The organism is Metallococcus carri (assembly GCF_011440275.1).
In the GTDB taxonomy this organism is placed as follows: Bacteria; Actinomycetota; Actinomycetes; order Actinomycetales; family Dermatophilaceae; genus Metallococcus; species Metallococcus carri.
Window position 1 is genome coordinate 55,498 of record NZ_JAAOIV010000004.1, and the last position, 54,994, is coordinate 110,491.

At 69.2% G+C, this 54,994-nt stretch carries 57 protein-coding genes (2 of these 57 running past the window's edge); 38 read left to right on the top strand and 19 right to left on the bottom strand.

The annotated features are described in order from the left end of the window. Together G9U51_RS06840 and G9U51_RS06845 are read left to right on the top strand one after the other, a co-directional pair. Positions 1-1,081, top strand: partial view of a DEAD/DEAH box helicase gene (locus G9U51_RS06840; RefSeq protein WP_166195131.1) — the end only. Its footprint begins 1,457 nt before the window's first position; 1,081 of the gene's 2,538 nt are visible here — the last part of the coding sequence; its start codon lies off the left edge, out of view; it ends in the stop codon at positions 1,079-1,081. A 9-nt stretch (positions 1,082-1,090) separates the two neighbouring features. After that, positions 1,091-1,723: a hypothetical protein gene (locus G9U51_RS06845; RefSeq protein ID WP_166195135.1), complete on the top strand. Its 633-nt coding sequence runs from the start codon at positions 1,091-1,093 to the stop codon at positions 1,721-1,723. Positions 1,724-1,952: 229 nt separating this feature from the next. Here the strand turns inward: G9U51_RS06845 and G9U51_RS06850 are convergent, their stop codons facing one another. The 9 genes from G9U51_RS06850 to G9U51_RS06890 form a co-directional block, all read right to left on the bottom strand. Continuing rightward, positions 1,953-2,213, bottom strand: coding sequence for a hypothetical protein (locus G9U51_RS06850; RefSeq protein ID WP_207948111.1), 261 nt, complete (start codon positions 2,211-2,213; stop codon positions 1,953-1,955). 29 nt (positions 2,214-2,242) lie between these two features. Next, complete coding sequence (pstB, locus tag G9U51_RS06855; protein ID WP_166195139.1) at positions 2,243-3,019, bottom strand: phosphate ABC transporter ATP-binding protein PstB; 777 nt, start codon at positions 3,017-3,019, stop codon at positions 2,243-2,245. Between the two features lie 31 nt (positions 3,020-3,050). Next, complete coding sequence (gene pstA / locus G9U51_RS06860; protein ID WP_166195142.1) at positions 3,051-3,989, bottom strand: phosphate ABC transporter permease PstA; 939 nt, start codon at positions 3,987-3,989, stop codon at positions 3,051-3,053. Then, the gene (pstC, locus tag G9U51_RS06865; RefSeq protein WP_166195145.1) at positions 3,986-4,990 is read right to left on the bottom strand and encodes a phosphate ABC transporter permease subunit PstC; all 1,005 of its coding nucleotides are present in this window, start codon (positions 4,988-4,990) and stop codon (positions 3,986-3,988) included. Before pstC ends, pstA begins: the two co-directional genes overlap by 4 nt. 100 nt (positions 4,991-5,090) lie before the next feature. After that, positions 5,091-6,233: a phosphate ABC transporter substrate-binding protein PstS gene (pstS, locus tag G9U51_RS06870; protein ID WP_166195148.1), complete on the bottom strand. Its 1,143-nt coding sequence runs from the start codon at positions 6,231-6,233 to the stop codon at positions 5,091-5,093. A gap of 176 nt (positions 6,234-6,409) precedes the next feature. Next, complete coding sequence (locus tag G9U51_RS06875) at positions 6,410-7,366, bottom strand: NUDIX hydrolase (RefSeq protein WP_166195151.1); 957 nt, start codon at positions 7,364-7,366, stop codon at positions 6,410-6,412. Then, a complete protein-coding gene (locus G9U51_RS06880) occupies positions 7,363-9,651 on the bottom strand; it encodes an RNA degradosome polyphosphate kinase (protein ID WP_166195154.1) in 2,289 nt (762 codons plus the stop codon). Before G9U51_RS06880 ends, G9U51_RS06875 begins: the two co-directional genes overlap by 4 nt. A 4-nt stretch (positions 9,652-9,655) precedes the next feature. Then, positions 9,656-10,540, bottom strand: coding sequence for a mycothiol synthase (gene mshD, locus G9U51_RS06885; RefSeq protein WP_166195163.1), 885 nt, complete (start codon positions 10,538-10,540; stop codon positions 9,656-9,658). A gap of 22 nt (positions 10,541-10,562) precedes the next feature. Continuing rightward, positions 10,563-11,297 carry a winged helix-turn-helix transcriptional regulator gene (locus G9U51_RS06890; protein WP_166195166.1) on the bottom strand — a complete coding sequence of 245 codons (735 nt, stop codon included), beginning with the start codon at positions 11,295-11,297 and terminating at the stop codon, positions 10,563-10,565. A 74-nt stretch (positions 11,298-11,371) separates the two neighbouring features. Here G9U51_RS06890 and G9U51_RS06895 point away from each other — a divergent pair, with 74 nt between their 5' ends. After that, entirely contained in the window at positions 11,372-11,611 is a 240-nt protein-coding gene (locus G9U51_RS06895; RefSeq protein ID WP_166195169.1) for a MoaD/ThiS family protein, read from the top strand. 16 nt (positions 11,612-11,627) lie between these two features. After that, the gene (locus G9U51_RS06900; protein WP_166195172.1) at positions 11,628-12,407 is read left to right on the top strand and encodes a hypothetical protein; all 780 of its coding nucleotides are present in this window, start codon (positions 11,628-11,630) and stop codon (positions 12,405-12,407) included. Positions 12,408-12,417: 10 nt separating this feature from the next. Here the strand turns inward: G9U51_RS06900 and G9U51_RS06905 are convergent, their stop codons facing one another. Both G9U51_RS06905 and G9U51_RS06910 read right to left on the bottom strand, forming a co-directional pair. Continuing rightward, entirely contained in the window at positions 12,418-12,933 is a 516-nt protein-coding gene (locus G9U51_RS06905; protein WP_166195175.1) for an FABP family protein, read from the bottom strand. Positions 12,934-12,960: 27 nt separating this feature from the next. Further along, on the bottom strand, positions 12,961-14,070 hold the full coding sequence (locus tag G9U51_RS06910) for an LCP family protein (protein WP_166195184.1): 1,110 nt from the start codon (positions 14,068-14,070) through the stop codon (positions 12,961-12,963). A gap of 86 nt (positions 14,071-14,156) precedes the next feature. Between G9U51_RS06910 and ygfZ the strand changes: the two genes are divergently transcribed. The 8 genes from ygfZ (at position 14,157) to manA (ending at position 20,180) form a co-directional block, all read left to right on the top strand. Then, positions 14,157-15,191 carry a CAF17-like 4Fe-4S cluster assembly/insertion protein YgfZ gene (ygfZ, locus tag G9U51_RS06915; RefSeq protein ID WP_166195679.1) on the top strand — a complete coding sequence of 345 codons (1,035 nt, stop codon included), beginning with the start codon at positions 14,157-14,159 and terminating at the stop codon, positions 15,189-15,191. 175 nt (positions 15,192-15,366) lie between these two features. Next, entirely contained in the window at positions 15,367-15,711 is a 345-nt protein-coding gene (locus G9U51_RS06920; protein WP_166195187.1) for a helix-turn-helix domain-containing protein, read from the top strand. Between the two features lie 23 nt (positions 15,712-15,734). After that, entirely contained in the window at positions 15,735-16,436 is a 702-nt protein-coding gene (locus G9U51_RS17060) for a hypothetical protein (protein WP_174878649.1), read from the top strand. 69 nt (positions 16,437-16,505) lie between these two features. Further along, the gene (locus tag G9U51_RS06930; RefSeq protein ID WP_166195190.1) at positions 16,506-17,474 is read left to right on the top strand and encodes an asparaginase; all 969 of its coding nucleotides are present in this window, start codon (positions 16,506-16,508) and stop codon (positions 17,472-17,474) included. After that, complete coding sequence (gene dtd, locus G9U51_RS06935; RefSeq protein ID WP_166195192.1) at positions 17,474-17,899, top strand: D-aminoacyl-tRNA deacylase; 426 nt, start codon at positions 17,474-17,476, stop codon at positions 17,897-17,899. Before G9U51_RS06930 ends, dtd begins: the two co-directional genes overlap by 1 nt. 10 nt (positions 17,900-17,909) lie before the next feature. After that, on the top strand, positions 17,910-18,227 hold the full coding sequence (locus tag G9U51_RS06940; RefSeq protein WP_166195195.1) for a DUF2516 family protein: 318 nt from the start codon (positions 17,910-17,912) through the stop codon (positions 18,225-18,227). Beyond that, on the top strand, positions 18,221-19,033 hold the full coding sequence (locus G9U51_RS06945; protein ID WP_328823360.1) for an alpha/beta fold hydrolase: 813 nt from the start codon (positions 18,221-18,223) through the stop codon (positions 19,031-19,033). The genes G9U51_RS06940 and G9U51_RS06945 overlap by 7 nt, the downstream gene beginning before the upstream one ends. A 7-nt stretch (positions 19,034-19,040) precedes the next feature. Next, the gene (gene manA, locus G9U51_RS06950) at positions 19,041-20,180 is read left to right on the top strand and encodes a mannose-6-phosphate isomerase, class I (RefSeq protein WP_166195197.1); all 1,140 of its coding nucleotides are present in this window, start codon (positions 19,041-19,043) and stop codon (positions 20,178-20,180) included. Positions 20,181-20,382: 202 nt separating this feature from the next. On the opposite strand, the gene G9U51_RS06955 is transcribed toward manA, so the two are convergent. Further along, positions 20,383-21,192, bottom strand: a complete 810-nt coding sequence (locus G9U51_RS06955; protein WP_166195200.1) for a class I SAM-dependent methyltransferase — start codon at positions 21,190-21,192, stop codon at positions 20,383-20,385. Positions 21,193-21,272: 80 nt separating this feature from the next. Here G9U51_RS06955 and mshA point away from each other — a divergent pair, with 80 nt between their 5' ends. The 3 genes from mshA to G9U51_RS06970 are packed head-to-tail and all read left to right on the top strand — an operon-like array spanning position 21,273 to position 23,793. Further along, the gene (gene mshA, locus G9U51_RS06960; protein WP_166195683.1) at positions 21,273-22,550 is read left to right on the top strand and encodes a D-inositol-3-phosphate glycosyltransferase; all 1,278 of its coding nucleotides are present in this window, start codon (positions 21,273-21,275) and stop codon (positions 22,548-22,550) included. Beyond that, positions 22,550-23,038 (top strand): type III secretion system chaperone family protein, encoded by a 489-nt coding sequence (locus G9U51_RS06965; protein ID WP_166195203.1) that lies wholly within the window; start codon positions 22,550-22,552, stop codon positions 23,036-23,038. Before mshA ends, G9U51_RS06965 begins: the two co-directional genes overlap by 1 nt. An 11-nt stretch (positions 23,039-23,049) precedes the next feature. Further along, entirely contained in the window at positions 23,050-23,793 is a 744-nt protein-coding gene (locus tag G9U51_RS06970; protein WP_166195206.1) for a phosphoglyceromutase, read from the top strand. A 52-nt stretch (positions 23,794-23,845) separates the two neighbouring features. Here the strand turns inward: G9U51_RS06970 and phoU are convergent, their stop codons facing one another. Further along, on the bottom strand, positions 23,846-24,514 hold the full coding sequence (phoU, locus tag G9U51_RS06975) for a phosphate signaling complex protein PhoU (RefSeq protein WP_166195209.1): 669 nt from the start codon (positions 24,512-24,514) through the stop codon (positions 23,846-23,848). Between the two features lie 227 nt (positions 24,515-24,741). Between phoU and G9U51_RS06980 the strand changes: the two genes are divergently transcribed. Further along, positions 24,742-25,917 carry a sensor histidine kinase gene (locus G9U51_RS06980; protein WP_166195211.1) on the top strand — a complete coding sequence of 392 codons (1,176 nt, stop codon included), beginning with the start codon at positions 24,742-24,744 and terminating at the stop codon, positions 25,915-25,917. Further along, the gene (locus tag G9U51_RS06985; protein ID WP_166195214.1) at positions 25,914-26,597 is read left to right on the top strand and encodes a response regulator transcription factor; all 684 of its coding nucleotides are present in this window, start codon (positions 25,914-25,916) and stop codon (positions 26,595-26,597) included. Before G9U51_RS06980 ends, G9U51_RS06985 begins: the two co-directional genes overlap by 4 nt. Positions 26,598-26,601: 4 nt before the next feature. Here the strand turns inward: G9U51_RS06985 and G9U51_RS06990 are convergent, their stop codons facing one another. After that, complete coding sequence (locus G9U51_RS06990) at positions 26,602-27,138, bottom strand: hypothetical protein (protein ID WP_166195218.1); 537 nt, start codon at positions 27,136-27,138, stop codon at positions 26,602-26,604. A 198-nt stretch (positions 27,139-27,336) separates the two neighbouring features. Between G9U51_RS06990 and G9U51_RS06995 the strand changes: the two genes are divergently transcribed. The 3 genes from G9U51_RS06995 to ispF are packed head-to-tail and all read left to right on the top strand — an operon-like array spanning position 27,337 to position 29,014. After that, entirely contained in the window at positions 27,337-27,819 is a 483-nt protein-coding gene (locus tag G9U51_RS06995) for a CarD family transcriptional regulator (protein ID WP_145225015.1), read from the top strand. Positions 27,820-27,860: 41 nt separating this feature from the next. Then, the gene (gene ispD / locus G9U51_RS07000) at positions 27,861-28,538 is read left to right on the top strand and encodes a 2-C-methyl-D-erythritol 4-phosphate cytidylyltransferase (RefSeq protein WP_166195221.1); all 678 of its coding nucleotides are present in this window, start codon (positions 27,861-27,863) and stop codon (positions 28,536-28,538) included. After that, positions 28,535-29,014 (top strand): 2-C-methyl-D-erythritol 2,4-cyclodiphosphate synthase, encoded by a 480-nt coding sequence (gene ispF, locus G9U51_RS07005; protein ID WP_166195224.1) that lies wholly within the window; start codon positions 28,535-28,537, stop codon positions 29,012-29,014. Before ispD ends, ispF begins: the two co-directional genes overlap by 4 nt. A 123-nt stretch (positions 29,015-29,137) precedes the next feature. Here the strand turns inward: ispF and G9U51_RS07010 are convergent, their stop codons facing one another. After that, positions 29,138-31,192 (bottom strand): glycogen debranching N-terminal domain-containing protein, encoded by a 2,055-nt coding sequence (locus G9U51_RS07010; RefSeq protein ID WP_166195227.1) that lies wholly within the window; start codon positions 31,190-31,192, stop codon positions 29,138-29,140. A 167-nt stretch (positions 31,193-31,359) separates the two neighbouring features. Here G9U51_RS07010 and G9U51_RS07015 point away from each other — a divergent pair, with 167 nt between their 5' ends. The 11 genes from G9U51_RS07015 (at position 31,360) to G9U51_RS07065 (ending at position 41,674) form a co-directional block, all read left to right on the top strand. Next, positions 31,360-32,427, top strand: coding sequence for a LacI family DNA-binding transcriptional regulator (locus tag G9U51_RS07015; protein WP_166195229.1), 1,068 nt, complete (start codon positions 31,360-31,362; stop codon positions 32,425-32,427). Continuing rightward, entirely contained in the window at positions 32,424-33,686 is a 1,263-nt protein-coding gene (locus G9U51_RS07020; RefSeq protein ID WP_166195232.1) for a sugar ABC transporter substrate-binding protein, read from the top strand. Before G9U51_RS07015 ends, G9U51_RS07020 begins: the two co-directional genes overlap by 4 nt. Before the next feature lie 99 nt (positions 33,687-33,785). Further along, positions 33,786-34,880 carry a carbohydrate ABC transporter permease gene (locus G9U51_RS07025; RefSeq protein ID WP_235945655.1) on the top strand — a complete coding sequence of 365 codons (1,095 nt, stop codon included), beginning with the start codon at positions 33,786-33,788 and terminating at the stop codon, positions 34,878-34,880. Continuing rightward, complete coding sequence (locus G9U51_RS07030) at positions 34,877-35,734, top strand: carbohydrate ABC transporter permease (protein WP_166195234.1); 858 nt, start codon at positions 34,877-34,879, stop codon at positions 35,732-35,734. The genes G9U51_RS07025 and G9U51_RS07030 overlap by 4 nt, the downstream gene beginning before the upstream one ends. Before the next feature lie 66 nt (positions 35,735-35,800). Beyond that, positions 35,801-36,895: an S-(hydroxymethyl)mycothiol dehydrogenase gene (locus G9U51_RS07035; protein WP_166195236.1), complete on the top strand. Its 1,095-nt coding sequence runs from the start codon at positions 35,801-35,803 to the stop codon at positions 36,893-36,895. Further along, positions 36,892-37,506: an MBL fold metallo-hydrolase gene (locus G9U51_RS07040; RefSeq protein ID WP_166195239.1), complete on the top strand. Its 615-nt coding sequence runs from the start codon at positions 36,892-36,894 to the stop codon at positions 37,504-37,506. The genes G9U51_RS07035 and G9U51_RS07040 overlap by 4 nt, the downstream gene beginning before the upstream one ends. A 40-nt stretch (positions 37,507-37,546) precedes the next feature. Further along, positions 37,547-38,980: a cysteine--tRNA ligase gene (gene cysS / locus G9U51_RS07045; RefSeq protein ID WP_166195242.1), complete on the top strand. Its 1,434-nt coding sequence runs from the start codon at positions 37,547-37,549 to the stop codon at positions 38,978-38,980. Between the two features lie 6 nt (positions 38,981-38,986). Continuing rightward, the gene (gene rlmB / locus G9U51_RS07050; protein ID WP_166195246.1) at positions 38,987-39,943 is read left to right on the top strand and encodes a 23S rRNA (guanosine(2251)-2'-O)-methyltransferase RlmB; all 957 of its coding nucleotides are present in this window, start codon (positions 38,987-38,989) and stop codon (positions 39,941-39,943) included. A gap of 125 nt (positions 39,944-40,068) precedes the next feature. Then, on the top strand, positions 40,069-40,590 hold the full coding sequence (locus G9U51_RS07055) for a DUF4190 domain-containing protein (protein ID WP_166195249.1): 522 nt from the start codon (positions 40,069-40,071) through the stop codon (positions 40,588-40,590). A gap of 101 nt (positions 40,591-40,691) precedes the next feature. Next, positions 40,692-41,249: an NINE protein gene (locus G9U51_RS17330; RefSeq protein WP_235945657.1), complete on the top strand. Its 558-nt coding sequence runs from the start codon at positions 40,692-40,694 to the stop codon at positions 41,247-41,249. Continuing rightward, positions 41,249-41,674, top strand: coding sequence for a DUF2752 domain-containing protein (locus tag G9U51_RS07065; protein ID WP_166195252.1), 426 nt, complete (start codon positions 41,249-41,251; stop codon positions 41,672-41,674). The genes G9U51_RS17330 and G9U51_RS07065 overlap by 1 nt, the downstream gene beginning before the upstream one ends. Position 41,675: 1 nt before the next feature. On the opposite strand, the gene G9U51_RS07070 is transcribed toward G9U51_RS07065, so the two are convergent. Beyond that, entirely contained in the window at positions 41,676-42,920 is a 1,245-nt protein-coding gene (locus G9U51_RS07070) for a DUF4032 domain-containing protein (RefSeq protein WP_166195255.1), read from the bottom strand. Positions 42,921-42,997: 77 nt separating this feature from the next. Next, the gene (locus tag G9U51_RS07075) at positions 42,998-44,077 is read right to left on the bottom strand and encodes an ABC transporter ATP-binding protein (RefSeq protein WP_166195258.1); all 1,080 of its coding nucleotides are present in this window, start codon (positions 44,075-44,077) and stop codon (positions 42,998-43,000) included. 238 nt (positions 44,078-44,315) lie between these two features. Between G9U51_RS07075 and G9U51_RS07080 the strand changes: the two genes are divergently transcribed. The 5 genes from G9U51_RS07080 (at position 44,316) to G9U51_RS07100 (ending at position 51,097) form a co-directional block, all read left to right on the top strand. Beyond that, on the top strand, positions 44,316-45,656 hold the full coding sequence (locus G9U51_RS07080; RefSeq protein ID WP_166195262.1) for a sugar ABC transporter substrate-binding protein: 1,341 nt from the start codon (positions 44,316-44,318) through the stop codon (positions 45,654-45,656). A gap of 93 nt (positions 45,657-45,749) precedes the next feature. After that, positions 45,750-47,363: an ABC transporter permease subunit gene (locus tag G9U51_RS07085; protein ID WP_235945659.1), complete on the top strand. Its 1,614-nt coding sequence runs from the start codon at positions 45,750-45,752 to the stop codon at positions 47,361-47,363. Further along, a complete protein-coding gene (locus G9U51_RS07090) occupies positions 47,363-48,274 on the top strand; it encodes a sugar ABC transporter permease (protein ID WP_166195265.1) in 912 nt (303 codons plus the stop codon). Before G9U51_RS07085 ends, G9U51_RS07090 begins: the two co-directional genes overlap by 1 nt. Then, the gene (locus tag G9U51_RS07095; RefSeq protein WP_166195268.1) at positions 48,274-50,130 is read left to right on the top strand and encodes a glycoside hydrolase family 13 protein; all 1,857 of its coding nucleotides are present in this window, start codon (positions 48,274-48,276) and stop codon (positions 50,128-50,130) included. The genes G9U51_RS07090 and G9U51_RS07095 overlap by 1 nt, the downstream gene beginning before the upstream one ends. Then, positions 50,114-51,097 carry a LacI family DNA-binding transcriptional regulator gene (locus G9U51_RS07100; RefSeq protein WP_207948112.1) on the top strand — a complete coding sequence of 328 codons (984 nt, stop codon included), beginning with the start codon at positions 50,114-50,116 and terminating at the stop codon, positions 51,095-51,097. The genes G9U51_RS07095 and G9U51_RS07100 overlap by 17 nt, the downstream gene beginning before the upstream one ends. A 109-nt stretch (positions 51,098-51,206) precedes the next feature. Here G9U51_RS07100 and otsB read toward each other — a convergent pair whose 3' ends face one another. Together otsB and G9U51_RS07110 are read right to left on the bottom strand one after the other, a co-directional pair. Beyond that, complete coding sequence (gene otsB, locus G9U51_RS07105; protein ID WP_166195274.1) at positions 51,207-51,977, bottom strand: trehalose-phosphatase; 771 nt, start codon at positions 51,975-51,977, stop codon at positions 51,207-51,209. After that, positions 51,974-53,389, bottom strand: coding sequence for an alpha,alpha-trehalose-phosphate synthase (UDP-forming) (locus G9U51_RS07110; RefSeq protein ID WP_166195277.1), 1,416 nt, complete (start codon positions 53,387-53,389; stop codon positions 51,974-51,976). Before G9U51_RS07110 ends, otsB begins: the two co-directional genes overlap by 4 nt. A gap of 116 nt (positions 53,390-53,505) precedes the next feature. On the opposite strand from G9U51_RS07110, the gene G9U51_RS07115 reads away from it, so the two are divergent. Together G9U51_RS07115 and G9U51_RS07120 are read left to right on the top strand one after the other, a co-directional pair. Then, positions 53,506-53,940: a CBS domain-containing protein gene (locus G9U51_RS07115; protein ID WP_166195280.1), complete on the top strand. Its 435-nt coding sequence runs from the start codon at positions 53,506-53,508 to the stop codon at positions 53,938-53,940. 57 nt (positions 53,941-53,997) lie between these two features. After that, a protein-coding gene (locus G9U51_RS07120) for a serine/threonine-protein kinase (protein WP_207948114.1) crosses the window boundary here: on the top strand, positions 53,998-54,994 show its 5' portion. Its footprint extends 749 nt past the window's final position; the window shows 997 of its 1,746 coding nt (coding positions 1-997); the start codon lies at positions 53,998-54,000; its stop codon lies off the right edge, out of view.

Genomic DNA, 54,994 nt, shown 5'->3' on the forward strand with positions numbered 1-54,994 from the left:
CCGTCTCGACCAGCCCGGGCCGGACGGCCGCGGGGTCGAACTCACCGCCGACCTGCAGGCCAACTTCGCCCTCAACCAGCCGCTCGCACCCTTCGCGCTCGCGGTCATCGAGATGCTCGACCCCGACCAACCCACCCATGCTCTCGACGTCGTCTCGGTGATCGAGGCGATCCTCGAAGACCCCCGGCCGATCCTGTGGGCCCAGCAGCGCAAGGCGCGCGGCGAGGCGATCGCCGAGATGAAGGCCGACGGCATCGAATACGACGAGCGGATGGAGCTGCTGGAAGACGTCACCTGGCCGCAGCCGCTGCGCGACGAACTCGAGACAGCCTTCGTCACCTATCGCAGCTCGCAGCCATGGGTGCCCGAACACGCGCTCTCGCCCAAGTCCGTGGTGCGTGAGATGTATGAAAACGCTTGGAGCTTCAGCGAACTCGTGCGTCACTACGAGCTGGCGCGCTCCGAGGGGATCGTGCTGCGCTATCTCACCGACGCCTACCGCACGCTGCGGCAGACGGTGCCCGACCAGGCCAAGAACGACGAACTGCGCGACCTCATCGAATGGCTGGGCGAGGTGATCCGGCAGACCGACTCCAGCCTGCTCGACGAATGGGAGGCCCTCACCGACCCCTCCCGGCACACCGACGAGGACGCCGTGCCTCCCACCCCGCGGGCGGTCACCCGCAACGAACGGGCCTTCACCGTGCAGATCCGCAATGCGATGTTCCGGCGCGTGCAACTCGCCGCGCGTCGCGACATCCCCGGTCTGGCCGCGCTGGACCGCGCTGCGGCGCAGGCCACCGACCCACCCACCGAGATCGTCATGGACGAAGCCGCCTGGGCCGACGACCTCGACCACTACTTCGCCGACCACGACGAACTGGGCGCGGGCGCGGAGGCGAGGGGGCCGGCATACCTGCGGATCACCAAGAACGACACCGAATGGGAGGTGCGGCAGGTGATCGATGACCCGGATGGCGATCACGACTGGGGGATCGACGCGCAGGTGCCGCTCGCGGCCAGCGACGCCGCCGGGGAGGCCGTCGTGGTGGTGCTCGGCCTCAACCGGATGGACGCATAGGCTGAGTAAATGACCGAGGACCGTCGACCGCGCCGACCCGCGCCGTTCACACCGCGGCAGCTCGACTCCTTCGAGAGCCGGCTGGACCCCGCGCAGGTGAGTGAGGTGGCGCACGAGACCGCCGCTGTCCTGGTGCGCACCGGACGCGCGGCTCACGATCCCGAGCTCACCCGCCGGCTGGTCAATCTCGTCGACGAACTCGGTATGTCGACCATCGCGGAACTCTGGTCCTCGCTCCCGGCGGTCAGCCTGCCCGGGGCGCTCTGGCGGCTGTATGTCTTGCGCGAATGGGTGCGCCGCGACCCGGCGGGTGCGGTGGCGGACTACCAGAGCGGCCGGCCCTATCTCGACGTGTCGCACGCAGTGGCCGGTGCCGCCGATCCCCCGAGTCCGGAGGGGTTGCGGGATATGGGGGATGCGATCCTGACCGGTGCCTTCGAGGGCGACTTCGCGGTGGCGCTTGAGCGAGCGGCGGCCTTCTGCGACGTCATCTCGGTGGGCCGGGCGCACCGCGCGGACGCCAGCGACGGGCACGCCGATCAGACCGCGAGCGCCCAGACCTTCAGCGCCGCGGCCCTGGCCACGACGGCGAGCGATCTGCGGCGGTGCGCGTCCAGCTGGCGCGCCAACACCCTGGTCTGAAACCTCGCAACTGGCACCGGGGGCGGATACCTGGCACCGCACACCGTGCCAGACATGCATCAGCGCACCAGAGGTGTCGCTGGTGCGCCAGAGGTGAGGTGTGTGCGCCGGACCGGGAGCGCCTCACGGCGCGTGGCCGCTCGTAGCGGCTTATTGTTGGGACCCGGGGCTGCCGCGGTCCGGCGCACGGTCAGCCTAACGGCGCGGGGCGGGCGAATGTTCCAGGTTGCTACTTCGGCCGACCGGTGGCGAGTGTCACATCGTGGCCCTTCGTGCAGGCGCCCTCATGTGCCTGCGCGTCATCGCGGGCCTTGTCACGCGAACGCCGGCCCGGGCCGCGCCACGCGCAACTCTCGCAATAGCCGAACGTGAAGTTGCCCTCGTCCTTGGTGAGGTGCGCCGGCTTGACGTCGACGACCAGCTTCTTGGTGCCCTTGATGCCCTTGACCCGCAATAGGGTTGGCCGGCGTTTGGGGGAGTCCTTGCCCACGCCACGACGGTACTACCCGGAAGGGTGAATCAGCCAAAGCGCCCGGAGATGTAGTCCTCCGTCGCCCGCTCGCTGGGGTTGTTGAAGATCTTCTGGGTGTCGTCCATCTCGATCAGGTGGCCGGGCTTGCCGGTCTCCTTGAGGTTGAAGAACGCCGTCTTGTCCGACACCCGCGCCGCCTGCTGCATGTTGTGCGTCACGATGACGACGGTGTAGTCGTCCTTGAGTTCCTCGATCAGGTCCTCGACCTTGCCGGTGGAGATCGGGTCGAGCGCCGAGCACGGCTCGTCCATCAGCAACACCTGCGGTTCGACGGCGATCGCGCGAGCGATGCACAACCGCTGCTGCTGACCGCCGGACAACCCAGCACCCGGCTTGTTCAACCGGTCCTTGACCTCGTCCCACAGGTTCGCGCCGCGCAGCGACTTCTCCGCCTTCTCCGCGAGCACCTTCTTGTCCTTGACCCCGTTGAGGCGCAGGCCGGCCGTCACGTTGTCGGCGATCGACATGGTCGGGAAGGGGTTGGGTCGCTGGAAGACCATGCCGACCGTGCGACGCACCGCCACCGGGTCGACATTCGCGCCGTAGAGATCCTCGTCGTCCAGCAGCACCTTGCCCTCGACCCGGCCGCCCGGGGTGACCTCGTGCATCCGGTTGAGGGTCTTCAGGAAGGTCGACTTGCCGCATCCGGACGGTCCGATGAAGGCGGTCACCGACCGCGGCTCGATCGTCATCGAGACGCCCTCGACGGCGAGGAAGGAGCCGTAGTAGACGTGCAGGTCCTGGACGTCGATGCGCTTGCCCATGCTGATGATTGTCCTTGCTCGAAGTGCGGGGTTAGTTCTTGACCTTGGTGAACCGGCCGACCAGACGGCCGAGCAGGTTGATCGCCAGCACGATCAGGATCAGCGTGCACGCCGCGCCCCATACGCGGTCCGCGCTGATCTTGTCCGCCGACATGAACTGCACGTTCGCGTTGATGAGGGTCGGCAGGGCCGCCATACCGTTGCCGGAGAAGAGGTTCTGCTGCAGGAACGGCGTGTAGTTCGCGAGCAGCAGCAGTGGAGCGGTCTCGCCCGCGACGCGGGCGAAACCGAGCAGCACGCCGGTGAGAATGCCGGAGAAGGAGGTCGGCAGGACGACCTTGACGATCGTCTTCCACTTGGGCACACCGAGGGCGTATGACGCGTCGCGCAGCTCGTTCGGGACGAGCTTGAGCATCTCCTCGGTGGAGCGAGTGACCACCGGGATCATCAGCAACGCGAGGGCGAGGGAACATGCCACCGGCATCAACCGCCAGCCGAAGGTGGTCACCCACACCGCGTAGATGAACAGCGCGGCGACGATGGAGGGCACACCGGACAGGATGTCGACCATGAAGCTGATCGCGCGGGCCAGCTTGCCGCGGCCGTACTCCACCAGGTAGATCGCGGTGAAGACCGCGAGCGGCACCGCGATGATCGAGGTGGCGATCGACATCAGCAGGGTGCCGACGATCGCGTGCCGCGCGCCGCGGATCATCTTGTCGAAGCCGGCCGCGCCGACGCCGGACTGGTCCTTTTGCCACCAGACGATGTCGAGCATCGTGCTGAAACCCTTGGACAGGACCGTCCACATGATCCAGATCAGCGGGATGAGCGCGACGAGGAAGGCACCCCACATGACGATCGTCGCCAGGGTGTTGCGCAGTTTGCGGCTGGCCGACTCCGACCGTCCGCGCAACTCGCGACCGGAGCCGCGCAGCGGCCGCTCGGCCGCGGAGACTTCGGTGCTCATTCGGTGAAGGCCTTCCTACGCTCGATGATGACGCGGGCGATCGCATTGACGATGAAGGTGAGGACGAACAGCACCAGGCCGGCGGCGATATAGGCACCGGTGCTCTTGCCGGGCGTGAGCTCGGCGGCGTCGGCGGCGATCTTGGAGGCGAAGGTCGAGCCGCCATTGAACAGCGACCAGGTCCAGGCGGTGCCCCCGGGCAGGGTCGAGATGATGTAGAGGACGGCGATCGTCTCGCCGAGGGCCCGGCCGAGACCGAGCATGGCGGCGCTGATCACGCCGGGCTTGCCGAAGGGCAGCACCGCGGTGCGGATCATCTCCCATTTGGTGGCACCCAGCGCGGTTGCGGCGTCCTTGTGTGCCGCGGGCGTCTGGGCGAAGACCTCCCGGGAGAGGGCGGTGATGATCGGCAGGATCATGATCGCCAGCACGATGCCGACGAAGAAGATCGTGGCGCCATTGCTGATGCCGGCGACCGGCTTGAAGATCGGCAGCCAGCCCAGGTAGTCCTGCAGGAAGTTCTGCAGCGGCACGATCTTGGGCGCCACGATGATCGATCCCCACAGGCCGTAGACGATCGAGGGCACCGCGGCGAGCAGGTCCACCAGGGCCGCCGCCGGACGGGCCAGCCAGGCCGGGGCGTATTGGGTGAGGAAGAGCGCGATCGCCACCGAGAAGGGCACCGCGATGATCAGGGCGACGAGCGAGGTGGACACGGTCGTCCACAGCAACTCCAGGACACCGAAGCGCATCGGGTCCGAGGTCTGCCAGTCGCGAGAGGTGAGGAAGTTGGCGTTGTTCGAGGTCAGCGCCGGCAGGGCCTGCACCACGAGGAAGGCGCCGATGAGCACGACGATCGCGATAACGCTGAGACCGGCGAAGGTAGCCGTCCCACCAAAGATCCGGTCTCCGAGGCGTCCGGTGGACGCGTTGTCCCCTTCCGGCTTCGAGCCGTCCGGGCCAGGCAGGGAATCACTGGCGGAAACGCCGGTGGATGTCATATCGCCTCTACTGCTTTCGGAAACTACGGGGAAACTACCGCGAAGGGTCGCGGGGTACCACCGGGGGCACCCCGCGACCCATCTCGGGTGTTGCGGTCGATCAGGAGATCGCGTTGACGGCGGTGGCCACCTTCTGCTGGATGGACTGCGGCAGCGGAGCCGAACCGATCTTGGTCAGCGTGCCCTGGAACTCCGGGGAGGCCATGTAGGACAGGAACGCCTTGACGTTCTTGGCCTTGGTCGGGTCGGAGTACTTGCTGCAGACGATCTCGTAGGTGACCAGGATCAGCGGGTAGGCACCCTGCGCCTTGGTCTTGTAGTCCAGCTTCAGCGCCAGGTCGTTGCCGGTGCCGCTCTGGGTGGCGGCCTCGACGGCCTTGCCGACCGAGTCGGCGGTCAGGTCGATCCCGTTGAGCTTGGAGACCTTGAGGTTGTTCTGGATCGCGTAGGACCACTCGACATAGCCGATGCCGCCGTCGGTGCCGCTGACGGCCTGCGCGACACCAGCCGACTTCGCCTTGCCCTGGCCGGTCTTACCGGTCCAGGTCTTGGAGTTCTTCTCCGGCCAGTCGGTCGGGTCGGTGGTGTTCATGAACTTGGTGAAGTTGTCGGTCGTGCCCGAGGAGTCGGAGCGGAAGAAGACCGAGATGTTGGTCGCCGGCAGGGTGACGCCGGAGTTCTCCTTGGCGATCGCCGGGTCATTCCACTTGGTGATCTTGCCCGAGAAGATCTTGGCGATGAGCTCGTTGGTGAGGTTGAGCTTGTCAACGCCCTTGACGTTGAAGGCCACCGCGATCGGACCGGTCACCATCGGCAGGTTCCAGGCCTCGGAGCCACAGGCCTGCTTGGCCTTCTCCGGCTCGCCCTTGTCCTTCTTCAGCGCCGAGTCGGAGCCGGCGAAGTCGACCTGCTTGTTGGTGAAGGCGGTGATGCCCGCACCCGAGCCCGTGCCGTTGTAGGAGATCTTGGCGCCGGAGCACTTCTGGCTGTAGCTCGAGCTCGCCTGCTGAATCGCGTTCTGCTGGGCGGTCGAACCCTCGGCCTTGAGGTTGCCGGTGAAGCAGTCGGCGGCCCCGCCGGAACCGCTCCCGGAGCCCGAACCGCTGTCGCTGCCACTGCTGCTGCCGCCGGCGGCAGGGTTGGACGACGAGCTGTCGGAGTTGGTGGAGCTGCCACAGCCGGCGAGGGCGAGGGCAGCGACCAGAGCGACACCGGAGGCGCGGCTGATTCGCGTGATCTTCAAGGGAGAATCCTCTTCGAGAGCAGGTCAGGGACGAGCGGGTTGACCCGTCGCTGGCGAAGGTAGGCACGGACCGTGACGGCCCGGGTGTCGCTCGGTGAACTCCGGGTGAACGAGTCCGGTCAAGTTGCCGAGCGATCCCCGTCAGGCTCGCGGAATCCCGCGGTTTGTGGCATAGGTCACGATCGGGACACAGGTGCGGGCCGGTGCCGTTCGACCGCCACCACCCGCGCGTCCGACCCCAGTCCGGCGACCTGGCAGACCAGCGCCTCGCCCTTGTCGAGGCCCTCGTCGGCGAGCTGGCGCAGGGTGTCACACCGGCCGGGGCTGGCTGCGTGCTCGGCGAGGACCGCCAGCATCGAGGGCAACAAGGGCCGATGAGTGCACAGCGCGATCGGAGCGCCCGTGCCGAGGGCCCGGACGGTATGCCGGATCGCCTTGTCCGGGTGCCGCTCGAAGGTCTCCTCGGTGAGCCCGTTCTTCCACCGTATGCCGACCTCGGCGGCCTCGGCATACGGCTCGATCGTCTGCGCGCACCGGCGGGACGGAGAGGAGACGAGCTCGCGGACGTCATACGCACGCAGCAGCGGGATCAGCCGACGGGCCCGGCGGTGACCGGCGAGGGTCAGCGGACGCTCGGTGTCCGGCCCGCGCCAGCGGCCACGGGAGTAGGCCTCGGCGTGCCGCACCACGATGAGCGGCCACGAGCGCAGGTGAGCCTGCTCATGGGCTGCCTCGAGCGCCTGCAACTGCAGGACGTCTCGGTGATAGCTGAGCCGGGCGCGCGCTCGGGCCGGGGACAGCCAGGCCACTTCGTCGATCTCGTGCTCCAGCTGGCCGTCGCCACCGGTCACCTCCGCCGCCCAGTAGCGCACCTCCTTGAGGTCGCCGCTGCGCAATGAGTTGACCGAGCGGGGCAATGGGATGCCCAGGCGGGGACGCAGCCCGGTCTCTTCCTGCACTTCCCGGACGGCTGCGGTGACCCAGTCCTCTCCGGGGTCGAGCTTGCCCTTGGGCCACGACCAGTCGTCGTATTTGCCGCGGTGCACGAGCAGTACCTGCAGCTCGCCGCGGCGGCGCCGCCACAACAGCGCACCCGCAGCCTGCACGGTGCGGGGCTCGCGCCCGGAGGTCACCGGCGGCGGGCCTTGCGGCGGCGCTGGGCGTAGGCCTCGATCAGATCGGCCTGCAGGTCGTGTAGCGGCTGGCCGTCGGGACCGCGGTGGGTGCGCTGCCAGTGTCCGTCGCCGCGCAGGTGCCATGAGGCGACCTCCGCCGACATCGCCGCCCCGATCAGGTCGGCGAGCGCCTTGACGTGGTGGGGGTCGACGACTTGGACGAGCGCTTCGACCCGGCGGTCGAGGTTGCGGTGCATCATGTCCGCGCTGCCGATGTAGACCACATCGGGCTGGCCCTCGATCGCGAACCGGAAGATCCGGGAGTGCTCAAGGAAGCGGCCGAGGATCGAGCGCACCCGGATGTTGTCCGAGAGACCTTCGACGCCGGGGCGCAGCGCACAGATGCCACGCACCCAGATGTCGACCTGCACGCCCGCCTGCGACGCGGCATAGCAGGCGTCGATGATCTGCTCGTCGACGAGCGAGTTCACCTTGATCTGCACCACCGCCTGCTTGCCCTCACCGGCGGCGGTGATGCACTGCTGGATGTGGTTGATCAGGCCGGTGCGGACCGACCGGGGAGCCACGAGCAACCGCTTGAAGCGGGCCCGGGGCGCCATACCGGACAGCTGGTTGAACAGGCGGGTGAGGTCCTCGCCGACCACCGGGTCGGTGGTGAGCAGACCGAGGTCTTCGTAGAGCCGGGCGGTCTTGGGGTTGTAGTTGCCGGTGCCGACATGGCAGTACCGCCGGATCGTGTCGCCCTCCTGGCGGACCACCAGGCACAGCTTGGCGTGGGTCTTCAGGCCGACCAGGCCGTAGACCACGTGCACCCCCGAGCGCTCCAGCTTGCGCGCCCAGGTGATGTTGTTCTCCTCATCGAAGCGGGCCTTGATCTCCACCACGGCGAGCACCTGCTTGCCCGCATCGGCCGCCTCGATCAGCGCGTCGATGATCGGGCTGTCACCGGAGGTGCGGTAGAGCGTCTGCTTGATCGCCAGCACCTGCGGGTCGGCCGCGGCCTGCTCGATGAAGGCCTGCACCGAGGTCGAGAACGAGTCGTACGGGTGGTGCAGCAGCACGTCGTGACCGCGCATCTCGGCCAGGATGTCGGCCGGCTGCGACCGCTCGACCGGGGCGAGCGCCGGGTGGGTCTTGGCCACGAAGGGAGGCCACCGCACCTCGGTGCGGTCGAGATCGGCCACCAGGTTGAGCGCCCGCAGGTCCAGCGGCTCGGGCAACCGGTAGACCTCGGCGTTGTGCACACCCAGCTCGCGCACGAGCAGGTCGAGCGCGTGGTCGTCCATGTCGTCGGCGACCTCGAGGCGCACCGGCGGCCCGAAGCGGCGCCGGGTCAGCTCGCGTTCGAGCGCGGTGAGCAGGTTCTCCGCGTCGTCCTCCTCGACCTCGAGGTCCTCGTTGCGGGTGACCCGGAAGGTGTAGTGCTCGCGCACCTCCATGCCGGGGAAGAGCACCGAGAGGTTTTCGGCGATGACGTCCTCGATGGCGACGAAGCGGTCGTCATACAGCGCGTCCTCGTCCTCGTCGCTCTCCCGCGGCAACTCGATCAGCCGCGGCAGCAGCGGCGGCACCTTGACCCGGGCGAAATGCTCCCGCTCGGTCTTGGGGTTGATGAGCATGACCGCCAGGTTGAGCGACAGCCCGGAGATATAGGGGAAGGGGTGTGCCGGGTCGACCGCGAGCGGGGTCAGCACCGGGTAGATCCGGGTGAGGAAGAAGTCGTCGACATGCGCGCGCTCGGCGGCGGTGAGCTGGTCCATCCGCAGCAGCCGGATGCCCTCGTCCTCGAGTTCGCCCCGCAGCACATCCTGGAAGACCGCAGCGTGCTGGTCCATCAGTTTGTGGGCGGCCCGGGAGATCTCATCGAGCACCTCGCGCGGCTCCAGGCCCGAGGCGGAGCGCACCGCGATGCCCGCGGCGATCCGGCGCTTCAGGCCCGCGACGCGCACCATGAAGAATTCGTCGAGATTGCCCGAGAAGATCGCCAGATAGCGGGCGCGCTCCAGCAGCGGCACCTCGGGATCGGTGGCGAGCTCCAGCACGCGCTCGTTGAACTGCAGCCAGGAGACCTCGCGGTCCAGAAAGCGGTCCTCGGGGAGGAAGACGTCCGAGGGCGACTCGGTCGGCTCGGTCCGCTGCGGAACGCGGATGAACCGGCCGTTGGCACCGCGGGCGCGTTCGGCCCGCCGTGACATGCGCGCGAGGGCGACATCGCTCGCAGTGGGGGCCGGCTGGTCTTCCGGGGTCGGGGCGGTCTCGTCGGTGCGCGCCTGCTCGGACATGGCTCTATGGTGTCAGGCTCGAGCCGGCGGCATACATGACATGGCGCTCACGCTCGGTGAACCCCTCGCGCCGGTAGGTCGCCAACGCGGGCGCGTTGTCGCCTTCGACGTAGAGCTCGATCTCGCGCACCCCGCGATCGCGCAGGTGCGCGAGCCCGATCCGGGTGACGAACCGCCCGAGTCCTCTGCCCTGGTATGCCGGGTCGACCGCCACGACGTAGACCTCGCCGACCCCGCTGCCCGGGTCGGCCACCTTGGTCCAATGGCTCGCCGCGAGCGCCCCGGTGGCGTCGTCGCGCACGAGCAGCAGACCGGCCGGGTCGAACCACGGCTGGGCGATTCGCTGGTCCAGGTCGGCGCGGGTCAGCCGGCCCTGCTCCGGGTGGTGGGCGAAGGCGCGGGCGTTCACCGCGAGCCAGTCGTCGGCGTCCGCTTCGGTGAACGGACGCACCGAAAACCCTTCGGGCGCAACGGGATCCTCGATCGCAGGCACATCCCGCCGCGAGAGCACCAGCAGCGTGCGCACCGGCTGCAGCCCCGCCTTGGCGGCCAGCGCCCGAGCCGGTGGCAGGTCGCCGTGTGCCCAGCACCTCACCTCCGGCGCGGCCTCGCGCACCTCGCCCAGGAACTGCTCACCGAGGCCGGCGCGCCGCTCGTCCGGGTGCACCACGAGCTCGGCCCAGGCGCTCCCGTCGTCCTCGACGCGCAGGTGGGCGTAGGCCGCCATACCGCCGCGGGACCGCGGGGTCAGCCAGTGCGTGTCGTGCGGGTCGTCACCGGCCAGGGCGAGCAGGGTCGCTTCGGACAGGGGCGCGACCCCGTCGGCGTCTGCGGCGGTGGTGGCGAGCTCGCGGATCGCGGCGGCATCCTGCGGGGTGAGGGTCGGCATACGCCCGATTGTTGCGGACGGGTCATTCACTGGCGCTGGGCGCGGGCTCCTCGCCGGCTTCCTCGCGCAGCTGACGCAGTTCGTGCGGGCCGATGAAGCGGTAGCCGACATTGCGGACGGTGCCGATCAGCGACTCGTTGTCCGGCCCGAGTTTCGCGCGCAACCGGCGCACGTGGACGTCCACCGTGCGGGTGCCGCCGAAGTAGTCGTATCCCCACACCTCCTGCAGCAGCTGGGCGCGGGTGAGGACCCGGCCGTGATGCTGGGCGAGATGCTTGAGCAGCTCGAACTCCTTGTAGGTCAGGTCGAGCAGCCGCCCGCCGATGCGCGCGGTGTAGGCGTGTTCGTCGATGACGAGGTCGCCGACCACGGTCTTGGAGGCATCGGCGTCGTCCTCGTCGACCACGTCGATCCGGCTCATCGCGAGGCGCAGCCGGGCTTCGACCTCGGCCGGGCCGGCGGTCTCGAGCAGCACGTCGTCGAGTTGCCACTCCGCGGTGAGCGCCGCCAGGCCGCCCTCGGTGAAGATGGCGAGCAGCGGCACCGACATACCGGACGCGCGCAGCAGGCGGGACAGGCTGCGGGCACCCGCCAGGTCCCGGCGGGCGTCGAGCAAAATGGCGTCGGTCTCCGGCGGGTCGACCAGCGCGTCGAACTCCGGGGGCAGCACCTTGACCCGGTGACCGAGCAGCGCGAGCGCAGGCAGCACCTCGACGCTCGCACCGCGAGCACCGGTGAGCAGCAGCAGCCGAGCCATGACAGAGCAGGATACGGTCGCCGGTAGGTGACAGGTAGGTGTTCTGCACTACCTGAGACGCCGACGAGGAGAGGATGGCGATGCCGATCGTGCGTTATTGGGCCGGTGCGCAGGAGGCCGCCGGCGTCGCCGAGGAAGAAGTCGACGCGGGCACGGTGGCGCAGGCCACCGCCGCGGTGGCCCAGGCCCACCCGGCCCTCGAGCCCATCTTGCGGCGGAGTGCGCTGCTGCTCGACGGCCGCCGGGTGCACGGCGAGGAGGCCCTGCCCTCGGGCGGCGTGCTGGAGGTGCTCCCGCCCTTCGCGGGTGGGTAGTGCAAGGATGAGGCCCGTGCGACATGGGCCCGACGACGACCCCTCACGGCGTCAGTTCTCGGCGTTGTCGCTGGTCGCCACGCTGGTATCCGCCGGCCTGATCGCCCTCGGGACGTATGCCGAGGACCTCACCCTCACGCTCGCCCTGGTGGTCTGCGGTGCCGCGCTGGCCTGGGGCTGGCCGGTGCTGACCGACGCACCATCGCCTCGCGGCAGCTCGTGGGTGCTCACCGTCGGTGTGGCAGCGGTGGGGATCGTCACGATGACCGCCCGCGACCAAGGTGGCCCGCGCTGGCTGGCGTCGGCGCTCGCGATCGGGCTGGCGGTGGCGTTCTTGCACGAATTGCTGCGCCCACCGCCTCGGGCCCGGCTGGTTGCTTCGATCTCCTCGGCGGCGCTCGGCCTGATTGTGCTGGGTGGCGGCAGCTTCTATCTCGAGTCGCTCGTCGACTTCGCCGGGCGCCGGGTGGTGCTCGCCGCGCTGGCCGGCGTCGCCCTCGGTGCCGTGGCCGACGCAGCGCTGCACCGCAGTCGCGGACTGGCCGAATGGGCGCTGCCGATCGGGCTGGTGCTCGGCGGGGCGGCCGGCTTCGGCATCGCCCAGGCGACCGGGGTGCAGTGGAATGTCGTGCTGGTCGCCGCGATGGCCGCCGCCGCGGTCGGGCATGGCGTGCGCTGGCTGCTCGGCTCGCTGCCGGGGGCGGTGGAGGCACCGGCAGCGATCGCGCTCGGTGTCGGCCCCGTGCTGCTCGCCGGGATCGTCCCGTATGCCGCCCTCTGGGTCTTTGTGCGCTGACCGCTCGCCGTCAGGGCGTGATCGTCGGCGGCCCGACCTTCTTCAGCTCGGCCGAGACGTGGCTCTGCAGCGGCTCGCCCATCGCGGCCATGTCCATCGCCCACATCAGGTTGGAGTTGACATAGCCGTACATCCGCGCGCCCGCCGCATAGTCCTTGGCCTGGGGGCTGCGGATCACCCCGTCGGTCCGCAACTCGATCTTGGCCGGTGAGGTGCGCCCGTAATACATCTCGACGATGCCCGTCGGGTGGGTGAGCAGGAACTCCACCTCGTTGTCCGGCAACGGCCGCCAGAAGCCGAGCTCGGTCGCGAGCGGGCGCACCTTGTTGCCCTCGGCGTCGAGCAGCCACGACCGGCTGTGCCACTCCAGGAACGGCCGGCCGTCGTGGAAGCACTCGATCTCCTGGCCGAAGTTGGCCGACTCGATGGTCGGATAGCCGACCACGCCGGCGCCTTCCCAGCGCCCGATCAGCCAGGCGATCGGGGCCAGCTCGCGCGGCATGTCCAGGTCGAGTTCGAACGGCATAAGCGTGCAGTCCTCCTGCGGAGTCGGTCAGTTGACGGTATTGGTCTGGCCCTCGTAGCCGGAGAAGTCGTCGTTGTAGAGGGCCTTGCCGAGTGCGGCGATCGCCGGCTCGTCGGGCAGGTCGACGTCGCCGACACCCGGGATGCTCTTGAACCCGGTGTAGGGCGTTGTGTAGAAGCTCATGTTGGACGTGCGCAGGTTGCGCATCTGGAAGCCGAGGTTGCCGAGGGCCGAGGTGGACCAGCCCTGGTCGACGGTGAAGTTCTTGTCGGCGGTGAGGTCGTCGACGATGTTGACGACATTGACCGGGTTGGCCAGCGTGCCCTTCTTCAGCGTCTTGGCCATCACCGCCTGGATCCAGGCCTGCTGGTTGACCCCGCGGTCGATGTCACCACGAGCCAGCTGGTGCCGCTCGCGGACGAAACCCAAGGCCTGCTTGCCGTTCATGTGCTGCCAGCCGGCCTTCCAGCAACCGAAGTCGCCCTCGCAATAGGGCTGTCGCACATACAGATCCACCCCGCCGACCTGGTCGGTCAGCTTGGCGAAGCCTTGGAAGCCGATGACCGCCGCATTGTCGATGTGGATGCCGAAGAGGTTTTGCAGGGTCTGCACCAGCAGCGGCACCCCGCCATACGCGAAGGCGGCGTTGACCTTGTTCTTGCCGTGGCCGGGGATCGAGACGTAGAGGTCGCGCGGCACGTGGATGACCTGCACGGTCTGCTTGTTCTTGTCGATGTGCACCAGCTGGATGACGTCCGAGCGGGCGTTGTCGTTCATGTTCGTGACATCGCGCGAGTCCGAGCCGAGCAACAAGATGTTCTGCGCGTCGCCGGCCTTCGGGTTGCGGGTGGGATCGCCCGCGGACGACGACGGCAGCAGCGCGGACCGCTGGATCTGCTTGTCGAACTTCAGGTAGAGGAAGGCCGCGAAACCACCGGCGACCAGGGCGGCGATGACGGCCATCGTGAGCAGCGTGAGGCAGCCGACCTTGAGGCAGCCGGGCTTTTGGCGGCCCTCATCGCCCTCGCTGCCGTCAGCCAGGGCCGTGTCGTCGGCATCAGCCGCAGCGGTGTCGGCAGCCTGCTCCTGGGCTCGGCGTTCGGCGCGGCTGGTCGGGATGTCGTCCTCGGGCGGCATACGGGGAGTGTAGGCGGACCGCCTTTGCGGACCGCCCGGCTTGGGGGCGCGGCGGCGAGGCGACGTAGCCTGGAGCGGTGACCGATGTGGTGGCGTCCAGCCTGCTCAGCACTCCCGGCGCGGTCCAAGGCGAGGGCCTGGATGCGGGCGTGGCGATGCACTACGGCGACCCGATGCGCGAGCAGCGACAGTTGCTCGCGGGGGAGGCCCTGGTCGACCTGTCGCACCGCGGCGTCGTGCAGGTCACCGGGCCCGACCGGTTGAGCTGGCTGCACTCGATCACCACCCAGCAACTGACTGGCCTGCCCGCCTGGACCTCGGCGGAGTCGCTGGTGCTCAGCCCGCATGGTCACATCGAGCACGCGCTGCACCTCGTCGACGACGGTGACGACACCACCTGGATCACCGTCGAGCCGACCTCGGCTCCCGCGCTGGTCGCCTGGCTGGACTCGATGCGGTTCATGCTGCGGGTCGAGGTGCGCGATGTCTCCGAGGCGTATGCCGTCCTCGGCGAGCCTCGCGCGGGAGAGACCAGTGACGCTGAGCAGGCTCTGGGCGCGGTCGCGTGGGTGGACCCGTGGCCGGCGCTGGGGGCGGACACCGCGACATACAGCGAGATCGACCTGCACCCGGCGACCGGGCGCGCCTGGCGCGAACTCATCGTGCCGCGCGAGCGGCTCACCGAGGCGGTGACCGGGCGACCGCTGGCGGGCACCTGGGCGGCGGAGGCGGAGCGGATCGCCGCCTGGCGCCCGCGCAACCTGGTCGACACCGACCACCGCACCATCCCGCACGAACTCGACTGGCTGCGCACCGCGGTGCACCTGCACAAGGGCTGCTATCGCGGGCAGGAGACCATCGCCCGCGTGCATAACCTGGGCCGCCCACCGCGGCGGGTGGTGTTCTTGCACCTCGACGGCTCCGGCCACACGCTGCCCCCGCTCGGTGCGCCGGTGAGTGTGCCGGGTGTGGAGCGTCCCGTGGGACGGCTTACCTCGGTGGCCCGCCACCACGAAGACGGCCCGATCGGCCTGGCCGTGGTCAAGCGCAACACTCCGGCCGACGTCGATCTGTCGATCGACGGCATCGCCGCCGCCCAAACGGTGATCGTCACTCCGTAGTCGTGCTCGGCCTGCATGCGGGCGCATCACTTGCATGCGGTCGTGGCACTGGCATGCGCTGATCACCGCATGCGAGTGGGACCAGCGCATGTATGTGGGACCGGTGCATGCATGTGACGAGCCTCACGCTTGCTGGGGCTTGCATCGTGCTAACTGCAGCTAGCACTATGGGGACATGAGCCCGAACCCCGTGACCGACCTCGGCGGCTACCTCAAGGAGCAGCGCGAGCAGGCCGAGCTGTCCTTGCGGCAGCTGGCCGAGCGATCGGGGATCAGCAATCCCTATCTGTCTCAGATCGAGCGGGGGTTGAAGAAGCCGAGCGCGGAGATCCTCCAGGCCCTGGCCAAGGGACTGCGGATCTCGGCCGAACAGCTCTACGTCCGTGCCGGCATCTTGGACGCGACCGTGGACGGCGAGATCGTCCCCGACACCCGTCGGGTGATCAACGCCGACCCACTCCTCACGGCCAAGCAGCGCAAGGTGCTGATCGACCTCTACGACAGCTACATCGAGGACTGACAACCCCAACGAAAGGAGCGGCCATGGCCGCCACGTTCAACCTCAAGAAGAACCTCTCCGACAACAAGCCGTTCTACGCCGTCGTCGGCGCCGCCGACACCGCCGTCACCACCGTGCGGGACCGCTTCGACGAGGCCGTCAGCGACTTCACCGCCCGCGTCGAGACCCTGCGCGCCGAGCTTGCGCCGTCGGCCGTGCAGGCGCGCCTGACCGAGACCGTCCAGGGTGTTCGCGCCCAGGTCAAGGCCGCTCCCTCGGTGGCCAGCAACCGCATCGACGAGGCTGCGGCCGAGGCCGACTCGTCATACAACGAGTTCGTCAAGCGCGGTCGTCAGGTCGTCAAGGGCGCCCGCAAGCAGGCCGAGGGCTACCAGGGCCAGGCCGTGAAGCAGGTCAAGGAGACCCGCTCGACCGCGACCAAGCGGGTGCAGGAGACGCAGGCCACCGCGCTCGCGACCTTCCACGCCAGCCGCAAGGAGGCCGCCAAGGTCGTCTCCGGTGTCGCCGGCCAGGTGCAGGGTGACGCCGCCGAGATCGTGCGCAGCGAGGCTGCCAAGGAGGGCGCCGCCAAGCGTGAGGCCCGCAAGGCGCCGGCCAAGAAGGCGACCGCCAAGAAGACCACCGTCAAGAAGGCTCCGGCGCGCAAGCCGGCCGCGACCAAGGCGACCGCGCGGAAGACCACCCCGCGCAAGACCACCGCGAAGAAGGCCACCACCTCCAACTGAGGCCGGCCACGTGCGAGCCCCGCGGACCCGACGGTCCGCGGGGCTCGCCGCGTTCTACCCTCGATCCTCGTGACCGCATCTTCGCAAGCCCTGTCCGAAGCACCCGTCCTCGCGTATGTCGACCGCGGCGGCTTCGTGGAGTCCGTGCACCGAGCCGTCGCGGTGGTGGTGGACGCCGACGGTGTGGTCCAGCGGGCGTGGGGTGAGGCGACGGCCCCGTGCTTCCCGCGTTCGTCCAACAAGCCGCTGCAGGCGGTGGCGATGCTGCGCTCCGGGCTGCGGCTCGAGGGCCCGCAGCTCGCGCTCGCGGCGGCGTCGCATTCGGGTGAGGGCTTCCACCTCGAGGGCGTCCAGGCGATGCTCGCCGATGCTGGGCTGACCGTCGCCGATCTGCAGAACACCCCCGACCTGCCGTATGACGAGCAGGCTCGCCGGGCGTGGCTCGCCGCCGGCCACGGCCCGGAATCGCTGGCGCAGAACTGCTCCGGCAAGCACGCCGCGATGCTGGCGACCTGCCTCGCGGCCGGCTGGGACCCCGCCACCTATCGCGACCCGCAGCACCCGCTGCAGCGGGCGATGGCCGACACCCTGTCCGAGCTGGCCGGCGAACCGATCGCCGCGACTGCCGTCGACGGCTGCGGCGCGCCGGTGATGGCCCTGTCCCCGGTGGGCCTGGGTCGGGCCTTCGCCCGGTTGGCAACGGCGCCGGCCGGCACGCCCGAGCGCACGGTGCGGGACGCCATACGGGAGCATCCGGAGTTCCTCGGCGGCACCCGCCGCGATGTCACCGCGCTCATCCGCGGCGTCGATGGGCTGATCGCCAAGGACGGCGCCGAAGCGGTGTATGCCGTGGGTCTCGCCGACGGCCGGGGTGTCGTGGTGAAGGTCGCCGACGGCGGTCAGCGCGCTCGCCCGGTGATCCTGGCGGCAGTGCTGCGCGCGATCGGTGTGGACGCCCCGGTGCTCGATCAGTTGCTCGACGCGCCCGTGCTCGGACACGGCGAACCGGTGGGTGCGGTGCGGCCGGTCAATATCTGATGCGCGCTGTCCTGCAACGGGTTTCGAGCGCAAGCGTCACCGTCGACGGTGAGGTGGTCGGGGCGATCGACGGGTCCGGACTGCTCGCCCTCGTCGGCGTGACGCACACCGACGGCCCGGCGCAGGTCGCCACGATGGCCCGCAAAATCAGCGAGCTGCGGCTCCTGCGCGACGAGCGGTCGGTGCTCGACGAGGGCGCGCCGGTGCTGGTCGTCTCGCAGTTCACGCTCTACGGCGCGATCCGCAAGGGGCGACGCCCGTCCTGGACCGACGCCGCGCCCGGTGAAGTCGCCGAGCCGCTGATCGAGTCGCTCGTGAGCGCGCTGCGCGACCTCGGGCTGGCGGTCGCGACCGGGCGGTTCGGGGCGACGATGCAGGTGGCGTCGGTGGGCGACGGTCCGTTCACCGTGATCGTCGACGTTTAGGCTCATGGCTATGACTGCATTGGCGACCGTCCAGGCCTGGGTTGCGCTGATCCTCGGGGTGCTGCTGCTCGGCATGTCCGCGTTCGCCGTCGTGGATGCGCTGCGGCACCGCGCCGACGCCTTCGTCGCAGCCGGCAAGCTCACCAAGCCGATCTGGCTCGGCATCAACGGTGTGTGCGCCGCGATCGCCCTGCTGATGCTCACGCAGAGCCCGCTCAGCATCTTCGGCATCATCGCCGCGGTCGGATCGGGCGTCTATCTCGCCGACGTGCGGCCCAAGCTGCGCGAGGTGGAAGGCAACCGCGGCCGCGGCAACACCCGGTGGTAGGCAGCACCTCGCGGCGCACGTCGCTGCTGCCGGTCCCCGGCGGTTATCTCGAATATCTCGTCACCGGCGCCGGTGCGCCGGTCACGATCTTCGCCCACGGCCTGGCCGGGTCGATCGACACCACCCGGCCGTTCGGCACCGCTGTCGGCGGGCAACAGGTCTACCTGCACTTCCGCGGCCACGGCGCCTCGAGTTCACCCGAGACACCGTGGACCTACGGCTACCTCGCCGACGAACTCGACGCGGTGGCCCGGCATACGGGAGCGACGCAGGCGCTCGGGGTGAGCATGGGCGCGGGCGCGATCTGCAACCTGATCGAGCGCGTCCCAGCCCGTTTCGACCGGATCGTGCTCGCCCTGCCCGCCGTCACCGACCACCCGCGCCGGGACGCCGCCCTCGAACGGCTGGTCGCGATGGCGACCCTGGCCGACGACCGCGACGTGGACGGGCTCGCCGAACAGTTGGTGCTCGAACAGCCGGCCGAGGTCCGGCATACCGCACCCGTGCAGCAGTGGTGCCGGGAGCAGGCGCGGCTGATCGTGCAGACCGATGTGTCACGGGCGCTGCGCTCGATCCCGCATCTCACCGCGCTGCAGTCCCTCGACTCGCTGCACCGCGTGCAGACACCGGTGCTGGTGATCGCTCAGGAGGACGATCCCGCGCATCCGGTGTGGGTCGGGCGAGAGCTGGCGGCCGCGCTGCCGAACGCTCGCCTGGAGGTGCTGCCGCCCGGTGGCATCATGTGGACCCACCGCGCCCGCGTGCGGTCGCTGGTGGGGGAATTCCTGACCACGCCGCATCGCTAGGGAGACCATGGATCGCCTGACGCCCCGCATCCGCGACTACGCCTGGGGTTCGCGCACCGCGCTCGCCGAGTTGACCGGCCGGCCCGGGCCGACCGACGCGCCGGAGGCCGAGCTGTGGATGGGCGCGCACGAGGGCGATCCGTCGGGGCTGTCGCGCGGCCGCGAAGAGACCACGCTGGACCGGATCATCGAGGCCGACCCCGACGGTGAGATCGGCGAGAACACCGCCGTGCAGTTCAACCGCCGGTTGCCGTTCCTGCTCAAGGTGCTCGCGCCTGAGCACGCGTTGTCGATCCAGGTGCATCCGTCGTCGGATGACCTGCTCACCGCCTTCCACGGCACCTATGCCGACCGCTGGCCCAAGCCGGAGGCCTGGCTGGCGGTCACGCCGTTCGAGGTCTTCGCCGGATCCCGGCCGTATGCCGAAGTCGTCGCCCTCGCGGATTTGCTTGGGGCGCAAGGGTTTTCGGCGTTGGTGCAGGCGGCGAGGTCGCAGTCTCGCCCGATGCACGCCCTGCTCTCGGCTCTCCTGCGGCTCGACGCGGACCGCGCAGGTGAGCTGGTCGCGCAGGTGTGCGAAGCGGCAGCCCGGCATACGGGAGACGAGACGGTCGCGGCGATGCTGCGGGTGGCCGAGGACTTCCCGGGGGACATCGGTCTGATCGTGCTGCTCACCATGCGCTATCGGGTGATGCAGCCGGGGGACTACCTCTTCGTCCCGGCCGGGGTGATGCACGCGGGCGTGCGCGGCGTCGTGGTGGAGATCCAGGCCAGCTCGGACAGCATCGTACGAGCAGGCCTGACCAGCAAGCGCATCGACGTCGCCGAGCTGTTGCGCATCGTCGACACCGACCGGTCGATGGTGCCCGAACGCGGCTCACGCGACGGCCGGGTGGTGAGCTTCCCGGTCGACGTGCCGTACTTCCAGCTGCATCAGGTGTTGCCCGGTGCGGAGCCGGTGGTGGTGCCGGGTGCGCACCGGCCGCGGATCGTGCTCGCGCTGCACGGTGAGGTGGTGCTCGACGACGGCGCCGACCAGCTGCGGCTCGCGTCGGGAGACTCGGCTTTCGTGCCCGCCTCGCAGGAACGGGTCACCTGCTCCGGTGACGGCACGGCCTATGTCGCCACCACCGGCCTCGCCCACTAACCCGCGAAACGTCAGTAGTTCCTCGCGAAACGTCACTAGTTCCTCGCGAAACGTCACTAGTTCCTCGCGAAACGTCAGTAGTTCCTCGCGAAACGTCACTAGTTCCTCGCGAAACGTCACTAGTTCCTCGCGAAACGTCACTAGTTCCTCGCGAGATTCGGCCGGTGGCATCTCGCGAGTTTTTACTGACGTTTCGCGAGACTTAAGTGACGTTTCGCGAGTTTTTACTGACGTTTCGGGTGGGGGCGATGGCGGACCAGTCGAGGGTGAGTTCGCCCAGGCGCCAACGCTTTTCGTCGCCACGCACCGGCCAGTCGGCACGCAAGGACCGCACCATCTGCAGCCACTGCTGCCGGCGGCCGTATGCCGAATGCGGGCTGGCTCGCCGCCAAGCGCTCGCCATCGCGTCGAGGAGGTCATGCACCGCTTCTCCGGGGACATTGCGGTGGATCAGTGCCTTCGGCAGCCGCTCGGCGATCACCGAGGGGTCCTCCAGACCACCCAGCCGCATCGACAGGGTCAGCGTCTGCGGCCCGTCGGCGGTCACCGCCACCCAGGTCGCGAGGCGGCCGATCTCGTCGCAGGTGCCATCGATGAACAGCCCAGCCGGTGTCAACCGCGACCGCACCAGGTCCCAGGCACCCCCCACCTGCGATTCGTCGTATTGCCGCAGCACGTTGAACGCGCGCACCACGTCGACCTGGCCGGGCACCGGGATCTCGAAACCACCGAGCGCGAAGGACAGCCCCGGCCGTGCCAATGGCGCAGCGGCCGCCACTCGGCCGGGGTCGATCTCGATGCCGATCACCTCGACCTGGGGACGCACCCGGCATACCCGGTCATGCAGTTCGAGGGCGGTGACCGGCGAGGCGCCATACCCGAGATCGACGATCACCGGCCGTTCGCGCAACCGCCAGGCCTGGGTCGCGAGCAGCCAACGGTCGCAGCGGCGCAGGCGGTTGGGATTGGTGGTGCCGCGGGTCACGGTGCCGACCGGTCGTTCGCGTCCCACGCGCCCAGGGTAGGGCGCCGGGTGCGAGACTGGCGGACGTGACCGACAGGACCGACGGCTGCCCGGTGCGGCGCGTGGCGATGATCAGCGTGCACACCTCGCCGCTGGACCAGCCCGGCACCGGCGATGCCGGTGGGCTCAATGTCTACGTGGTCGAGACAGCCAAGCGCCTCGGTGCGCGCGGGGTCGAGGTGGAGATCTTCACCCGCCGCACCTCCGCCAGCCTGGCCGAGACCGTCCAGCTCGCGCCTGGCGTGACCGTGCGCCATATCGACGCCGGCCCCTACGAAGGGCTGGCCAAGGAGGATCTGCCCGGCCAGTTGTGTGCTTTCGCGGCGGGCGTGATGCGGCATGTCGCCAGCCACCCCGAGGGTCACTACGACCTGGTCCACTCGCACTACTGGCTGTCCGGGCAGGTCGGCTGGCTCGCCACCGACCGCTGGAATGTCCCGCTCGTGCACACCATGCACACGATGGCCAAGGTCAAGAATCGCGCTCTGGCACAAGGGGATCGGCCCGAACCCACCGGCCGGGAGATCGGCGAGGAGCAGGTCGTCAAGGTGGCCAGCTGGCTGGTCGCCAATACCGACGACGAGGCTCGCGAACTCATCGAGCTGTATGCCGCCGACCCTCGCCGGGTGCGCGTCGTGCCGCCCGGTGTCGACCTGGCGGTGATGCGGCCGCAGAGCACCGACGACGCCCGGGATGCCCTTGGCCTGCCACGGGACGCGCAGGTGCTGCTCTTCGTCGGGCGGATCCAGCCGCTCAAGGCTCCGGATGTGCTCGTGCGCGCCGCCGCGGCGATGCTCGAGCGACGCCCCCAGCTGCGCGAGACCCTCGTCGTCGGCATCCTCGGTGGGCCGAGCGGCAGCGGTCTGGAGGCGCCGCGCAGCCTCCAGGCGCTCGCCCGCGAGCTCGGCGTGGCGGATGTGGTGCAGTTCGTCCCGCCGGTGTCGCGCCCCGAGCTCGCCCAGTGGTTCTCGGCAGCGGATCTGACTGTGGTGCCTTCACATTCGGAGAGTTTCGGCCTGGTGGCCCTGGAGTCGATGGCCTGCGGCACGCCCGTGGTCGCGGCCCATGTCGGCGGTCTGCCGACCGTGGTCGGTGACGCCGGCGTGCTGCTCGACTCGCACGATCCGGCGGTCTGGTCGGACGCCCTGCTCGACCTGCTCGACGACGAGGCGCGGCGAAAAGCGTTGTCCGACAAGGCGATTCAGCGGGCCAACAGGTTCAGCTGGGATGCCACCACCGACAAGCTGATGGCCGTCTACCGTCACGCGTGCCGACCCGAGGGCGAGCGGGCGGCATACGACCCCGGCCTCACGCTCGCTAGCGTCCCCACGGCGGTGATCCCCTGATGCGACAGCAGGTGTTGCAAACGATCCGAACGTTCTTGCAGGACAACGAGATCGAGCACGACGACGGGGTCAACGACGGTGAGATCGTCGTGACGCTGCCGGGGGATAAGAAGCTCAAGACCGTCGCCTCCCTCACCGTCGGTGAACGCGACCTCGTGACGACCGCGTTCGTGATCCGCAATCCGGACGAGCGGCACGAGCAGTTCTACCGATTCCTGCTGCAGCGCAACCTCAAACTGCCCGGCCTCGCCTACCGCATCGACACCTCGGGCGATGTCTACGTCACCGGCAGGGTCCCGCTCAAGGCGGTCGACGCGGCATACCTCGATCAACTCCTCGGCACCCTGCTCACGGCCTGCGACGAACCGTTCAACGACCTGCTCGCGATCGGCTTCCTCACCTCCATGCGCAAGGAGTGGGCCTGGCGGATCGACCGCGGCGAGTCGACCCGCAACCTCGAGGCCTTCCGTCACCTGCTCGAGTCCTAAACTCAGGCGCCATGACCTACACACTGGTGCTGCTGCGGCACGGCGAATCGGACTGGAACGCCAAGAACCTGTTCACCGGTTGGGTCGATGTCGACCTCACCGACAAGGGTCGCGAGGAGGCACGCCGCGGTGGCGAGCTGATCAAGGAGGCCGGGCTCACGCCGGATGTCGTGCACACCAGCCTGCTGCGCCGCGCGATCAGCACCGCCAACATCGCGCTGGACAAGGCCGACCGGCACTGGATCCCGGTCAAGCGCTCCTGGCGCCTCAACGAGCGGCACTACGGCGACCTGCAGGGCAAGGACAAGAAGGAAACCCTGGAGCAATACGGCGAGGAGCAGTTCATGACCTGGCGCCGTTCCTATGACACTCCGCCGCCGCCGATCTCACCGGACAACCAGTGGTCCCAGGCGGGCGACCCTCGCTATGCCGACCTCGGCGACCAGATGCCGGCGACCGAATGCCTCAAGGACGTCATCGAGCGCTTCCTGCCCTACTGGCAGTCCGAGATCGTGCCCGACCTGCAGGCCGGCAAGACGGTCCTCGTCGCGGCGCACGGCAACAGCCTGCGCGCGATGGTCAAGCATCTGGACGGCGTCTCCGACGACGACATCGTCGGCCTCAACATCCCGACCGGTATGCCGCTCGTCTACCGCCTCGACGACAACCTCACCCCCACGGTCAAGGGCGGGGAATATCTCGACCCGGAGGCCGCCAAGGCCGCGGCGGAGGCGGTCGCCAAGCAGGGCCGCTGACGGGTCGAAGCGCGCGGCCCCCTGCGGCGCGCGCTTCGCCCGTATGCCGGGGTCAGCGGGTCAGCAAGCCCTCGTCCTCGGTCCCGTAGTAGCCGGTGACCAGGTAGACGATGCGGTTGGCCACGGCCACCGCGTGGTCGCCGAAGCGCTCGAAGTAGCGTGACAGCAGGGTCACGTCCACGGCGGCCTCGGTGCCGTGGGTCCAGTGCTCGTCGACGAGCGCGGCGAACATCTGCCGGTGCAGTTCGTCCATCCGGTCGTCCTCCTTGGCGATCTGCACCGCCGCGTGGACGTCCTTCTGCGAGATGGCCTGGCCGGTCATCGCGACGAGTTCGCGGGCGACCTCGGACATCTGCAGCACGGTGTCGCGCACTGCGTCCGGGACCGCACTTTGCGGGTAGCGCATCCGGGCGACCTTGGCGATATGCCGGGCGAGGTCGCCCATCCGCTCGATGTCGGAGGCCATGTGCATCGCGGTGACGACCATCCGCAGGTCGGTGGCGACCGGCTGCTGGCGGGCGAGCAGGTCGACGGCCTGGTCGTCGACATCGCGGCGCAACGCGTCGATGTCGTCGTCGGAGGCGATCACGCTCTCGGCCGCGCTGAGGTCGGCGCCGAGCAGGGCGTCGGTCGCCCGCGCGATGGCGGTGCCGACCATCCGCGTCATCTCCTCCAGTTGGTCGGAGACGTGGTCGAGAGAGTCGTGGAATGCGTCACGCATCGAGGCGTCCTTGGGTTGAGCCGGCTGGCGGTCGGTCGCGCCCGCGTCCGCCCCCAATGAGCGGACCCGCGCGCGTGCGACATCATCGCACCCGGGCGTGGGTACTTCGAGAGATTCGCAGCGCGCGATGAACGACCCTTGGCCGCGAGGTGAACAGCGGGCAACCCCCGTGCTGCGTGCTCACGACGGTGCTGGAGCACTCGCGGCGTCCGCGTACATTTGGGCGCGTGTTCGTGGCAATCGCAGCGCTCGCCGGCCTGGCGTGCGGTCTGCTGGTCGGCTGGTGGCTGACCCGGCGCGGCGCTACGTCCACCGGTGCGGAGACCTCGAGTCTGGCCGCCGAGCCGGTGTCGCCGGAGGTCGCCGATGTGCTCGATGCGCTGCGCTCGGTGTCGGTTGTCGTGGACGCCTCGGACCGGGTGGTGCGCTCCTCGCCCGCAGCGACCTCGCTGGGGATCGTGCGCGGCACCGAGCTGGTGCATGACCAGGTCCGGCTGCTGGTGCGCCAGGTGCGCCGCGAACAGGATCTGCGCGAGGTCGAGCTCGAGGTCGCCCGCGGCCCGGTCGGCGAGGGCCGGTTGACGCTCGGCGTGCGGGTCAACCCGCTGAGCGATGACCGGGTGCTGGTGCTGATCGATGACCGGTCGCACTCGCGCCGGGTGGAGGAGACCCGCCGCGACTTCGTGGTCAACGTCAGCCACGAACTCAAGACCCCCGTCGGCGGGCTGACGCTGCTCGCCGAGGCGATGGACGACGCGCGCGACGACCCGGAGGCGGTGCACCGGTTTGCCGGCCGGATGCAGTCGGAGACCGCGCGCCTCGCCCGGCTGGTGCAGGAGATCGTCGAACTGTCCCGGCTGCAGGTGGCCGACACCCTCGATGAGCCGGTGCTCGTCGACGTGGACGCCTGCGTCGACGACGCCGCCGAGCACCTGCGCACCGTGGCGGAGGCGGCCCGGATCCAGGTCATCGTCACGCACGCCTCCGGCGGGCGTCCGGCCGAGATCTGGGGTGACCGCAACCTGGTGACGACCGCGGTGCGCAATCTGATCGAGAACGCCATCAACTACTCCGGGCCCGGCACCCGCGTCACGGTCACCGTGCAGGCCGACGGCGATCTGGTCGCTGTCGTCGTCAAGGACCAGGGGCACGGCATACCGGCCGGTGAACTCGACCGGATCTTCGAACGCTTCTACCGCGTCGATCCGGCCCGCTCGCGGCGCACCGGCGGCACCGGCCTCGGCCTGGCCATCGTCAAGCACATCTGCGCCAACCACGGCGGGGAGGTGAGCGTGTGGTCCGAGGAGGGCCAGGGGTCGACGTTCACCATCCGCCTCCCCTCAGCCCGGCCGGATTCCTCGGCCGTCACCGCACCGGTCACCCCCAGGAAGGTTGTTCCATGACGCGCATCCTCGTGGTCGAGGACGAGCCCTCGATCTCGGACCCGCTCACCTACCTGCTCGGCAAGGAGGGGTATGACGTGGCGCTCGCTGAGACCGGCCCCGACGCACTGGCCGAATTCGATCGGTCCGGTGCCGACCTGGTGCTGCTCGACCTGATGCTGCCGGGCATGTCCGGGGTCGATGTCTGTCGCACGCTGCGCCAGAAGGCGACCACGCCGATCATCATGCTGACCGCAAAGGACAGCGAGGTGGACAAGGTCGTCGGCCTGGAGATGGGTGCCGACGATTACGTCACCAAGCCCTACTCCTCGCGCGAGTTGCTGGCCCGCATCAAGGCGGTGCTGCGCCGGGGTCAGGACCAGGACGAGTTGTTGCCGGCGACGCTGGACAGTGGTCCGGTGCGGATGGACGTGGACCGGCATACGGTCACCGTGTCCGGAGTGCCGATTCAGTTGCCGCTCAAGGAGTTCGAGCTGTTGGAGTTGCTGCTGCGCAACACCGGGCGGGTGCTCACCCGCGGTCAGCTGATCGACCGGGTCTGGGGCAGCGATTATGTCGGCGACACCAAGACGCTCGATGTGCACATCAAGCGGCTGCGCGCGAAGGTCGAACCGGACCCCGGCAACCCGCAGTTCATCGTCACCGTGCGGGGACTGGGGTACAAATTCGAGGCGAGCTGACCGCTCAGCCTTCCTTGCCACCTTCGGCGCTGCTCGACTGCCCGCTCGGGGTGGCGGTGCCATAGGGCGGCTGGTCCAGCAGCACCGGGACGCCGACCGGGTTGCTGCTGCCCGAGGAGGTGATGGTGAAGGTGATCGTCATCTCCTTGCCGGGGACAACCGGGACCTTGGCGACGGACACGGCCGGCACGGTGGCGGTGTCGTTGCCATTGGTCTTGCCGTCGAGGCGCACCGAGGTCATCGCCGGGACGGTCAGCGTGGTGGCCGCACCGCCCTGCGGCTGGACCTTCAGCTGCACCGGCTTGTTGCTGGTGTTGGTGGCCAGGCCCTGCAGCTTGCCGTCGGCTCCCTTGCCGGAGGTCACCACCAGCACATTGGTGAGTTGCACCGGCCCGACGGAGGCGATATTGCCGTCGGCGGGGATATACGGCTTGGTCGTCTGCTGCGGTGAGAAATACATGCATCCGCTCAGGCCGGTCGCGGCGACGGCGGCGAGAGCGACGGCGGGCAGCGGCGAGCGGCGCAGGCGGGATCGATTCACGAGCGGCATCGTACCGGGGCCCTGCGGTGCCGCTCGGTCGAGGTCAGCTGGTCGATAAGACCGCCCGCGCGAAGCACGCACAAGGCGGCTTGTCAACCCCTCGTAGGCACCCTGATCTGCCCGCTGACCTGCAGAAACGATTCGAGTGACCCCCGCCACTCGTGGTATTCTGGGGGTCGCGAAAGGGGCATATCACATATGGTTTTCAAGGTCGGCGAGACCGTCGTTTACCCCCACCACGGTGCGGCGCTCATCGAAGAAATCAAGGTCCGCAAGATCAAGGGAGAGGACAAGCAGTACCTCGTCTTGAAGGTTGCCCAGGGCGATCTGACCATCGAAGTTCCCGCGGAGAACTGCGATCTGGTCGGCGTCCGCGACGTGGTCGGCAAGGAGGGTCTGGACCGCGTCTTCGAGGTGCTGCGTGCGGACCACACCGAAGAGCCGACCAACTGGTCGCGCCGTTACAAGGCCAACCTGGAGAAGCTCGCGTCCGGTGACGTGATCAAGGTCGCCGAGGTCGTGCGCGACCTGTGGCGCCGTGACCAGGACCGCGGCCTGTCCGCCGGCGAAAAGCGGATGCTGGCCAAGGCGCGCCAGATCCTCGTCTCCGAGCTGGCCCTGGCCGAGCACACCAATGAGGACAAGGCCGAGGCGACCCTCGACGAGGTCCTCGCATCCTGACACCACCCGTCAACGACAACGCCCACGACAGCTCGGCTGCCGTGGGCGTCGCCGTTGGGGTGGTCGTCGTCGCGGCCGGTCTGGGCACGCGCCTGGGAGCCGGTATGCCGAAAGCCCTCGTCACCGTCTGCGGTGAACCGCTGGTGCGGCACGCAGTCCGGCGCGCTCTGGCTGCGCGCGACGTGGCCGACCTGGTCGTGGTGTTCCCGCCGATGCATCGCGAGGACTTCGAGGCCGCCCTCGCTGGCATCGACGGGGTCCGGCTGGTCGAGGGCGGCGCCGAACGCACCGACTCGGTCGCCGCCGGTCTGCGCACGCTGTCGCCCGACGCCCAGGTCGTGCTGGTGCACGACGCGGCCCGGGCCTTCGCCCCGGCCGCACTCTTCGACACGGTCGCCGCGGCGGTCACGGCCGGTGCGGACGCGGCCGTCCCCGGCATACCTCTGGTGGACACGGTCAAGCAGGTCGACGCGAGCGGCGTCGTCGTCGCGACCCCGAACCGCGCGAGCCTGCGCGCGGTGCAAACGCCGCAGGGGTTCACCCGCGAGGCGCTCGAGCGGGCGCACGCGGGTGGCCGGCACGCGACCGACGACGCCGCGCTGGTCGAGGCCGACGGTGGGCGCGTCGTCGTCGTCGACGGCAACCCAGCAGCTCTCAAAGTGACGACTCCCGCCGACCTGGACATCATCCAGCGGCTGTGCTCGAGGAGTGGTGAATGACGTTGCCCCGCACCGGCATCGGTGTCGACGTGCATCGGTATGCCGGCGATGACCGGCCGCTCTTCCTCGCCTGCCTGCAGTGGCCGGGGGAGCGTGGCATCGAGGGTCATTCCGACGGTGACGTCGCCGCCCACGCCGCCTGTGACGCGCTGTTGTCGGCGGCTGGACTGGGGGACCTCGGCACGCAGTTCGGGGTGGACCGGCCACAGCTGAAGGGTGCCTCCGGCGCCGCGATGCTGGCCGATGTGCTGATAACGCTGACCGACGCCGGCTTCGCGATCGGCAACCTCGCGGTGCAGATCATCGGCAACCGGCCCAAGTTCGCGGACCGCCGCGAGGAGGCGCAGGCCGCGATGTCGGCGGCGCTCGGCGGGGCACCGGTCTCGCTGTCGGCGACCACGACCGACGGGCTCGGCCTCACCGGCCGCGGCGAGGGAATCGCCGCCATCGCGACCACGCTGGTCATCCGTGGGTAGACGGAAGTGTCTCCACCGGTTGGCCGCAGCGAGAACCACTGACGTTTCGCGGAGAACTACTGACGTTTCGCGGAGAACTACTGACGTTTCGCGGAGAACTACTGACGTTTCGCGGAGGGCTGGTCAGGCGCGCTCGATGCGCCACCCGTCGGGCAGGCCGTCCACGGAGGCGGACCCGTCGCGCTCGACCCGGATCGTCACCGGCTGACCGGCGACCCGCACACCCGACAGCGTCAGCGCGCCGAATGGCCCCACGCCGGGCCGCAGCGTCAGCACCTTCGAGCGCGCATCGCAGCGCAACCCCAGCGCCGCGGTGAGCATCGCGATCGTCGCGGCCGCCGACCAGGCCTGCGGGCGGCAGGACGCCGGATAGGGCACCGGCCGCCCCAGCACGCCACCGTCGCCATGCAACTCGGGGGAGCGGTAACCGAAATATGCCGTCGCCTCCAGCATCGACCGGGTGACCGCAGCCACCTCGTCGTGCAGCCCCTCGGCTGCCAAGCCGAGCGCGCAGATGCCCGTGTCGTGGATCCAGACCGAGCCGGTGTGATAGCCGATCGGGTTGAAACCGCCGTTGTCGCTGGCGAAGGTGCGGATGCCGGACGGGCTGAGCATCGTGGGGTCCATCAGCACGTCGGCGACCCGTCGCGCCTCGTCCGCGGTGTAGCTGCCGGTGCCCAGGGCATGGCCCATATTGGAGGCGACGCCGGTCACCGGCTCGCCCTGCCCGTCGATGGCGATCGCCGGCCAGCTGCGGTCCACATCGCTCACCCAGAACCGCTCGCGCACGGCCGCGGTGAGGGCGTCGGCTTGTGACTCGGCCGCGTCGATCAGCTCGGCGTCGGCGTCCGTGCCGAGCGAGCGCAGGATGCGCGCGCCCGCCCGGTCGGCGAGGACGGCATACGCCTGGGCTTCGAGCAGCGCGATCGGCGCTTCGGCGATCGTCCCGTCCCGGAACCGGATCGAGTCGCCGGAGTCCTTCCAGCCCTGGTTGACCAGCCCGGTGCCGCTGTCGTCGATGTACTTGATCAGCCCGTCCCCGTCGGGAGCGGCGTATGCCGTGAGCCAGCGAAGCGCCGCACGCAGCGCCGGCAGCAGTTCGCGGGCATCGTCTGCACGCAGGCCCCAGGCGAGTGCGTCGTCGAGCAGGCACACCCATAGGGCGGTGGCGTCGACCGTGCCGTAGTAGACCGTCGGCAGCGAGCCGGCCGGTCCGGCGTCGCGGCGCACCTCGTGCGGGATCTTGCCGGGCTGCTCGGCGGTCGCGAGGTCCACCCGGGTGCCCTGACGGCGGGCAAGGGTGCGCAGCGTGCCGAGCGCGAGATCGGTGCCGAGCGGCAGCAACATGCGCGCGGCCCAGATCGAGTCGCGGCCGAAAAGCGTGAGATACCAAGGGGTTCCGGCGCCGAGGAAGCAGTCTTCGGGCGCGAGCGGGTCGGTCAGGGCGAGATGAGCGACATCGCTCAGCGCGGCCTGCACCGCGAGCGGGACACGTGGGTCATCGGCGCTCACCGTGCACTCCAGAGCGAGTCGCGCGGCGCCCGCGTCGGCGTCGAGCTTGGAGGGGCGGGTGCGCTCGCCGGTGATCTGCAGAGCCACCTGGGTCTCGGTGCCGGGCGCGAGGTCGATCGGGAACTGCGCGACCACGGTGCCGCGGTCGTCCCGCGCGAGGTGGCTCGGGCTCACCGACCAGCTTGCGATATTGGCCAGCCGTCCGGTCGTCCACCGCACGGTGCCGCCCTCGATCGTCATGGGCACGGGCAACCCCGCGGGCTCGCCGTGCTTGACCGCGGCGATATCGGCGCCGTCGGCGGCGAGTTCGAACCGCAGGGTCGCCGTCACCGGCAGCGCTGCCCGGGAGCGCACGGTGACGGTCTCGGTCAGGGTCGGTGCGGTGAGTTCGCGCCGCCGGTGCACCTCGACGCTCGGGTCGGCGCCCCGGTCGCCGAGGCCGCGCGCGGAACCGAAGAACTCCGAGACATTGCCCTGGCTGGCGGTGGCGACCTGGCTCACCCCACCGTCGATGTCGATGACCAGCCGGTCCAGGATGCGCACGTCATCGAGATAGACACCGTGGGCGCCCTCGGCGATGGTCCCGTCGTCGGCCGACAGCGTGGTGAGCGGACCGTCGACCGCGATCGCGAGGTGATGGAGCCAGGGTTGCTGCGGGTCGGTCATCCTCGGCTCCATCCGTCGTTGCGGTCAGCGCTGGCCATGGTTCAGCCTCCAGGACCGATCGTGACCAGTGGGTCGCCGGATCGGCCGAATCGCTTGACACCTCCTGTGCCGTGAGTCACATTAGGCGAGTCCATATGAACGTTCAAATCACGCGTAAGGATTGATCGATGCCCGGAACCCGCGGCTCGCACCGCGTGACGATCGTGGACGTCGCGCGCGCTGCCGGCGTCTCGCGCCAGACCGTGAGCAACGTCATCAACTACCCCGACCGGGTGGCGCCCGCGACGCTGGCGACCGTCGAGCGGCATATCGCCGAACTCGGCTTCCACCCCTCCCGCGCGGCGAGTCTGCTGCGCCGCGAGACCGCGGGTGCCTGGGGCTTCGAGCTCGACACGCTCGGCACCCGGCGCCTGGGCAACATCCTGGACAGCTTCGTGGTCGAGCTCACCGCCCGGGCCGCCGTCACCGGCGCGCACATCATGCCCTTCGTCGCCAGCCCGTCGATGTCGGTCACCGACTATCGCGACCTGCTCGCCGGCCGCCATGTCGACGGCTTCGTCATCGCCAACACCGCGCACGGCGACCCGCGCCCCGCGTGGCTGGTCGAGCAGGGCGTGCCGTTCGCCGCCTTCGGCCGGATCTGGGACGACCCGACGATCGAGCGGTATGCCGATGTCGACGGCGGGGCCGGGGTGCGCGCCGCGGTCCGCCACCTCAAGCAGGGCGGCTACGGCACCATCGGCTTCCTCGGCTGGCCCACCGGCTCGCCGGTCGGTGACGACCGGCGCAGGGGCTGGCTGACCGAGAGCGGAGGCGGACCGGAAGCCACGGCATACCAGGAGATCGACTCGGCGGCCCGCGTCGCGGTCGACCTGGTGCGGCAGGTCGGCAAGGGCGGCGCGATCGTGTGTGCCTCCGATGTGCTGGCGGCCGGTGTCTGGCGGCATCTGACCGAGATCGGCCTGGTGGCCGGTCGCGATATCGGATTGGTCGGTTTCGATGACACCGACCTCGCCGAGACGATCGGCCTCACGTCGCTGTCGCAGCCGCTCGCCGCCGTGGCCGACCACGTGCTCGCGCTGCTCGCCGACGAACCGGTGGGTGCCGCTCTGCTCACCCCCGAGCTGGTCGTCCGCACCAGCTCCATCCCCCAAGAACCGCAGGTCAGCTCGTTCGACCTGCCTCGCTCACCGGATCCCGCCGGGTCCGATCAACACCCTGGAGGCACAGCATGACCGCTCCCCGCACCGTTCGCCGGGCCGTGACGATGTCCGTCGCGAGCCTCGGCGTCTTCACCCTTGCCGCCTGCGGGGGTGGCGGCGGTTTCACCAGTGGCTCGGCGCCGAGCCAGAACACCAAGACCGCCGGCGGCGTGAAGCTCACCATGATGATCGGCAGCTCCGGCCCGGCCGAGACCAAGGCCGTGCAGGACGCCACCGCCGCCTGGGGCAAGTCGAGCGGCAACACCGTCAACGTCGTCGCCGCCTCCAACCTTGACCAGCAGCTCGGTCAGGGCTTCGCCGGTGCCAACCCGCCCGACGTGTTCTATGTCGACGCCTCCAAGATCGGCACCTACGCCAAGGCGGGCTATCTCTTCCCCTATGGCGACCAGCTCGACAAGAGCACCTTCGAGGACTCGCTGGTGCAGGCGTTCAGCTATCAGGGCAAGTTCTACTGCGCGCCGAAGGACTCGTCCACGCTCGCGCTGCAGATCAACACCGACCTGTGGAAGGCCGCCGGCCTCACCGACAAGGACTACCCCACCACCTGGGCGCAGCTGGAGACGGTGGCCAAGAAGCTCACCAAGGGCAATGTCACCGGGCTGGTGATCGGCAACGACCACAACCGCGGCGGCGCCTTCATGGTGCAGGCCGGCGGCTGGCTGCAGTCGGGCGGCAAGATCACCGCCACCGACCCCGGCAACGTCAAGGGTCTGCAGGAAGTGCAAAAGCTGATGCAGGCCGGGGTGCTGAAGTACAACACCCAGACCAAGCCCTCCACCGGCTGGGGCGGTGAGGCCCTCGGCAAGAAGGTCGCCGCGATGACCATCGAGGGCAACTGGATCGCCGGCGGCATGAAGGACTTCCCGGGCGTGAAGTACAAGACCGTCGAGCTGCCCGCCGGCCCGGCCGGCAAGGGCTCGCTGATGTTCTCCAACTGCTGGGGCATCGCCGCCAAGTCCAAGAACCAGGCCGCGGCCGTCGCGCTGGTCAAGCAGCTGATCACCCCCGACCAGCAGATGAAGTTCGCCGCCGACTTCGGGGTGATGCCCTCGACCAAGCAGGGCCTGACCCAGTTCGAGCAGAAGTACCCCGATCAGGCCGCGTTCGTGAAGGCGGCGGCATACGCCAAGCCGCCGATCAACCTGCCGGGGCTGACCCAGGCGACCACCAGCTTCGACTCGGCGATCGGAGCCATGACGCCGCAGACGGATGCCACCAAGCTGCTGCAGGCCTTCCAGAAGAACGCCGACGCGGCCGCGTCCGGCAACTGAGCGGTTCACCGCTCCCGCTGACCGCCCGCGGGTGACTGGCGCACCCCGGTCACCCGCGGGCAACCACTGGCATCGCCTCGTCGAGGAAGGAGTGCGCCGATGTTCAAGCGGCGTTCGTCGCTGCGCGGACCGGAGGGCCTTTATGGCTGGCTCTTCACCGCTCCGATGATCATCATCCTTGGGTTGTTTCTCTTCGCCCCGATCCTGATGGCGCTCTACGTGAGCTTCACCAACTGGAACGGCAACGGCAGCCCGTTCGTGGCCGGCCCGAACGCGCAGTTCGTCGGCACCAAGAATTACACCGACCTGTTCACCCGGGACGGCCTGACGCGCACCGCCTTCATGCAGTCGATCAGCAACATCTTTTATTACGTGCTGCTGGTCGTGCCGATCCAGACGGTGATCGCGCTGCTGCTCGCCTTGCTCGTCAACTCGCGCGCGCTGAAGGCCAAGGGCTTCTTCCGCACCGCGTTCTACTTCCCGTCGGTGACGAGCGCGGTCGCCATCTCGACGGTGTTCCTGTTCATCTTCGGCAACAGCGGTGCGGTCAACGCCTTCCTCGGCTGGTTCGGCATCAACGGCCCGCAGTGGTTCAACGACGGTCGCGGCCTGCTCAATATGCTGCTCAGTGCGATCGGGCTGGACGGGTCCAAGGCCGGCTGGGGCCAGCACGAAGTCCTCGGCCAGACTGTGTGGCAATGGCTTTCGGGCCCATCGGTCGCGATGACGGTCGTGATCATCCTGGTCATCTGGACCACCTCGGGCACCTTCATGCTGATGTTCCTCGCCGCCCTGCAGGATGTGCCGCCGGAAGTCGACGAGGCCGCCGCGCTCGACGGCGCGACCGGCCTGCGCAAGCTGCTCACCGTGACCCTGCCGATGATCAAGCCGACGCTGTTCATGGTGCTCACGCTCGGCCTGATCGGCTCGTGGCAGGTCTTCGACCAGATCTACGTCATGGGCAAGGGCAACCCCAATGGCACCACGCTCAGCCCGGCCTTCCTCTCCTATCAGACCGGCTTCGCCGACCTGCGGTATGGCGTCGGTGCCGCCATGTCCTTCATCCTCTTCCTCATCATCATCGTGTGCACCATGCTGCAGCGATTCCTGTTGCGGGACAAGGACGTTCGCCGGTCGAGGCGGCGGCAGCCGGCCGTTGCTCTCGCCGACCAGCCGGCGGGGGTGACCAAATGAGCACGCGGGTCAGCCCGATCACCCGGATCTGCGTCTATCTGGCCCTGGTGGCCTTCGCGGTGTTGTTCATCTACCCCTTCTTCGTGCAGATCGCGACGAGCTTCAAGACCGACGCCGACGCGACGAACAACCCGTTGTCGCTCATCCCCAACCCGTTCAGCATGGCCGCGTGGCGCTCGATGTTCGACCCGAGCGCTGCCGCGCATGTGCCGATGACGACCTGGTTGTTCAACTCGGTGCTCGTCGCCTCGGTGGTCACCGTGAGCCGGGTGTTCTTCGACAGCCTCGCGGGATATGCGTTGTCCCGCTTGCGTTTTCCCGGCCGCGGCCTGGTCTTCGCGCTCGTCGTCGGGATCATGGCGGTGCCGGGTGTGGCACTGCTCATCCCGAAGTTTCTGATGGTCAACTACCTCGGGATCTACAACACCTATGCCGCGATGATCATGCCGTTGATGATCGACGCCGCCGGCGTCTTCATCATGAAGCAGTTCTTCGACTCGGTGCCGGTGTCGATCGAGGAAGCGGCCCGGATGGACGGCGCCGGCATCTTTCGCACCTTCTGGTCGGTGGTGCTGCCGATGGCCCGGCCAGCCCTCATCACGCTGACCATCCTGTCCTTCCAGGGCTCGTGGAACGAGTTCACGCACTACCTGGTCGTGACCGATGGCACCACCGGTCACCAGACGCTGGTGACCGGCCTGGCGAGCCTGGCGAGCGGCCAGCTCGGCGCCGGCACGCAATACCCGCTCAAGCTCGGTGCGGCGCTGCTGACGACGATCCCGGTCGCGGTGCTCTTCTTCATCTTCCAGCGCTACTTCGTGCGCGGCGCCAACGAGGGTGCCGAGAAGGGCTGATGCGCTGGGAAAACCTGCGGGTGAGAGTCTGGGGCTGAAGCACTCGTCACCGCCCGAAGGAGAACCATGCCCCAGACCGTCAAGGCCGTCATCGCGCGCAGCAAGGGCGCCGACGTCGAACTCGTCGACATCGTCGTGCCCGATCCCGGACCGGGGGAGGCGGTCGTCGCGGTGCAGGCCTGCGGTGTCTGCCACACCGACCTGCACTATCGCGAGGGCGGCATCACCGACGACTTCCCGTTCCTGCTCGGTCACGAGGCGGCCGGCGTCGTGGAGTCGGTCGGTGACGGCGTCACCAATGTTGCGCCCGGCGACTTCGTCATCCTCAACTGGCGCGCGGTCTGCGGCGAATGCCGAGCCTGCAAGAAGGGTGTGCCGTGGTACTGCTTCGCCACGCACAACGCCACCCAGAAGATGACCCTCGAGGACGGCACCGAGCTCACCCCGGCTCTTGGCATCGGCGCCTTCGCCGAGAAGACCCTGGTCGCCGCGGGTCAGTGCACCAAGGTCGAGCAGGCCGACCCGGCCGCGGTCGGGTTGCTGGGCTGCGGAGTGATGGCCGGCTTCGGCGCGGCGGTGAACACCGGCGCGATCCAGCGCGGCGAGTCGATCGCCGTGATCGGCTGCGGCGGGGTCGGTGACGCGGCGATCGCGGGCGCGCATGTTGCCGGCGCGACGACGATCATCGCGGTCGACGTGGACGACGCGAAGCTGGAGACCGCCAAGAAGTTCGGCGCCACGCACACGATCAACTCCCGCACCGAGGACGTGGTGGCGAAGGTCAAGGAGTTGACTGGCGGCTTCGGCGCCGATGTCGTGGTCGAGGCGGTCGGCCGCCCGGAGACCTACGAGCAGGCCTTCTTCGCCCGCGACCTCGCCGGCCGCGTCGTGCTGGTCGGCGTGCCGTCGCCGGGGGCGACGGTCGAGTTGCCGCTCATCGAGATCTTCGGCCGCGGCGGTTCGCTGAAGTCCAGTTGGTATGGCGACTGCCTGCCCAGCCGGGACTTCCCCATGCTCGTCGACCTCTACCGGCAGGGGCGTTTCGACCTGGACGCCTTCGTCTCCGAGCGGATCGGCCTCGGCGATGTGGAGGCGGCGTTCGACAAGATGCGCGAGGGCGCGGTGCTGCGCTCGGTCGTGGAGCTGGAGGCCGCCAAGTGAGCGGCGACCTGCGCCTCGACAAGGTCGTCACCGCGGGCACCTTCAGCCTGGACGGTGGCGTCTGGGAGGTCGACAACAATGTCTGGATCGTCGGCGACGACGACAGCTGTGTGGTCATCGACGCGGCGCACGACGCCGAGCCGATCCTGCAGGCGATCGGGGACCGCCGGGTCACGGCGATCCTGCTGACCCACGCCCACGACGACCACATTGGCGCGGTGCGCGAACTGCGCGAGGCGACCGGAGCCCCGGCATACCTCCACCCGGAGGACCGGGTGCTGTGGGAGATGACCTATCCCGACGAGACGCCGGACGAAGACCTCGTCAACGGTCAGCAGATCCCGGTGGCCGGGTCGGTGCTTCGGGTGCTCCACACGCCGGGGCATGCGCCGGGGGCGTGCTGTTTCGTCAGCGACGACCTCGGTTGTGTCTTCACCGGCGACACCCTCTTCCAGGGCGGACCGGGCGCGACCGGCCGGTCGTTCAGCGACGAGGACACCATCCTGGACTCAATTCGCACCCGGCTGTTCGCGCTGCCGGGGCAGACGGTCGTGCACACCGGCCACGGTGACGACACCACCATCGCGGCCGAGAAGGCAGCGCTCAGCTGACTGGTCGGGGGCGGTGCTGCCTGGCCGATAAACTCGGCGGGTGACTCTGCACCTGTACGACAGCGCCACTCGTGAGCTGCGGCCGTTCGCACCGCTGCACCCCGGCAAGGTCGGCATGTACATCTGCGGGCTCACCACCCAGGGCGCGCCGCACCTCGGCCACGTGCGCTTCACCGTGGCCTTCGACATCCTGCGCCGCTGGCTGACGATCGGCCACGGCTACGACGTCGACCTGGTGCGCAATGTCACCGACATCGACGACAAGATCCTCGACAAGTCGGCCGAGGCGGGCGTGCCGTGGCAGGAGTGGGCCTACCGCTTCGAGCGCGAGACCTCCGATGCCCTCGACGCGCTTGGCGTGCAGCGGCCCTCCTACGAGCCGCGCGCGACCGGTCACGTGCCGGACATGATCGAGCTGATGGACACCCTGATCGCCAAGGGGCATGCCTATCCCGCGCCGGACGGCAGCGGTGATGTCTACTTCGACGTGCGGTCGTGGCCGGCATACGGCGAGCTCACCCGGCAGAAGATCGAGGACATGGAGGCGGCGCCCGACGCCGACCCGCGCGGCAAGCACGACCCGCGCGACTTCGCGCTCTGGAAGGGGCACAAGGCCGGCGAGCCGGAGACCGCGAGCTGGCCGACGCCCTACGGTCACGGCCGCCCGGGCTGGCATCTGGAATGCTCGGCGATGGCCCGCCGCTGGCTCGGCGACGAGTTCGACATCCACGGCGGCGGCCTGGACCTGCGGTTCCCGCACCACGAGAACGAGCTCGCGCAGTCGCGGGCGGCCGGGCTGGGCTTCGCGCGCTACTGGATGCACAACGGCCTGCTCACCATCGGCGGCGAGAAGATGAGCAAGTCGATCGGCAACACCCTGGCGGTGAGCGAGGTGATCAAGCAGCACCGCCCGCTCGCGGTCCGTTACTACCTGAGCGCCGTGCACTACCGCGCCCAGCTCGACTATCACGAGGGCTCGCTCGTCGAGGCCGGCGCCGCCGTCGACCGGATCGAGGGCTTCCTGCATCGCGTCCTCGGGCCGGCACCCGAGCTCGGGCCGGTGCGGGTGGACGACCTGCCGCCGGCCTTCGCCGACGCCATGGACGACGACGTCAATGTCTCCGGCGCACTCGCGGTCGTCTTCGACACCATCCGCGAGGGCAATAGCGCGTATGACGACGGCGACGACGCCCGCGCCGAGGAGGCCGCCCGCCAGGTGGTCGCCATGACCGAGGTGCTCGGCATCAATCCCTATGACCCGCAATGGAATTCATCCGGAAGTTCGCGCTCGGACGAGGCCCTGGACGCGGTCATCGGGATCCTGCTCGACACCCGCAAGCAGGCGAGGGCGGCCCGTGATTTCGCGACCGCCGACGCCATCCGTGACCAGCTGACCGCCGCCGGCATCGCCGTCGAGGACACGCCTGACGGCGCCCGCTGGTCGCTGTCGGCTCCCACCGAACCGAAGGACTGATCAGGTATGCCGGGCAACTCCGCGCGTCGTGGCGCCGTGCGCAAGGGCGGCTCCAAGAAGGGCGCGACCGTCGGCAGCGGGGGTCAGCGTCGCCGTGGGCTGGAAGGCAAGGGCCCCACGCCGAAGGCCGTCGACCGCCCCAACCACAAGGCGTACAAGGCGGCGCAGAAGGCCGGCCGGTCCAAAACCGGTGCGCCGCAACGTCGTTCGAAGCCTTCGCAGGAGGTGATCGCGGGACGCAACTCGGTGCTGGAAGCCCTGCGCACCGGCATACCTGCGACGGCGCTGCACGTGGCCGGTCGGATCGACTCCGATGACCGGGTGCGCGAGAGCCTCAAGATCGCCGCCGACCGGGCGCTGCCGATCATGGAGACCCAGCGCACCGAGCTGGACCGGATGACCGACGACTCGGTGCACCAGGGCATCGCCTTGCAGGTGCCTCCCTATCAGTACGCCGACGCGCGCGATCTGATCGACCCGGAGGCACCCGGCATACCGCTGGTGGTGGCGCTCGACGGGATCACCGATCCGCGCAATCTCGGCGCGATCGTCCGGTCGGTGGCGGCCTTCGGCGGCCACGGCGTGATCGTGCCCGAGCGGCGCAGCACCGGCATGACCGCCGCGGCCTGGAAGACCTCGGCCGGCGCGGCGGCACGCATCCCGGTCGCGCTCGCGACCAACCTGACCCGGGCGTTGCAGGACTTCCGCAAGGCCGGCTTCTTCGTCATCGGCCTGGACATGGACGGCGACGTCGAGCTGCCCGATCTGCAGCTCGCCTCCGAGCCGCTGGTGATCGTCGTCGGCTCGGAGGGCAAGGGACTGTCGCGCCTCGTGCGGGAGACCTGCGACCAGGTGGTGTCGGTGCCGATGAGCTCGGCGGTGGAAAGCCTCAACGCCGGCATCGCCGCTTCGGTGACGCTCTATGAAGTGGCGCGCCAGCGGCGGCAGACCTCCCCGCGCTAGCCGCTTGGGCGCCGCGCGGTGCGCTGTAACACGCGATCGGTCCCGAATCCGCTTAGGCTGTCGGGGAGGCGCTCGGCATCCGCCGAGCGAGAGATCAGCCGCCATGGCTGCGCAGGAGGGAAGCAATGAGCAATTACGGCACGCCGAACGACCCCAACAACCCGAACGACCCCTACGGCCAGCAGGGCGGCCAGCCCTACGGTGAGCAGCCGTACGGTCAGCAGGGTGCGCAGGGTCAGCCGTATGGCGACCCGAATGCGCCGGCCGGTCAGCCCTATGGCGACCCGAACCAGCCGCAGGGTTACGGCGACTACGACAAGAACCAGTACGGCCAGGGCCAGTACGACCAGAGCCAGTACGGCGGCGCGGCCCCGGCCTACGACCCCAACCAGGGTGGGTATGCCGGCACCATGGCGCCGGTCGAGAACAAGAAGGCCAATACCGCGCTCATCCTGAGCTGCGTCGGCGTCTTCTGCGGCATCCTCGCGATCGTCGGCATCGTCCTTGGCGTGCAGTCCAAGAAGGAGATCCAGCAGTCCGGCGGCACCCAGACCGGTGCGGGCAAGGCCCAGGCCGCGATCATCATCGGTGCGGTCATCCTGGTGCTCAACGTCATCTTCGGGATCATCCAGGCCACCAAGGGCTGACCCGACCCGCAACGCAGAAGGGGCCGCTCCGACGACATCGGAGCGGCCCCTTCGTATCCGTCATCTAAGCTGCTCGCAACGACCGCACCAGGGGAGAGATGATGTCGAACGACGGTTATCAGGGCCAGCCGGATCCGTACGGGCAGCAGAATGGCCCGTATGCCGGCCCGCAGTCCGGTGACTACGGCAAGCCACCGAGCCAGGGCGTCGGCGAGGGATACGGCCAGCCGGACGCTGCGGCATACGGCGGCTATGACGACCCGCAGTGGGGGGCGATGCAGCAGCCCGGACCGTTCAACGACCAGTTCTTCGTCTCGGTGATGGGTCGCGAGCAGGGCCCGATCGACTACGGCCAGTTGCAGATGATGGCGCAGTCGAAGGCGCTCGCGCCGGAGACCTTCGTGCGGTCGGCGAGCGGCGGGACGCCCTTCCCCGCCAAGCAGATCCCGGGCTTGTTCTCCGACAAGGAGTGGGTGACCGCGCTGCTGTTGTCGGTCTTCCTCGGCACCTTCGGGGTCGACCGGTTCTATCTCGGCCAGACCGGTCTCGGCATCGCCAAGCTGCTGACGCTCGGTGGCTGCGGCATCTGGCACATCATCGACGTCATCCTGATCGCGATGCGCAATATCACCGACTCCGAGGGACGGCAGCTGTCCTGATGGCGCTCGCCGCATCCCGTCGGCCGGTGACCCGGCGTGGGCTGTTGCTGCCCATTGCCGGGATCGGCGCCGCGCTGCTCGCGGCAGCCGTGGTGCCGGTCAGCACGATGTCCTCCGGGCCGACCACCTGCCCGATGCTGTTGCTCACCGGCTTGCCGTGCCCGCTGTGCGGTGCGACCCGGTCGTGGACGATGCTGTTGCACGGCAACGCAGCCGACGCGATGCGGCTCAACCCGACCGCACCCCTGGTGATGCTGCTGGCGATCGTCGTCGAAGTGTTCCTGGTGCGGCAGTTCGTCACCGGCGCGCGGTTGCCGCGCTGGGTGAGCCGGGGCCTGTTCCCGGCGGTCGTCGCCGTCGTCGCGGTCTATGGCATCACCCGGGCGGTGCTGGTCGGCACCGGCGCCTGGGTCTGGCCGGGCTGACTCACTCCTTGGCGCGGACCGGCAACTCCTCGGTGTCCACGCCGACCACCGACCGCTCGTCCGGCTTGTGCGGCAGGACGTTCTTGACGTAATCCTTCACCGCCTCCTCGATGGCGATGTCCTTCTTGGCCTGCTCGGACATGTACCACCGGTGCTCGAGCACCTCGTGGAAGATCTCGGCCGGCTCGAGTTTGCCGCGCAGTTCCCGCGGGACGGTGCGGGTGATCGGCTCATAGATGCGGTTCAGCCAGTCGTGGGCGACGAGTTCCTCGTCCTCGTTCTGCCGGTCGGTCGCGGCGCGGAAGGAGTCCAGGTCGTTGAGCAGCCGGCGCGCCTGGTTGTCCTCGACGTCCAGCCCGGTGAGGCGCAGCAGCCGCCGGCAGTGGTGACCGGCGTCGACGATCTTGGGCTGGATCTGGATGCTCGTGCCGTCGATGTCGGTGGTGATGTCGAGTTCGCCGACGTCGAAGCCGGCGTCGTTGAGTTTGCGGATGCGTTCGTCGACCTGCCAGCGGTTGCCGTATTCGAACTTCTCGGTCGCGGTGAGCACATCCCACAGTTCGTCATACCGGCTGATGATCCGCTCGGAGACGACGAGCGGGTCGATGTCGAGGTCGACGAAGCCGCCCGCCTGCAGGTCCATCAGCTCTCCGGCGATGTTCACCCGGGCGATGTCGAGGTCGTGCAGCCGCTGCCCGCGGCTGAGCGAACTCTGGTGCAGCTCACCGGTTTCCGCGTCGACGAGGTATGCCGCGAACTCGCCGGCGTTGCGCTTGAACAGGGTGTTGGACAAGGACACATCACCCCAGAAGAAGCCGACCAGGTGCAGCCGCACGAGCAGCACGGCGAGCGCGTCGATGAGCCGGTCGGCGGTGTCCTTGCGCAGGCTCTGGCTGAGCATGGCGCGGTAGGGCAGGGAGAACTGCAGGTGCCGGGTCAGCAGGCAGGCGTCCAGTGGCCGGCCGTCCCGTGCCACCCGGCCGGTGACGACACCCACGGCCTCGACCGTCGGCTCGTTGAGCCGGCGCAGAGCGCGCAGCATCTCGTACTCGCGGCGGGCCAGGTCGGCCTTGATCTCCTTGATCGCGATGACCCGTCCCTCGATCCGCACGAACCGCACGACATGCCGGGAGATGCCGCGGGGGAGTGCGGCGAGCAGATCCTCCGGCCACTCCTCCAGCGGGAGTGACCAGGGCAGATCGAGCAGAGCCGGCCAGGGCCGGCCCGTCGTGATGTCGAGGGCCACGTGCTCACCTTACGCATCGGCCCGGTCCGCGCAGTGTGCTGCGCGGACCGGGCCGATGCCTGTCACGGGGGTGTGGCTCAGCCGCCGAGGCGGGCGCCGGACTCCACGTCGAACAGGTGCACGTGGTCGCCCTTGGGGACGAAGTGCACGGTCTCACCCTTCTGCGGCACCTGACGGCCGTCCACGCGCGCGACGATCGGGGTGGCGGTCGCCTCGCTGCCGGGCACCCGGCCGTAGACATAGGCGTCGGCGCCAAGCTCCTCGACCACGTCGACCTCGACCGGCAGGCCGGAGCCGTCGGTGGCCGGCGTCATGTCCTCGGGGCGGACGCCGAAGGTGACCTCGCGGGCGCCATTCAGCACACCGCGCTCGATGGGATAGGTGCCATTGCCCAGCTGTACACCACCGTCGGTCACCGGCAACTTCATCAGGTTCATCGCGGGGGAGCCGATGAAGCCGGCGACGAAGACATTGTCCGGGTGGTCGTACATCCGGCGCGGGGTGTCGCACTGCTGCAGCACACCGTCCTTGAGCACCGCGACGCGGTCACCCATCGTCATCGCCTCGACCTGGTCGTGGGTGACGTAGACGGTGGTGACCCCGAGCCGGCGCTGCAGCGAGGCGATCTGGGTGCGGGTCTGCACGCGCAGCTTCGCATCGAGGTTGGACAGCGGCTCGTCCATCAAGAAGACCTGCGGGCTGCGCACGATCGCGCGGCCCATCGCGACGCGCTGGCGCTGACCACCGGACAGCTGCTTGGGCTTGCGGTCCAGATAGGGCTCGAGGTCGAGGATCTTGGCGGCCTCTTCGACCCGCTTGCGGATCTCGCCCTTGTCGACGCCGGCGATCTTGAGCGCGAAGCCCATGTTGTCGGCCACGGTCATGTGCGGGTAGAGCGCGTAGTTCTGGAAGACCATCGCCACATCGCGCTCCTTGGGCGACAGGCGGGTGACATCGCGGTCGCCGATCAGGATGCGCCCGGAGTTGACCTCCTCCAGGCCGGCGAGCATGCGCAGTGCGGTGGACTTACCCGAACCGGAGGGACCGACGAGGACGAGGAATTCGCCGTCCTGGATGTCGATGTTGAGCTTGTCGACCGAGGGGGTGGTGGCCCCGGGATAGACCCGGGTCGCCTCGTCGTAGGTGACCGTAGCCATAGGAAATCTCCTTCACCGGCAGGAACGTGCCGGACGATCCGTTGTGAAAGTCGGCCCGACGTGGGCCGGGTCACATCCTGGCTCATGACGGGGCGCAGCGGAAGGGGTCGGCGCCGGCCAATGTCACGATCTTGCAGCGCGGACTGCAAGATCTTGCACGAACCTGCAGGCGGTGTCATAGTGATCGCCATCACACGGACGTGAGCACCGACGCTCGTCTTTTTCAAGGAGTTCCCCCATGAAGCGTTCCCTCGTCGTCGCCCTCGCGGGCACGGCCCTGGTCCTGTCGGGCTGCGGTGGCAGCAGCAGCGGCGGCGGCAACAGCAGCACCGCGTCGTCCTCATCCGGCGGCTCGGGCAGCTCGTCGGCCGGCTCGGGGTCGAGCACCGCCGCGGCCGCGCCGACCTCGGTCTCGACCGACAAGCCGCAGCGCGACGCGAACGCCGACCTGGTGATCTGGGCCGACGCCACCGCCGCGCCGGTCGTGCAGAAGCTCGCCGACAAGTTCGCCGCCAAGAACGGCATCAAGGTCGCGGTCCAGATCGCCAACGACGTGCGCGGGCAGTACGAAACCGCGTTCAAGGCCGGCCAGGCCCCCGACGTCATCGTGGGCGCACACGACTGGCTGGGTGAGCTCGTCGCCAACGGCGCGGTCGCCCCGCTGCAGGTGCCGGCCTCGGTTGAGTCGGGCTTCACCAAGAACGCCGTCGCCGCGACCAAGTTCAACAACCAGACCTACGCCGTGCCGTATGGCGTCGAGAACCTCGCGCTCGTGCGCAACACCGCCCTGGCCCCGACCGCGCCGAAGACGATGGACGACCTGATCAAGGCCGGCACCGCCTGCGTGAGCTCGAAGAAGTGCACCAACATCTTGTCCAACCAGGTCGGCAAGCAGGGCAATGCCTACAACGCCTATCCCTTCCTGTCCGCCTTCGGCGGCGGCATCTTCGGCACCAAGGCCAACGGCGACTACGACCCGAACAACCTGATCGTCGACTCGCCGAACACCCTCAAGGGCGCGGCGCTGCTCGCCCAGCTCGGCAAGCAGAAGGTGCTGTCGACCAATATCGACGACACCAACGCCGACAACCTGTTCGCGACCGGCAAGACGCCCTTCGAGATCACCGGCCCGTGGTCGCTGCCCGCCTTCCAGAAGGCTGGCGTGAAGTATGCCGTCGACCCGCTGCCCACCGTTGCCGGTGGCGGCCAGATGGTGCCCTTCCTCGGCGTGCAGATGTTCTATGTCTCCGCCAAGGCCAAGAACGCCACCATCGCCCAGCAGTTCGTCACCAACTACGTGACCACCAAGGACGCCCAGGTCCAGCTGTTCCAGGTGGGCAAGCGTCCGCCGGCCCTCACCGCGGCCTACGACGAGGTCGCCAAGACCGACCCGGATGTCGCCGCGTGGAACACCGCCGGCAAGAACGGCAAGCTCATGCCGAATATCCCGGCGATGAACTCGGTGTGGGGCCCGCTCGGTCAGGCCGAGGCCGACGTCGTCTCGGGCAAGGCCCAGCCGGACGCCCGGTTCAAGAAGGCGGCCACGGAGATCTCCGCCGCCATCAAGTCCGGCAAGTGATGACCCCGCCGGTGGCGGGACGTCGATCGAGACGTTCCGCCACCGGCGGCCACGGCCGGCATACCGGCTGGTGTGCCCCAACGCGGAGGAAGTATGTCGACCGACCCGTCCCCTGAGCCGACCGGGACCACCCCCTCGGGCGCCGGGAACCCGATGCTGTTCCACCACGGCAAGACGCCGGCGTGGGCGCTCGCGGCGAAGTGGATCCTGATCGCGCTCGCGCTCGTGCTGTGCGGCTATATCGCGATGCGGCTGTCCGATCTCGGCTACACCATGTGGGTGGTGCTGGTCGCCTTCGTCGCGATGATCATCCTGGCGGTCTACGGCACCAAGCGCGCGGTGCCGATGAAGTATCTGCTGCCCGGGCTGATCCTGATGCTCGGCCTGCAGATCTGGCCGATCGTCTACACCGGCGCCACCGCGTTCAGCAATTACGGGCAGGGGCACCTCGCCACCAAGGAGGAGGCGACCGCCCAGGACATCGCCTACTCGGTGCAACAGGTCGCCGGCTCCAAGCCCTACGGCCTCGCGGTCGCGGTCAAGGACGGCGAGCCGGTCGCCACCGGCGAGTTGTACTTCCTGCTCACCGACCCGGCCGGCAAGAACTTCGTCGGTGACGCCAAGGGCCTGACGCCGCTCACCGACCCCGGCGTGAAGGTCGAGTCCGGCTCGATCAGCACCGCCCCCGGTTATCGCATCCTGAACCTGCGCGAGGCCAACCGGCGCAGCAAGGACCTGGCCAACTTCGCCGTGCCCACCGCGAACGGCGGCGGCATCAAGGCCAGCGGCATCTCGCTCGCCTTCGAGGGTCGCCCGACGCTGGTGTGGGACAAGAAGGCCGACACCATCACCGACAGCCAGACCAAGCAGGTGTATGTCGCCCGCGGCGCCCGCTGGGTGCCCAAGGACGGTCAGGGTCAGCCGCTGCCGGTGGGCTGGAAGGAGAATGTCGGGTTCCAGAACTTCAAGACGGTGTTCACCGACCCGACCTTGCGCACCGGCTTCGTCAAGGTCTTCGGCTGGAACCTCGCCTTCGCCGCGCTGAGCGTTCTGACCACCTTCATCCTCGGCATGCTGCTCGCCCTGCTGCTCAACGACCCGCGGATCAAGGGGCGCGGCCTCTACCGCTCGCTGCTGATCCTGCCCTACGCCATCCCGGTGTTCGTCTCGGCGCTGGTGTGGCAGTCGATGTTCAACCAGGAGTTCGGGCTGGTCAACAACCTGACCCATCTCAATGTCGACTGGTTCGGCAACACCTGGGCTGCGCGCAGCGCGGTGCTGCTCACCAACCTGTGGCTCGGGTTCCCCTACATGTTCATCGTGTGCACCGGTGCGCTGCAGTCGATTCCGGACGACGTGATGGAGGCGGCGCGGATCGACGGCGCGAGCCCGTTGCGGATGTTGCGCTCGATCATCATGCCGCTGCTGCTCGTGGCGGTCGGGCCGCTGCTGATCGCGTCCTTCGCCTTCAACTTCAACAACTTCGGGCTGATCCAGTTGCTCACCGGCGGGGGCCCGTTCAACACCGGCAACGCCCAGATCGGCTCGACCGACCTGCTGATCAACATGGCCTACCGCCTGGCGATCAACGGCACCTCGCCCAACTACGGCCTGGCCTCGGCGGTCGCGATCATCATCTTCTTCATCGTCGCGGTGATCAGCCTGCCGGGCTTCCTGCGGTCCAAGGCCCTCGAGGAGGTCAACTGATGTCCACCGCCGCGGTCCCCGATGCCACGCCCGAGCGGTCTCCCGGAGTCCAGCAGGACCCGGCCGGGACCTTCGGGAAGGTGTGGTGGAAGCACCTGCTCGCGATCCTGGCGCTGCTCTTCGCCATCTTCCCGATCGTCTTCGTCATCTCCGCGGCGCTGAACCCGGCGGGCACCATGTCCGCCTCCTCGCTGCTGCCGCGCGGGTTCTCGCTGGCCAACTTCCGCGATCTGTTGCAGGATCCGGCCCGGCCGTTCCTCACGTGGTACAAGAACTCGCTGGTCATCTCGCTGCTGGCGGCATTGTTCTCGACCTTCATCGGCGCGTGCTCGGCCTATGTCTTCTCGCGCATGCGTTTCCGCGGCCGCCGGGCCGGCCTGATGGCGCTGTTGCTGTTGCAGATGTTCCCGGCGCTGCTCGCCTTCGTCGGTCTCTACATCACCTTCAGCAAGATCGGCGAGATCGTGCCGCCCTTCGGGCTCAACACCAGCTGGGGCATCATCCTGGTCTACCTCGGCGGCGCGATGGGCGGCAGTGTGTGGCTGCTCAAGGGCTATTTCGACACGGTGCCGAAGGAGCTCGACGAGGCAGCCCTGGTCGATGGCGCCTCCCACGCGCGGATCTTCTTCACGATCACGCTGCGGCTGGTCACCCCGATCCTGGTGACGGTCTTCATGACCTCCTTCGTCGGCGTCTTCGGCGAGTTCATGCTCGCGAGCATCTTCCTCACCAACGCCGACGCCCAGACCCTCGCCGTCGGTCTCTACGGCATGACCGTCGGCAACACCAAGTTCGCCCTCTTCGGTGAGTTCGCGGCGGGCGCGCTGTTGTCGGCGATCCCGATCGCGGCGCTCTACCTGGTCTTCCAGAAGCAGCTGGCCGGTGGTCTCACCCAGGGCTCGGTGAAGTGATGCCGCTGCCGGACCTGCTGGCCCGGCCGCACCACGACGGGTCAGCGCTCTACGTCTCCAACGCTGCCCCGGCACTCGGGGAGACGGTGACCGTGCGCGTGCGCGTGCCGGATGTCTTCGCCATCGACGAGCTGCACGTGCGGCAAGTCATCGACGGCGAGCCGCGCTTCGCCGATGCGGCGGTGACCCATCGCGGCGACGGGGAGACCTGGTGGTCTGCGCAGGTGGCGTGCCACAACCCGGTGACCAACTACCGCTTCATCATCCGCGGCGAGCACACCGGATATCTGTGGCTCAACGGCACCGGCCTGCACGAACGGGACGTGCCCGACGCAGCGGACTTCCGCCTCGTGACGTATGCCGCCCCGCCCGCCTGGGCGGCCGATGCCGTTGTCTACCAAGTGTTTCCAGATCGGTTCGCCCGCTCCGCGGCGGCCGACGACCGGCCGGTTCCGGACTGGGCCGTGCCGGCCCGCTGGGACGACCCGGTCGACACCACGACACCGGACGCGACCGGTGCGCAGCTCTTCGGCGGTGACCTCGACGGAGTGCGCGAGCATCTGGACCACCTGGTGCGGCTCGGGGTGAACGTGCTCTACCTGACGCCGTTCTTCCCGGCCCGGTCCAACCACCGCTACGACGCATCCAGCTTCACCCGGGTCGACCCCGTGCTCGGCGGGGACGACGCGATGGTGCGGCTCGTGCGAGAGGCGCACGAGCGCGGCATACGGGTGATGGGAGACCTGACCACCAATCACACCGGCGCGGGGCACGAATGGTTCGCCGCGGCGCAGGCCGATCCCGCTGCGCCGCAACGGGATTACTACTACTTCGCGGACGATGGATCGTATGCCGCGTGGCTCGGCGTGCCATCGTTGCCGAAGCTCGATCACCGCAGCGCGGGGTTGCAGCGCGAGCTCTTCGACGGCCCTGACTCGGTCACCCAGCGGTGGCTCACCGGGCCGGACTCGCTCGACGGCTGGCGGGTCGACGTGGCGAATATGACCGGGCGATTCGGCGCGATCGACGTCAACCACGCGGTGGCACGGCACATGCGCGCCGCGATGCTGGCGGCCGATCCGGACGCGCTGCTGGTCGGCGAGCACTGTCACGACCACGCCTCGGACGCCCAGGGTGACGGCTGGCACGGCGTCATGAACTACTCGGGCTTCACCCGGCCGGTGTGGACGTGGTTGCGGGACAAGGGTTTCGCGCCGAACTTCCTCGGCTCGCCGCTGATGGTGCCGCGGCTCGGTGGCGGACTGGTCGCGGACACGATGACGGAGTTCGGGGCTCTCGTGCCATGGCGCAGCCGCACGCACAGCTTCAACCTCGTCGGCTCACACGACACCACCCGGATCCGCACGCTCGTCGGCGACGACCCGGCCGGGGTGATCGTCGCGGCCGCCCTGCTCTTCACCATGCCGGGCATCCCGATGTTCACCTATGGCGACGAGATCGGCATGCCGGGCACCTTCGGCGAGGACGGCCGCCGGCCGATGCCGTGGGACGAATCGCGTTGGGACCACACGCTTCTCGCGGCATACCTCGAACTCATCGCGGCCCGGCACCAGCACGGCGCGTTGCGCGAGGGCGGGCTACGCTGGGTGCACGCGGACGACGATGCGTTGGTGTTCCTGCGGGAATCGGCCGACGAATCGGTTTTGGTGCACGTCGCGCGGCAGGCCCACGAGCCGATCCGCATCGATAGTGCGTTGCTGCCCGGCATCGACGGCGGGACACTGGTGGGCGGTGACTCGATCACGGCCTCCACCGACGTGATCGACGTTCGTGCCGACGGCCCGACCTATGGACTGTGGAGCTGGAAGGCGGTGGGACATGGCGAAGCTCGCTGAGATCGCGGCGCACGCCGGCGTCAGCGAAGCGACGGTCAGCCGGGTGCTCAACGACAAGACGAATGTCGCCGAGGCCACCCGTGCGCTGGTGCTCACCTCGATCGACGTGCTCGGCTACGAGCGGCCCAGCAACCTGCGCCGGCGGATGGTCGGCCTGGTCGGGTTGATCGTGCCCGAGCTGACCAACCCGGTCTTCCCGCTGTTCGCCCAGACCATCCAAACCCGTTTGGCCGCAATGGGTTACACCGCTGTGCTGTGCACCCAGGCGCCGGGTGGCGCGCAGGAGGACGACTACATCTCGATGCTGCTCGAGCGCGGCGTCGCCGGTGTCGTCTTCGTGAGCGGCCGGCACGCCGACCTCACCGCCGACCTCGGGATCTACCGCGACCTGTCGGCTCGCGGGCTGCCGATGGTCACGATCAACGGTCACCGCGGTGAGATCGACGCGCCGTCACTGTCGACCGACGAGCGCGCCTCGGTGCGGATGGCGGTCGCGCATCTGCGCCAGCTCGGGCACACCCGGATCGGCCTGGCCACGGGTCAGGGCCGTTATGTGCCGAGCGAGCGCAAGCTGGAGGCCTTCCGGGAGCTGGTGCCCGACGGTGAGGTGCAGCAGACCTGGTTCTCGGTCGAGGGTGGCGAGCTCGCCGGTCGGGCGCTGATCGAGTCGGGTGTCACCGGCATCGTCTGTGGCTCGGATCTGATGGCGCTCGGGGTGATCCGGGCGGCGGAGCAGGCGGGCGTCGCCGTGCCGGAGCAGTTGTCGGTCATCGGGTATGACGGCTCGCTGGTCACGCAGTACACCTGGCCCCCGCTCACCACCTTGCGCCAGGACGTCACGGGTCTGTCGGGCGCGGCCGTGCATGCGCTGGGCGAAGAGATCGCCGGCCATCCCCACCCGCGCGGTGAGACGCTCTTCGCGCCGGAGTTGATCGTCCGCAGCTCCACCGCGCCGCCGCCGCGCTGACGGAGTGAGGTCACGCGCAGACCGTCCGGCCACTCGCATGCCGTGACCACCGCATGCAAGTGACCTCCCGGCCTGCAAGTGCCGTGGCGGCATGCGGGTGCCGGGCGGCTCAGCTGGTGCCGGCGCGGCGCAGGTCGGCGAGGTCGGCGAGCAGGCTGGCCACCGCCTCAGGGTCCGGAATCCGTTGTGTCGCAGCGGTTTTCCCCGGGCCCACCTTGACCGTGAGGTTCGGTGGCGGCAGCACGGCGAAGGCCGTTTCGTCGGTGACATCGTCACCCAGGTAGAGCGTCGCCTCAGCACCGACGCGTTGTGCCAGCGCGGTGAGCGCGACCCCCTTGTTGACGTCGAGCACTCCGGCTTCGACGATGCTCTTGCCAGCCATGACGTGCACATCGGGGTGCGCCTGGGTGATCGCCATACCGTCCGCGGCCGCGGCAGCAGCGGCCTCCTCGGACAGCCCGCGGGTGTGCAGCACGACATTGGCGGGCTTGTGCTCCAGCCGGGTGCCCGGGTGCCGGCCCGCGACCTGTTCGAGGTATGCCGTCGCCCGCGCCAAACGCTCCTGCGCAGCAGCGTCCAACCGGGCCTCGATCGGCAGCGGCACGGCGGGCTCACCACCGTGCGAGCCGATCAGCACGATCGGGTCGTCCTCGGTGAGGCCGGTCAGCGTGCGCAGGGTGGCCAGGTCGCGGCCGGACACGATGGCGACGGCGGTGTCCGGCATACCTGCTAATGAACGCAACGCGGACAGTGACTGCGGCAGGGCGCGCGCATCGTCCGGGCGCATCACCAAGGGCGCCAGCACGCCGTCGAAGTCGCTGGCGACGAGCACCCGGCCGGTGCCGGCGAAGGACGCCAGCGCGGAGGACAGCGCGGTCATCGGCGCTCGGGCTTGTCCGGCGCGGCGGCGAGGTCGTCGAGGAAGTCCTGGGCCCACCGCGCGACATCGTGGCTGGCGACCTGGCGGCGCATCGAGCGCATCCGGCGCCGGCGTTCGTCCAGCGGGCTGCGGGCAGCCTCCATGATCGTCGTCTTCAGCGCGTCGATGTCGTGCGGGTTGCAGCGGTAGGCGCCCTGGAGTTCGACTGCGGCACCGGTGAATTCGCTGAGCACGAGCGCACCGTCGTCGCCGTGGCAGGTGACATATTCCTTGGCCACGAGGTTCATGCCGTCGCGCAGCGGCGTCACCAACATGACATCCGCGGCGACGAAGAGCGCGGCCATCTCCTCGCGGGGGAACGACCGGTGCAGATAACTCACCGCGGGTGTGCCGATCGGCGCGTAGTCACCGTTGATCTGCCCGACCGTGCGCTCGACCTGTCCGCGCAGGGTCTGGTAGGCCTCGAGGCGTTCACGGCTGGGCGTCGCGACCTGGATCAGCACGTCGCCGGGCGCGGTCAGGGTGCCCTCGCTGAGCAGTTCACCGAAGGCCTTGAGCCGGTGCCGGATGCCCTTGGTGTAGTCGAGCCGGTCGACGCCGAGCAGGACCAGGTCGGGGTCGCCGAGCTCGTGCCGGATCTCGCGGGCACGCTCCTGCACCGGCTCGGAGCGCGCCAGTTGCTGCAGCCCGTCGGCGTCGATGGAGATCGGCACCGCCGCCGCCCGCACCGCTCGGCCGTCCTCAGTCGTGACGATCTCGCCCTTGACGGTCGCGCCGAGCAGTCGCCGGCAGGCGCTGCGGAAGTTCTCGGCGTCCGTGCGCCGCTGGAAGCCGAGGAAGTCGGCGCCGAGCAGGCCGCGCAGCAATTCCTCCCGCCGCGGCAGCTGCATGAACAACTCGACCGGCGGGAAGGGGATGTGGTTGAACCAGCCGATGCGCAGATCGGGTCGCAGCTCCCGCAGGATGTGCGGCGCGAGCTGCAGCTGGTAGTCGTGCACCCACACGGTCGCGCCCCGGGCGGCGCAGTCCGCGGCCGCCTCGGCGAACCGCCGGTTGACCTTCTCGTATGCCGACCGCCACCGCCGCTTAAACACCGGCTGGACGATGACGTCGTGGTAGATCGGCCAGAGCGAGGCGTTGCTGTAACCCTCGTAATAGTCGGCGACCTCGTCGGCTGACAGGGGGACCGGCACGAGGTACATGTCGTCCTCGACGAAGGGGTCGCTGGCCTCACCCGCCTCGCCGGCCCAGCCGACCCAAGCACCTTCACGACCGCGCATCACCGACTCCATCGCGGTGACCAGTCCGCCGGGTGAGCGGCGCAGTTCGACCCTGCCGTCGGGCCCCGTCACCCGGTCCACCGGCAGCCGGTTGGCGACGATGACCAGGTCGAAGCTCGTGCGGTCGGGCACCGTGGGTTCGCTCCTCACCAAAGGTCGCGGGGATCTGCTCAACCACTCTATGGGTGCGGCGACGCAGATGGGCTGGAGGGCTGACGCGGTGCTGTGAGGCGGATTACATTCAGGGAATGAAGATCTCCGATGTGGTGCGCACCAAGGGCAGCGATGTCGTCACGATCCGCAGCGACGCCAGCGTCGGTGAGCTGGTGGCACTGCTCGCGCAGCATCGCATCGGTGCCGTCGTCGTCGTGGACGAGCAGGACAGCGGGGCCATCGCGGGCATCGTCAGCGAGCGCGATGTGGTGCGTGGCCTCGGCGAGGACGCGCGTGCCCTGCTCGACCGGCCGGTCGGTCAGCTGATGACCACGACCGTGCACACCTGCGCCCCGTCCGATGAGATCCACACCCTCGCCGCGCTGATGACCGAGCGGCGGGTGCGCCATGTCCCGGTGGTCGAGGACGGCCGGCTGCAGGCCATCGTCAGCATCGGTGATGTGGTGAAGTTCCGGCTGCAGGAGCTGCAGACCGAGCGCGACCACCTGCAGGACTACATCAGCGGCTGAACGTTCCCTCGGCACGCCGGAGGAGCGCGCACATCTGCAGCGCTTACCGTGGAGGCCATGACCGCCGAGCGTCGGGACGAACTGGGGGCAACGGGTGCGCACCGTCTGCCGTTCAGTCAGCGACCCCAGGTGATCGACGCCGACCGGGATCGCATCGGGCCTTACCGGCTGCTCGACAAGCTCGGCGAGGGCGGCATGGGCGTGGTCTACCGCGCGCTCGACGACAACGACCGCGCGGTCGCGATCAAGGTGCTGCGCGCGCATGTCGCCCACGACGAGGGCGCGCGCGAGCGCCTGCGCCGCGAGGTCGACACGCTGAGCCGGGTGCGCTCGGCCTCCGTCGCCGCCGTGCTCGACGCCGATGTTGACGGCGACCGGCCCTTCCTCGTCACCCAGTTCGTGCCCGGCCCTCCGCTCGATGAGGTGGTGGAGTCCCAGGGGCCGTTCACGCCCGCGCAGCTGGCCCGCTTGGGGCGCGGTCTCGCCGACGCGCTGCGCGCGATCCACGCCGCCGGGGTCGTGCACCGCGACCTCAAGCCGGGCAATGTGCTGATGGTCCAGGACCGCCCGGTGATCATCGACTTCGGCATCGCCCACGTCGCCGACGACTCCCGGCTCACCCAGACCGGGCTGGTCATGGGCACGCCGGGATATCTGTCGCCGGAGATCATCGACGGCGCCGAGGTCACCGAGGCCACCGACTGGTGGGGCTGGGCCGCCACCCTCGCGTATGCCGCATCCGGCACCGCGCCCTTCGGACGCGGCCCGATGCCGGTGGTGCTCGACCGCGTCGCGCGCGGGCAGGCCGACCTGCGGCGCGTCGACCCGCGCATCCGGCCGCTGCTGGAGGCCGCGCTCGACCCCGACCCACGCCTGCGCCCAGACGCCCCCGCTGTGCTGCGCGAGCTCGAGGTCTATGCCTCCGGCGGGCAAACGGGCAGCATCGCCCGGCCGGATGCCACCGCGCGCCTCGCGGCGGCACCGCCCACCGAGGTCACGCCGCGCCGGCAGTCCACGGCGCGCCTCGCTAGGCGGGAACCCACTGTCCCGCAAC

What these genes read in the sequence shown, in the direction of transcription:
- G9U51_RS06995 (WP_145225015.1), top strand. Translation starts at nt 27,337, where the DNA reads ATGGTTTTCAAGGTCGGCGAGACCGTCGTTTACCCCCACCACGGTGCG.
- G9U51_RS07085 (WP_235945659.1), top strand. Translation starts at nt 45,750, where the DNA reads ATGTCGACCGACCCGTCCCCTGAGCCGACCGGGACCACCCCCTCGGGC.
- G9U51_RS06970 (WP_166195206.1), top strand. Translation starts at nt 23,050, where the DNA reads ATGACCTACACACTGGTGCTGCTGCGGCACGGCGAATCGGACTGGAAC.
- G9U51_RS06880 (WP_166195154.1), bottom strand. Translation starts at nt 9,651, where the DNA reads ATGTCCGAGCAGGCGCGCACCGACGAGACCGCCCCGACCCCGGAAGAC.
- G9U51_RS07090 (WP_166195265.1), top strand. Translation starts at nt 47,363, where the DNA reads ATGTCCACCGCCGCGGTCCCCGATGCCACGCCCGAGCGGTCTCCCGGA.
- G9U51_RS06895 (WP_166195169.1), top strand. Translation starts at nt 11,372, where the DNA reads ATGGCGATGCCGATCGTGCGTTATTGGGCCGGTGCGCAGGAGGCCGCC.
- G9U51_RS07080 (WP_166195262.1), top strand. Translation starts at nt 44,316, where the DNA reads ATGAAGCGTTCCCTCGTCGTCGCCCTCGCGGGCACGGCCCTGGTCCTG.
- G9U51_RS07100 (WP_207948112.1), top strand. Translation starts at nt 50,114, where the DNA reads ATGGCGAAGCTCGCTGAGATCGCGGCGCACGCCGGCGTCAGCGAAGCG.
- G9U51_RS07020 (WP_166195232.1), top strand. Translation starts at nt 32,424, where the DNA reads ATGACCGCTCCCCGCACCGTTCGCCGGGCCGTGACGATGTCCGTCGCG.
- dtd (WP_166195192.1), top strand. Translation starts at nt 17,474, where the DNA reads ATGCGCGCTGTCCTGCAACGGGTTTCGAGCGCAAGCGTCACCGTCGAC.
- mshA (WP_166195683.1), top strand. Translation starts at nt 21,273, where the DNA reads ATGATCAGCGTGCACACCTCGCCGCTGGACCAGCCCGGCACCGGCGAT.
- G9U51_RS06940 (WP_166195195.1), top strand. Translation starts at nt 17,910, where the DNA reads ATGACTGCATTGGCGACCGTCCAGGCCTGGGTTGCGCTGATCCTCGGG.
- G9U51_RS07015 (WP_166195229.1), top strand. Translation starts at nt 31,360, where the DNA reads ATGCCCGGAACCCGCGGCTCGCACCGCGTGACGATCGTGGACGTCGCG.
- manA (WP_166195197.1), top strand. Translation starts at nt 19,041, where the DNA reads ATGGATCGCCTGACGCCCCGCATCCGCGACTACGCCTGGGGTTCGCGC.
- pstB (WP_166195139.1), bottom strand. Translation starts at nt 3,019, where the DNA reads ATGGGCAAGCGCATCGACGTCCAGGACCTGCACGTCTACTACGGCTCC.
- mshD (WP_166195163.1), bottom strand. Translation starts at nt 10,540, where the DNA reads ATGCCGACCCTCACCCCGCAGGATGCCGCCGCGATCCGCGAGCTCGCC.
- otsB (WP_166195274.1), bottom strand. Translation starts at nt 51,977, where the DNA reads ATGACCGCGCTGTCCTCCGCGCTGGCGTCCTTCGCCGGCACCGGCCGG.
- G9U51_RS06920 (WP_166195187.1), top strand. Translation starts at nt 15,367, where the DNA reads ATGAGCCCGAACCCCGTGACCGACCTCGGCGGCTACCTCAAGGAGCAG.
- G9U51_RS17330 (WP_235945657.1), top strand. Translation starts at nt 40,692, where the DNA reads ATGTCGAACGACGGTTATCAGGGCCAGCCGGATCCGTACGGGCAGCAG.
- G9U51_RS07075 (WP_166195258.1), bottom strand. Translation starts at nt 44,077, where the DNA reads ATGGCTACGGTCACCTACGACGAGGCGACCCGGGTCTATCCCGGGGCC.
- G9U51_RS07035 (WP_166195236.1), top strand. Translation starts at nt 35,801, where the DNA reads ATGCCCCAGACCGTCAAGGCCGTCATCGCGCGCAGCAAGGGCGCCGAC.
- G9U51_RS06905 (WP_166195175.1), bottom strand. Translation starts at nt 12,933, where the DNA reads ATGCCGTTCGAACTCGACCTGGACATGCCGCGCGAGCTGGCCCCGATC.
- G9U51_RS07010 (WP_166195227.1), bottom strand. Translation starts at nt 31,192, where the DNA reads ATGACCGACCCGCAGCAACCCTGGCTCCATCACCTCGCGATCGCGGTC.
- phoU (WP_166195209.1), bottom strand. Translation starts at nt 24,514, where the DNA reads ATGCGTGACGCATTCCACGACTCTCTCGACCACGTCTCCGACCAACTG.
- G9U51_RS07030 (WP_166195234.1), top strand. Translation starts at nt 34,877, where the DNA reads ATGAGCACGCGGGTCAGCCCGATCACCCGGATCTGCGTCTATCTGGCC.
- G9U51_RS06890 (WP_166195166.1), bottom strand. Translation starts at nt 11,297, where the DNA reads ATGGCTCGGCTGCTGCTGCTCACCGGTGCTCGCGGTGCGAGCGTCGAG.
- G9U51_RS17060 (WP_174878649.1), top strand. Translation starts at nt 15,735, where the DNA reads ATGGCCGCCACGTTCAACCTCAAGAAGAACCTCTCCGACAACAAGCCG.
- pstC (WP_166195145.1), bottom strand. Translation starts at nt 4,990, where the DNA reads ATGACATCCACCGGCGTTTCCGCCAGTGATTCCCTGCCTGGCCCGGAC.
- ispF (WP_166195224.1), top strand. Translation starts at nt 28,535, where the DNA reads ATGACGTTGCCCCGCACCGGCATCGGTGTCGACGTGCATCGGTATGCC.
- pstA (WP_166195142.1), bottom strand. Translation starts at nt 3,989, where the DNA reads ATGAGCACCGAAGTCTCCGCGGCCGAGCGGCCGCTGCGCGGCTCCGGT.
- G9U51_RS06985 (WP_166195214.1), top strand. Translation starts at nt 25,914, where the DNA reads ATGACGCGCATCCTCGTGGTCGAGGACGAGCCCTCGATCTCGGACCCG.
- G9U51_RS06845 (WP_166195135.1), top strand. Translation starts at nt 1,091, where the DNA reads ATGACCGAGGACCGTCGACCGCGCCGACCCGCGCCGTTCACACCGCGG.
- rlmB (WP_166195246.1), top strand. Translation starts at nt 38,987, where the DNA reads ATGCCGGGCAACTCCGCGCGTCGTGGCGCCGTGCGCAAGGGCGGCTCC.
- G9U51_RS07055 (WP_166195249.1), top strand. Translation starts at nt 40,069, where the DNA reads ATGAGCAATTACGGCACGCCGAACGACCCCAACAACCCGAACGACCCC.
- G9U51_RS07025 (WP_235945655.1), top strand. Translation starts at nt 33,786, where the DNA reads ATGTTCAAGCGGCGTTCGTCGCTGCGCGGACCGGAGGGCCTTTATGGC.
- G9U51_RS07115 (WP_166195280.1), top strand. Translation starts at nt 53,506, where the DNA reads ATGAAGATCTCCGATGTGGTGCGCACCAAGGGCAGCGATGTCGTCACG.
- G9U51_RS07065 (WP_166195252.1), top strand. Translation starts at nt 41,249, where the DNA reads ATGGCGCTCGCCGCATCCCGTCGGCCGGTGACCCGGCGTGGGCTGTTG.
- G9U51_RS07095 (WP_166195268.1), top strand. Translation starts at nt 48,274, where the DNA reads ATGCCGCTGCCGGACCTGCTGGCCCGGCCGCACCACGACGGGTCAGCG.
- G9U51_RS06910 (WP_166195184.1), bottom strand. Translation starts at nt 14,070, where the DNA reads ATGCCGCCCGAGGACGACATCCCGACCAGCCGCGCCGAACGCCGAGCC.
- G9U51_RS06965 (WP_166195203.1), top strand. Translation starts at nt 22,550, where the DNA reads ATGCGACAGCAGGTGTTGCAAACGATCCGAACGTTCTTGCAGGACAAC.